The 57671-nt window shown below is 44.3% G+C and carries 64 protein-coding genes and 1 tRNA gene; 58 read left to right on the top strand and 7 right to left on the bottom strand.

Annotated elements, in window-relative coordinates:
* Window positions 1-216 precede the first annotated feature (216 nt).
* From rpsJ to GKG43_RS07275, 33 genes are all read left to right on the top strand, one after another.
* A complete protein-coding gene (gene rpsJ, locus GKG43_RS07435; RefSeq protein WP_004607300.1) occupies window positions 217-534 on the top strand; it encodes a 30S ribosomal protein S10 in 318 nt (105 codons plus the stop codon).
* Window positions 535-600: 66 nt separating this feature from the next.
* Complete coding sequence (gene rplC, locus GKG43_RS07430) at window positions 601-1281, top strand: 50S ribosomal protein L3 (protein WP_025654661.1); 681 nt, start codon at window positions 601-603, stop codon at window positions 1279-1281.
* 31 nt (window positions 1282-1312) lie between these two features.
* A complete protein-coding gene (gene rplD / locus GKG43_RS07425) occupies window positions 1313-1933 on the top strand; it encodes a 50S ribosomal protein L4 (RefSeq protein ID WP_025654662.1) in 621 nt (206 codons plus the stop codon).
* Window positions 1933-2232, top strand: coding sequence for a 50S ribosomal protein L23 (rplW, locus tag GKG43_RS07420; RefSeq protein ID WP_025654663.1), 300 nt, complete (start codon window positions 1933-1935; stop codon window positions 2230-2232). Before rplD ends, rplW begins: the two co-directional genes overlap by 1 nt.
* Before the next feature lie 95 nt (window positions 2233-2327).
* Entirely contained in the window at window positions 2328-3170 is an 843-nt protein-coding gene (rplB, locus tag GKG43_RS07415; RefSeq protein ID WP_129878919.1) for a 50S ribosomal protein L2, read from the top strand.
* Between the two features lie 26 nt (window positions 3171-3196).
* The gene (gene rpsS, locus GKG43_RS07410; protein ID WP_025654665.1) at window positions 3197-3478 is read left to right on the top strand and encodes a 30S ribosomal protein S19; all 282 of its coding nucleotides are present in this window, start codon (window positions 3197-3199) and stop codon (window positions 3476-3478) included.
* 31 nt (window positions 3479-3509) lie between these two features.
* Window positions 3510-3896: a 50S ribosomal protein L22 gene (gene rplV, locus GKG43_RS07405; protein WP_025654666.1), complete on the top strand. Its 387-nt coding sequence runs from the start codon at window positions 3510-3512 to the stop codon at window positions 3894-3896.
* A 14-nt stretch (window positions 3897-3910) separates the two neighbouring features.
* Entirely contained in the window at window positions 3911-4567 is a 657-nt protein-coding gene (gene rpsC, locus GKG43_RS07400; protein ID WP_025654667.1) for a 30S ribosomal protein S3, read from the top strand.
* On the top strand, window positions 4567-5004 hold the full coding sequence (gene rplP, locus GKG43_RS07395; protein WP_025654668.1) for a 50S ribosomal protein L16: 438 nt from the start codon (window positions 4567-4569) through the stop codon (window positions 5002-5004). Before rpsC ends, rplP begins: the two co-directional genes overlap by 1 nt.
* On the top strand, window positions 4994-5200 hold the full coding sequence (gene rpmC, locus GKG43_RS07390) for a 50S ribosomal protein L29 (RefSeq protein ID WP_025654669.1): 207 nt from the start codon (window positions 4994-4996) through the stop codon (window positions 5198-5200). The genes rplP and rpmC overlap by 11 nt, the downstream gene beginning before the upstream one ends.
* An 11-nt stretch (window positions 5201-5211) precedes the next feature.
* Complete coding sequence (rpsQ, locus tag GKG43_RS07385) at window positions 5212-5469, top strand: 30S ribosomal protein S17 (protein WP_025654670.1); 258 nt, start codon at window positions 5212-5214, stop codon at window positions 5467-5469.
* A gap of 45 nt (window positions 5470-5514) precedes the next feature.
* A complete protein-coding gene (gene rplN / locus GKG43_RS07380; protein ID WP_025654671.1) occupies window positions 5515-5883 on the top strand; it encodes a 50S ribosomal protein L14 in 369 nt (122 codons plus the stop codon).
* A gap of 13 nt (window positions 5884-5896) precedes the next feature.
* Window positions 5897-6208, top strand: coding sequence for a 50S ribosomal protein L24 (rplX, locus tag GKG43_RS07375; protein WP_025654672.1), 312 nt, complete (start codon window positions 5897-5899; stop codon window positions 6206-6208).
* A 23-nt stretch (window positions 6209-6231) separates the two neighbouring features.
* A complete protein-coding gene (rplE, locus tag GKG43_RS07370; protein ID WP_129878918.1) occupies window positions 6232-6771 on the top strand; it encodes a 50S ribosomal protein L5 in 540 nt (179 codons plus the stop codon).
* A gap of 13 nt (window positions 6772-6784) precedes the next feature.
* Window positions 6785-6970 carry a type Z 30S ribosomal protein S14 gene (locus GKG43_RS07365; RefSeq protein ID WP_025654674.1) on the top strand — a complete coding sequence of 62 codons (186 nt, stop codon included), beginning with the start codon at window positions 6785-6787 and terminating at the stop codon, window positions 6968-6970.
* A 33-nt stretch (window positions 6971-7003) separates the two neighbouring features.
* Window positions 7004-7405, top strand: coding sequence for a 30S ribosomal protein S8 (gene rpsH, locus GKG43_RS07360; protein ID WP_025654675.1), 402 nt, complete (start codon window positions 7004-7006; stop codon window positions 7403-7405).
* A gap of 144 nt (window positions 7406-7549) precedes the next feature.
* Complete coding sequence (gene rplF / locus GKG43_RS07355; RefSeq protein WP_129878917.1) at window positions 7550-8092, top strand: 50S ribosomal protein L6; 543 nt, start codon at window positions 7550-7552, stop codon at window positions 8090-8092.
* A gap of 17 nt (window positions 8093-8109) precedes the next feature.
* A complete protein-coding gene (gene rplR / locus GKG43_RS07350; RefSeq protein WP_025654677.1) occupies window positions 8110-8478 on the top strand; it encodes a 50S ribosomal protein L18 in 369 nt (122 codons plus the stop codon).
* Between the two features lie 15 nt (window positions 8479-8493).
* Entirely contained in the window at window positions 8494-9003 is a 510-nt protein-coding gene (gene rpsE / locus GKG43_RS07345; RefSeq protein ID WP_025654678.1) for a 30S ribosomal protein S5, read from the top strand.
* Window positions 9004-9125: 122 nt separating this feature from the next.
* Window positions 9126-9308, top strand: a complete 183-nt coding sequence (gene rpmD, locus GKG43_RS07340) for a 50S ribosomal protein L30 (RefSeq protein WP_025654679.1) — start codon at window positions 9126-9128, stop codon at window positions 9306-9308.
* 26 nt (window positions 9309-9334) lie between these two features.
* The gene (gene rplO, locus GKG43_RS07335) at window positions 9335-9775 is read left to right on the top strand and encodes a 50S ribosomal protein L15 (RefSeq protein ID WP_009001876.1); all 441 of its coding nucleotides are present in this window, start codon (window positions 9335-9337) and stop codon (window positions 9773-9775) included.
* On the top strand, window positions 9775-11127 hold the full coding sequence (gene secY / locus GKG43_RS07330; protein ID WP_129878916.1) for a preprotein translocase subunit SecY: 1353 nt from the start codon (window positions 9775-9777) through the stop codon (window positions 11125-11127). The genes rplO and secY overlap by 1 nt, the downstream gene beginning before the upstream one ends.
* A gap of 192 nt (window positions 11128-11319) precedes the next feature.
* Complete coding sequence (locus tag GKG43_RS07325) at window positions 11320-11964, top strand: adenylate kinase (protein ID WP_129878915.1); 645 nt, start codon at window positions 11320-11322, stop codon at window positions 11962-11964.
* Window position 11965: 1 nt separating this feature from the next.
* Window positions 11966-12247 carry a KOW domain-containing RNA-binding protein gene (locus tag GKG43_RS07320; RefSeq protein ID WP_129878914.1) on the top strand — a complete coding sequence of 94 codons (282 nt, stop codon included), beginning with the start codon at window positions 11966-11968 and terminating at the stop codon, window positions 12245-12247.
* 2 nt (window positions 12248-12249) lie between these two features.
* Window positions 12250-12468, top strand: a complete 219-nt coding sequence (infA, locus tag GKG43_RS07315; RefSeq protein ID WP_005613024.1) for a translation initiation factor IF-1 — start codon at window positions 12250-12252, stop codon at window positions 12466-12468.
* A 119-nt stretch (window positions 12469-12587) separates the two neighbouring features.
* Window positions 12588-12701 (top strand): 50S ribosomal protein L36, encoded by a 114-nt coding sequence (gene rpmJ, locus GKG43_RS07310; RefSeq protein WP_003497809.1) that lies wholly within the window; start codon window positions 12588-12590, stop codon window positions 12699-12701.
* Window positions 12702-13085: 384 nt separating this feature from the next.
* Window positions 13086-13454, top strand: a complete 369-nt coding sequence (gene rpsM / locus GKG43_RS07305; protein WP_025654683.1) for a 30S ribosomal protein S13 — start codon at window positions 13086-13088, stop codon at window positions 13452-13454.
* 30 nt (window positions 13455-13484) lie between these two features.
* Window positions 13485-13880, top strand: a complete 396-nt coding sequence (gene rpsK / locus GKG43_RS07300) for a 30S ribosomal protein S11 (RefSeq protein WP_009001882.1) — start codon at window positions 13485-13487, stop codon at window positions 13878-13880.
* 21 nt (window positions 13881-13901) lie between these two features.
* Window positions 13902-14495: a 30S ribosomal protein S4 gene (gene rpsD, locus GKG43_RS07295; RefSeq protein WP_129878913.1), complete on the top strand. Its 594-nt coding sequence runs from the start codon at window positions 13902-13904 to the stop codon at window positions 14493-14495.
* Between the two features lie 165 nt (window positions 14496-14660).
* Entirely contained in the window at window positions 14661-15620 is a 960-nt protein-coding gene (locus tag GKG43_RS07290; RefSeq protein ID WP_025654685.1) for a DNA-directed RNA polymerase subunit alpha, read from the top strand.
* 174 nt (window positions 15621-15794) lie between these two features.
* Complete coding sequence (locus tag GKG43_RS07285) at window positions 15795-16331, top strand: L17 family ribosomal protein (RefSeq protein WP_129878912.1); 537 nt, start codon at window positions 15795-15797, stop codon at window positions 16329-16331.
* Window positions 16332-16607: 276 nt separating this feature from the next.
* Window positions 16608-19226, top strand: coding sequence for a bifunctional acetaldehyde-CoA/alcohol dehydrogenase (gene adhE, locus GKG43_RS07280; RefSeq protein ID WP_129878911.1), 2619 nt, complete (start codon window positions 16608-16610; stop codon window positions 19224-19226).
* 318 nt (window positions 19227-19544) lie between these two features.
* The gene (locus tag GKG43_RS07275; RefSeq protein ID WP_050641807.1) at window positions 19545-20300 is read left to right on the top strand and encodes an aminoglycoside phosphotransferase family protein; all 756 of its coding nucleotides are present in this window, start codon (window positions 19545-19547) and stop codon (window positions 20298-20300) included.
* An 867-nt stretch (window positions 20301-21167) separates the two neighbouring features.
* On the opposite strand, the gene GKG43_RS07270 is transcribed toward GKG43_RS07275, so the two are convergent.
* On the bottom strand, window positions 21168-22334 hold the full coding sequence (locus GKG43_RS07270; RefSeq protein WP_129878910.1) for a cell wall hydrolase: 1167 nt from the start codon (window positions 22332-22334) through the stop codon (window positions 21168-21170).
* Window positions 22335-22453: 119 nt separating this feature from the next.
* Here GKG43_RS07270 and GKG43_RS07265 point away from each other — a divergent pair, with 119 nt between their 5' ends.
* The 12 genes from GKG43_RS07265 to GKG43_RS07210 all read left to right on the top strand — a co-directional run bounded on the left by GKG43_RS07265 (window position 22454) and on the right by GKG43_RS07210 (window position 35891).
* Window positions 22454-23299 carry a Cof-type HAD-IIB family hydrolase gene (locus GKG43_RS07265; RefSeq protein WP_055149909.1) on the top strand — a complete coding sequence of 282 codons (846 nt, stop codon included), beginning with the start codon at window positions 22454-22456 and terminating at the stop codon, window positions 23297-23299.
* Window positions 23293-24120, top strand: coding sequence for an undecaprenyl-diphosphate phosphatase (locus GKG43_RS07260; protein ID WP_050641804.1), 828 nt, complete (start codon window positions 23293-23295; stop codon window positions 24118-24120). Before GKG43_RS07265 ends, GKG43_RS07260 begins: the two co-directional genes overlap by 7 nt.
* Window positions 24121-24313: 193 nt before the next feature.
* On the top strand, window positions 24314-25087 hold the full coding sequence (locus tag GKG43_RS07255) for a basic amino acid ABC transporter substrate-binding protein (RefSeq protein WP_050641803.1): 774 nt from the start codon (window positions 24314-24316) through the stop codon (window positions 25085-25087).
* 14 nt (window positions 25088-25101) lie between these two features.
* Window positions 25102-25794 carry an amino acid ABC transporter permease gene (locus GKG43_RS07250; RefSeq protein WP_050641802.1) on the top strand — a complete coding sequence of 231 codons (693 nt, stop codon included), beginning with the start codon at window positions 25102-25104 and terminating at the stop codon, window positions 25792-25794.
* Window positions 25795-25804: 10 nt separating this feature from the next.
* The gene (locus tag GKG43_RS07245) at window positions 25805-26530 is read left to right on the top strand and encodes an amino acid ABC transporter ATP-binding protein (RefSeq protein ID WP_154253273.1); all 726 of its coding nucleotides are present in this window, start codon (window positions 25805-25807) and stop codon (window positions 26528-26530) included.
* Between the two features lie 365 nt (window positions 26531-26895).
* Window positions 26896-28668 carry an A/G-specific adenine glycosylase gene (gene mutY / locus GKG43_RS07240; RefSeq protein ID WP_050641800.1) on the top strand — a complete coding sequence of 591 codons (1773 nt, stop codon included), beginning with the start codon at window positions 26896-26898 and terminating at the stop codon, window positions 28666-28668.
* 243 nt (window positions 28669-28911) lie between these two features.
* On the top strand, window positions 28912-29514 hold the full coding sequence (locus GKG43_RS07235; RefSeq protein ID WP_050641799.1) for a TetR/AcrR family transcriptional regulator: 603 nt from the start codon (window positions 28912-28914) through the stop codon (window positions 29512-29514).
* A gap of 73 nt (window positions 29515-29587) precedes the next feature.
* Entirely contained in the window at window positions 29588-30508 is a 921-nt protein-coding gene (locus GKG43_RS07230; RefSeq protein ID WP_055149915.1) for a diacylglycerol kinase family protein, read from the top strand.
* A 15-nt stretch (window positions 30509-30523) separates the two neighbouring features.
* Window positions 30524-31348 carry a glycerophosphodiester phosphodiesterase family protein gene (locus tag GKG43_RS07225; protein WP_055149918.1) on the top strand — a complete coding sequence of 275 codons (825 nt, stop codon included), beginning with the start codon at window positions 30524-30526 and terminating at the stop codon, window positions 31346-31348.
* A gap of 156 nt (window positions 31349-31504) precedes the next feature.
* Window positions 31505-32185, top strand: coding sequence for a phosphatase PAP2 family protein (locus tag GKG43_RS07220; protein WP_050641796.1), 681 nt, complete (start codon window positions 31505-31507; stop codon window positions 32183-32185).
* A 356-nt stretch (window positions 32186-32541) separates the two neighbouring features.
* Window positions 32542-33627, top strand: a complete 1086-nt coding sequence (gene trpS / locus GKG43_RS07215; protein WP_050641795.1) for a tryptophan--tRNA ligase — start codon at window positions 32542-32544, stop codon at window positions 33625-33627.
* Between the two features lie 20 nt (window positions 33628-33647).
* Complete coding sequence (locus GKG43_RS07210; protein ID WP_050641794.1) at window positions 33648-35891, top strand: diguanylate cyclase; 2244 nt, start codon at window positions 33648-33650, stop codon at window positions 35889-35891.
* 42 nt (window positions 35892-35933) lie between these two features.
* Here the strand turns inward: GKG43_RS07210 and GKG43_RS07205 are convergent.
* A tRNA-Arg gene (locus GKG43_RS07205) sits at window positions 35934-36007 on the bottom strand.
* A gap of 88 nt (window positions 36008-36095) precedes the next feature.
* On the bottom strand, window positions 36096-36797 hold the full coding sequence (locus GKG43_RS07200; RefSeq protein WP_050641793.1) for a Crp/Fnr family transcriptional regulator: 702 nt from the start codon (window positions 36795-36797) through the stop codon (window positions 36096-36098).
* A gap of 140 nt (window positions 36798-36937) precedes the next feature.
* On the opposite strand from GKG43_RS07200, the gene GKG43_RS07195 reads away from it, so the two are divergent.
* The 8 genes from GKG43_RS07195 (at window position 36938) to GKG43_RS07160 (ending at window position 46278) form a co-directional block, all read left to right on the top strand.
* Window positions 36938-38449: a YjjI family glycine radical enzyme gene (locus tag GKG43_RS07195; RefSeq protein WP_050641792.1), complete on the top strand. Its 1512-nt coding sequence runs from the start codon at window positions 36938-36940 to the stop codon at window positions 38447-38449.
* Window positions 38449-39288, top strand: coding sequence for a YjjW family glycine radical enzyme activase (locus GKG43_RS07190; protein ID WP_050641791.1), 840 nt, complete (start codon window positions 38449-38451; stop codon window positions 39286-39288). Before GKG43_RS07195 ends, GKG43_RS07190 begins: the two co-directional genes overlap by 1 nt.
* Window positions 39289-39316: 28 nt before the next feature.
* Window positions 39317-40261: a nucleoside hydrolase gene (locus GKG43_RS07185; RefSeq protein ID WP_050641790.1), complete on the top strand. Its 945-nt coding sequence runs from the start codon at window positions 39317-39319 to the stop codon at window positions 40259-40261.
* A gap of 41 nt (window positions 40262-40302) precedes the next feature.
* Window positions 40303-41358 carry a BMP family ABC transporter substrate-binding protein gene (locus tag GKG43_RS07180; protein ID WP_050641789.1) on the top strand — a complete coding sequence of 352 codons (1056 nt, stop codon included), beginning with the start codon at window positions 40303-40305 and terminating at the stop codon, window positions 41356-41358.
* 72 nt (window positions 41359-41430) lie between these two features.
* Window positions 41431-42927 carry an ABC transporter ATP-binding protein gene (locus tag GKG43_RS07175; protein ID WP_050642739.1) on the top strand — a complete coding sequence of 499 codons (1497 nt, stop codon included), beginning with the start codon at window positions 41431-41433 and terminating at the stop codon, window positions 42925-42927.
* Entirely contained in the window at window positions 42928-43989 is a 1062-nt protein-coding gene (locus tag GKG43_RS07170; protein ID WP_083486973.1) for an ABC transporter permease, read from the top strand.
* Window positions 43990-44907, top strand: coding sequence for an ABC transporter permease (locus GKG43_RS07165; protein ID WP_242857483.1), 918 nt, complete (start codon window positions 43990-43992; stop codon window positions 44905-44907). It begins immediately after the preceding gene.
* Window positions 44908-44919: 12 nt separating this feature from the next.
* Window positions 44920-46278 (top strand): 8-oxoguanine deaminase, encoded by a 1359-nt coding sequence (locus GKG43_RS07160; protein ID WP_055149923.1) that lies wholly within the window; start codon window positions 44920-44922, stop codon window positions 46276-46278.
* Between the two features lie 129 nt (window positions 46279-46407).
* Here the strand turns inward: GKG43_RS07160 and GKG43_RS07155 are convergent, their stop codons facing one another.
* Window positions 46408-47640: a 6-phosphofructokinase gene (locus GKG43_RS07155; RefSeq protein WP_050641787.1), complete on the bottom strand. Its 1233-nt coding sequence runs from the start codon at window positions 47638-47640 to the stop codon at window positions 46408-46410.
* 417 nt (window positions 47641-48057) lie between these two features.
* Here GKG43_RS07155 and glf point away from each other — a divergent pair, with 417 nt between their 5' ends.
* The 3 genes from glf (at window position 48058) to GKG43_RS07140 (ending at window position 50454) form a co-directional block, all read left to right on the top strand.
* Window positions 48058-49155, top strand: coding sequence for a UDP-galactopyranose mutase (gene glf, locus GKG43_RS07150; protein ID WP_055149926.1), 1098 nt, complete (start codon window positions 48058-48060; stop codon window positions 49153-49155).
* 15 nt (window positions 49156-49170) lie between these two features.
* On the top strand, window positions 49171-49578 hold the full coding sequence (locus GKG43_RS07145) for a GtrA family protein (RefSeq protein WP_050641785.1): 408 nt from the start codon (window positions 49171-49173) through the stop codon (window positions 49576-49578).
* A 156-nt stretch (window positions 49579-49734) separates the two neighbouring features.
* On the top strand, window positions 49735-50454 hold the full coding sequence (locus tag GKG43_RS07140) for a hypothetical protein (RefSeq protein ID WP_055149930.1): 720 nt from the start codon (window positions 49735-49737) through the stop codon (window positions 50452-50454).
* Between the two features lie 303 nt (window positions 50455-50757).
* On the opposite strand, the gene GKG43_RS07135 is transcribed toward GKG43_RS07140, so the two are convergent.
* Together GKG43_RS07135 and GKG43_RS07130 are read right to left on the bottom strand one after the other, a co-directional pair.
* Window positions 50758-52017, bottom strand: a complete 1260-nt coding sequence (locus tag GKG43_RS07135) for a Glu/Leu/Phe/Val dehydrogenase (RefSeq protein ID WP_050641782.1) — start codon at window positions 52015-52017, stop codon at window positions 50758-50760.
* A 28-nt stretch (window positions 52018-52045) separates the two neighbouring features.
* Window positions 52046-53329: an aminotransferase gene (locus tag GKG43_RS07130; protein ID WP_129878908.1), complete on the bottom strand. Its 1284-nt coding sequence runs from the start codon at window positions 53327-53329 to the stop codon at window positions 52046-52048.
* A gap of 123 nt (window positions 53330-53452) precedes the next feature.
* Here GKG43_RS07130 and GKG43_RS07125 point away from each other — a divergent pair, with 123 nt between their 5' ends.
* Both GKG43_RS07125 and GKG43_RS07120 read left to right on the top strand, forming a co-directional pair.
* Window positions 53453-54421, top strand: coding sequence for a LysR family transcriptional regulator (locus tag GKG43_RS07125; protein WP_055149933.1), 969 nt, complete (start codon window positions 53453-53455; stop codon window positions 54419-54421).
* Between the two features lie 141 nt (window positions 54422-54562).
* A complete protein-coding gene (locus tag GKG43_RS07120; protein ID WP_129878907.1) occupies window positions 54563-56437 on the top strand; it encodes a PEP/pyruvate-binding domain-containing protein in 1875 nt (624 codons plus the stop codon).
* A 20-nt stretch (window positions 56438-56457) separates the two neighbouring features.
* Here GKG43_RS07120 and GKG43_RS07115 read toward each other — a convergent pair whose 3' ends face one another.
* A complete protein-coding gene (locus GKG43_RS07115) occupies window positions 56458-57429 on the bottom strand; it encodes a LysR family transcriptional regulator (protein ID WP_129878906.1) in 972 nt (323 codons plus the stop codon).
* Window positions 57430-57671: the final 242 nt, after the last annotated feature.

Raw genomic sequence — 57671 nt, 5'->3', positions numbered from 1 at the left:
TGCCGGGTGCGAAAGCATGATGGCAGGTTTTCCGTGGAGCGAATGTCAAGTTAGGAAACTGGCGACAAGTCACTGTACGAATCACAACTGATTACTGATTATCAAAGGATAAGAGGTATGAAACAACGTGTGAGTTTCTCACGACACACACGGGAGAGTGTACAGTCACCGCTTGTCGTACTGATGGAATAGTACGAAAAGGAGGCGACTTTTTTTATGGCAAGTCAAGTAATGAGAATCACATTGAAGGCATATGATCACCAGCTGGTTGATGCATCTGCAAAGAAAATCATCGAAACTGTAAAAAAGAACGGATCACAAGTGAGTGGACCAGTACCACTTCCTACTAAGAAGGAAGTCGTAACAATCTTAAGAGCTGTACACAAGTACAAAGACTCCAGAGAGCAGTTCGAGCAGAGAACTCATAAGAGACTCATCGATATCATCACACCGACACAGAAGACTGTGGACGCATTATCCAGACTGGAGATGCCGGCCGGTGTTTACATTGATATCAAAATGAAAAATAAGTAAGCAGTATTCCTAAAGTTTAGGATGAGCGCATAAGCGCTCCGCTGTAAATCACAGGAGGTAATTATAATGAAGAAAGCTATTTTAGCTACAAAAGTCGGAATGACTCAAATCTTCAACGAAGATGGAGTATTAACTCCGGTAACTGTACTTCAGGCTGGCCCATGTGTAGTAACACAGGTTAAGACAGCAGAGAACGACGGTTACAGTGCAATTCAGGTTGGTTTTGCCGACAAGAAAGAAAAGATTGTCACAAAAGACAAGAGCGGCAAGAAAGAAATTGCGCACAGAAACGGTGTTACAAAGGCTGAAAAAGGACACTTTGACAAAGCCGGCGTATCCGGGAAAAGATATGTAAAAGAATTCAGATTTGACAATGCTGAAGAATATACACTGGCTCAGGAAATCAAAGCCGACATCTTTGCAGCAGGAGACAAGATTGATGCTACTGCAGTTTCAAAAGGTAAAGGTTTCCAGGGTGCAATCAAGCGTCACAATCAGAGCAGAGGACCAATGACCCACGGTTCTAAGTTCCACCGTCACGCTGGTTCCAATGGTGCGGCATCTGATCCCAGCAAGGTATTCAAGGGCAAGAAGATGCCAGGTCAGATGGGTAACAAGAAAATTACAGTTCAGAATCTTGAAGTTGTCAGAGTTGACGCTGAAAACAATCTGCTTTTAGTAAAAGGCTCAGTTCCGGGACCAAAAAAATGCCTCGTGACAATCAAAGAAACTGTAAAGGCTAACTAGTCTGACTGACGAAGAAAGGAGGAACACACAGATGGCAAACGTATCTGTTTATAATATCGAAGGTAAAGAAGTTGGTACAATCGATTTGAACGATGCCGTATTTGGTGTTGATGTAAATGAACATCTTGTACACATGGCAGTTGTAAGCCAGCTTGCAAACAAACGCCAGGGAACGCAGAAAGCAAAGACACGCGCAGAAGTTTCCGGAGGCGGAAGAAAACCATGGAGACAAAAAGGAACAGGCCACGCAAGACAGGGCTCTACAAGAGCACCACAGTGGGCAGGCGGCGGGGTTGTATTCGCTCCGGTACCGAGAGACTACTCATTTAAGATGAACAAGAAGGAAAAGAGAGCTGCTCTCAAATCCGCTCTTACTTCCAGAGTAGAGGAAAACAAATTTATCGTAATCGACGAGCTGAATTTCGACGAGATCAAAACAAAGAAATTCCAGGAAGTTTTAAATAACCTGAACGTGAACAAAGCACTGCTTGTTCTGGAAGACGGCAACAAGAACGTGGAGATTTCCGCAAGAAACATCAAAGACGTGAAGACGGCTCATACAAATACAATCAATGTATTTGATATCTTAAAATACAACACAGTAATCACTACGAAAGCTGCTGTTGCAACGATTGAGGAGGTGTATGCATAATGGCTAACATTCAATATTATGATGTAATCCTTAAACCAGTTGTTACTGAAAAAACAATGGAGCTGATGGCTGAAAAGAAATACACATTCCTTGTCCACACAGAGGCCAACAAGACTCAGGTCAAAGAAGCTGTTGAAAAAATGTTCAATGGAACAAAAGTAAAAAGCGTAAATACCATGAACCTTGACGGTAAGACGAAAAGACGTGGAATGACATACGGAAAGACAGCTAAGACAAAGAAAGCTATCGTTCAGCTTACAGAAGACAGCGCTGATATCGAGATTTTCGAGGGTCTGTAAGACCGGCCCGGGTTTGAGAGAACCCATCTAAGCGTACAATATACGGTGCAATTCCGTGAAACTAATAATCAGGCAAAACGAAAGGAGAGAAAGTAATGGGAATCAAAACATATAACCCATATACACCTTCCAGAAGACAGATGACTGGCTCTGATTTCTCTGAGATAACAAAGACAACTCCTGAGAAGTCTCTGCTGGATTCCAAGAGCAGAAAAGCCGGCCGCAACAACCAGGGCAAAATTACAGTTCGTCACCGCGGCGGCGGAGCTAAGAGAAAATATAGAATTATTGATTTTAAGAGAAAGAAAGATGGGGTTCCGGCAACAGTTTTTGGAATCGAATATGATCCGAACAGATCAGCAAACATCGCACTGATCTGCTATGCAGACGGTGAAAAAGCATACATCCTCGCTCCGGAAGGATTAAAGGATGGCATGAAAGTCATGAACGGACCAGAAGCAGAAGTAAGAGTAGGAAACTGCCTACCTCTTTCTGAGATTCCGGTTGGTACGCAGATTCACAATATTGAATTATATCCTGGAAAAGGCGGACAGCTTGTTCGTTCAGCAGGAAACAGCGCACAGCTGATGGCGAAAGAAGGAAAATATGCAACATTAAGACTTCCGTCTGGTGAGATGAGAATGGTTCCAATCATTTGCAGAGCATCTGTTGGTGTCGTAGGAAACGGAGAGCACAACCTGATCAACGTAGGTAAAGCGGGTCGTACACGTCATATGGGTATCAGACCTACAGTACGTGGTTCCGTTATGAACCCGAACGACCATCCGCATGGTGGTGGTGAAGGTAAGACAGGTATCGGACGTCCAGGTCCATGCACACCTTGGGGCAAACCGGCACTCGGTCTTAAGACACGTAAGAAAAACAAAGCTTCTAACAAGATGATTGTAAGAAGAAGAGATGGAAAAGCGATTAAATAATTCAGATTACAAGGAGGTTAGAACCTATGGCTCGCTCACTTAAAAAAGGACCATTTGCAGACGAAAGCTTACTGAAAAAAGTAGACGCTATGAATGCTGCAGGTGATAAATCAGTTGTTAAGACATGGTCACGTCGTTCTACAATCTTCCCGTCATTCGTTGGGCACACATTTGCTGTCCATGACGGAAGAAAACATGTGCCTGTATATGTTACAGAAGACATGGTAGGCCACAAGCTCGGAGAGTTTGTAGCAACCAGAACATACAGAGGACACGGCAAGGACGAGAAAAAGTCAAGAGTAAGATAAATCATAAGATATTCGAAAGGAGGGTTCATCCATGGCAAAAGGACATAGATCCCAAATCAAACGAGAAAGAAACGAGCAGAAAGATACAAGACCATCAGCTAAGATTTCTTACGCCAGAGTGTCAGTTCAGAAAGCTTGCTTTGTATTGGATGCCATCAGAGGTAAGGATGTACAGACAGCACTTGGTATTTTAGCTTACAACCCAAGATATGCTTCAAGTGTAATAGAAAAATTATTAAAATCAGCAATTGCAAATGCTGAGAACAACAACGGTATGAATGTTGAGAACCTTTATATAGAAGAGTGTTACGCAAACAAAGGACCAACAATGAAGAGAGTAAGACCAAGAGCACAGGGCAGAGCTTATAGAATCGAGAAGAGAATGAGCCACATTACAATCGTGCTTAATGAAAGATAATAAGGAGGGCAATAATGGGACAGAAAGTTAATCCTCATGGTTTAAGAGTCGGCGTGATCAAAGACTGGGATTCTAAATGGTATGCAGAAAAAGATTTCGCTGATAACCTGGTGGAAGACCATGAAATCAGAAAATTCCTTAAAAAGAAATTATTCAGCGCAGGTGTTTCAAGAATCGAGATCGAAAGGGCATCTGACCGTGTTAAAATCATCATCTATACAGCTAAGCCAGGCGTAGTAATCGGCAAAGGCGGTTCTGAGATTGAAAAAGTAAAAGCGGAATTAGCAAAATATACAAACAAGAAGCTGATCGTTGACATCAAAGAAATTAAGAGACCAGACAAAGATGCTCAGTTAGTAGCTGAGAACATTGCTCAGCAGCTTGAAAACCGTATTTCATTCAGACGTGCTATGAAATCCTGCATGTCAAGAACTATGAAGTCCGGAGCACTCGGTGTTAAGACATCCGTTTCAGGACGTCTCGGCGGCGCTGATATGGCTCGTACAGAGTTTTACAGCGAGGGAACGATTCCGCTTCAGACACTGAGAGCTGACATTGATTATGGATTCGCAGAAGCTGACACAACTTACGGAAAAGTCGGTGTAAAAGTTTGGATTTACAAAGGCGAAGTTCTTCCGACGAAAGCAGATAAGGAAGGGAGCGATAAATAATGTTAATGCCAAAAAGAGTGAAACGTCGTAAACAGTTCCGTGGCACCATGAAAGGAAAAGCTTTAAGAGGCAATACGATTTCATACGGTGAATACGGTATCGTTGCAGCGGAGCCTTGCTGGATCCGTTCCAATCAGATAGAGGCAGCCCGTGTTGCTATGACACGTTACATCAAGCGTGGCGGTAAAGTCTGGATCAAGATCTTCCCGGACAAACCGGTAACAGCAAAACCAGCAGAAACTCGTATGGGTAAAGGAAAGGGAGCACTGGAGTACTGGGTAGCAGTAGTGAAACCAGGCCGTGTTATGTTTGAAATTGCAGGAGTACCTGAGGAAACAGCTAGAGAGGCACTTCGTCTTGCAATGCATAAGTTACCTTGCAAATGCAAAATCGTTTCTCGCGCAGACTTAGAAGGCGGTGATAACAGTGAAAATTAATACATTTGTACAAGAATTAAAAGGGAAATCTGTAGAAGAATTAAATGAAGAATTAGTAGCTGCTAAAAAGGAACTTTTTAATCTGAGGTTCCAGAATGCAACGAATCAATTAGATAATACAAGCAGAATTAAAGAAGTTAGAAAAAATATCGCCAGAATCCAGACGGTGATAACAGAAGCTTCTAAAGCTGAGTAGGAGGTCGTACTGTGGAAGAAAGAAATCTTAGAAAAACCCGTACAGGCAAGGTTGTTAGTGACAAAATGGACAAAACAATCGTTGTTGCAGTTGAAGACCACGTTAAGCATCCACTTTATAAGAAAATCATCAAAAAAACTTATAAATTGAAAGCTCATGATGAAAAGAATGAGTGCAACGTTGGAGATACAGTTAAGGTTATGGAAACAAGACCGCTGTCTAAAGATAAGAGATGGAGACTTGTAGAAGTCATGGAAAAGGCGAAATAATTATATCGCATATTTTGCAAGCATATTTAAAGGAGGTTTACCTGCATGATACAACAAGAAAGCAGACTTAAAGTAGCAGACAACACAGGCGCTAAAGAGTTACTGTGTATCCGTGTACTTGGCGGTTCTACAAGAAGATATGCCAATATCGGAGACGTGATCGTTGCGACTGTTAAAGATGCAACACCAGGCGGCGTTGTAAAAAAAGGTGACGTTGTAAAAGCTGTAGTTGTCCGTACTGTAAAAGGCGCTCGTCGTAAAGACGGCTCCTATATCAGATTCGATGAAAATGCTGCTGTTATTATAAAAGACGATTTGAACCCACGTGGAACACGTATTTTTGGACCAGTAGCCAGAGAGCTCAGAGACAAGAAGTTTATGAAGATTGTTTCTTTAGCTCCGGAAGTACTGTAGGGAGGTGCCGAGAATGTCAACTATGAAGATCAAAAAAGGCGATACTGTCAAAGTAATCGCTGGAAAAGATAAAGACAAAGAAGGCAAAGTAATTGCTGTTAATAAAAAAGATGGAAAAGTTCTGGTCGAAGGTGTCAACATGCTGACAAAGCATACAAAACCAAGCGCTGTGAATCAGAATGGCGGTATTATTCATCAGGAAGGACCGATTGATATATCCAATGTGATGTATGTACACAAAGGAAAAGTTACCAGAATCGGCTTTAAGATGGATGGAGACAAAAAGGTACGTGTTGCGAAGTCAACAGGAGACGTAATTGACTAATTCAGGGAAGGAGGTCCAGAACTTTGAGTAGACTGAGAGAAACATATCAGAATGAGATCGTTGATGTAATGATCAAAAAATTTGGATATAAAAATATCATGGAAGTGCCGAAACTTGATAAAGTTGTCATCAACATGGGTGTCGGCGAAGCAAAAGAAAATGCAAAAGTATTGGAGTCAGCAGTCGCTGATCTTGAGAAGATTTCAGGACAGAAGGCAGTGCTTACAAAAGCTAAGAATTCTGTCGCAAACTTCAAGATAAGAGAAGGCATGGCAATCGGATGTAAAGTTACTTTAAGAGGGGAAAGAATGTATGAGTTTGTTGACCGTCTGATTAACCTCGCATTACCTCGTGTACGTGACTTCAGAGGGGTTAACCCGAATGCATTCGACGGAAGAGGCAACTACGCCCTTGGTATCAAGGAGCAGCTGATTTTCCCGGAAATCGAGTACGATAAAGTAGATAAAGTCAGAGGTATGGATGTAATTTTTGTTACAACAGCAAAATCTGACGAAGAAGCTCGTGAATTATTGACTCAGTTCAATATGCCATTCACTAAGTAAAGGAGGGAAATTCATGGCTAAGACATCAATGAAAATCAAACAGCAGCGCAAACCAAAATACTCTACAAGAGAGTACAGCCGCTGCAGAATCTGCGGACGTCCACATGCATATTTGAGAAAATATGGAATCTGCCGTATTTGCTTCCGTGAACTGGCATATAAGGGACAAATCCCAGGCGTTAGAAAAGCAAGCTGGTAACTAACCAAAAAGAAATAAGGAGGTCAATAATCAATGACTATGAGTGATCCAATCGCAGATATGCTTACAAGAATCCGTAATGCTAATACTGCTAAACATGATACAGTTGATGTTCCTGCATCTAAGATGAAAACCGCGATTGCTGAGATTCTGTTGAACGAAGGTTATATTGCAAAGTATGACATCGTAGCCGATGGAAACTTCAACACGATCCACATCACATTAAAGTATGGTGCAGACAAGAACGAAAAAGTTATTTCAGGTCTGAAGAGAATCTCTAAACCGGGGCTTCGTGTTTACGCGAACAGCGCAGACATCCCGAAGGTGCTGGGCGGACTTGGAACAGCCATTATTTCTACAAATAAAGGCGTAATCACAGACAAAGATGCAAGAAAGCTCAATGTAGGCGGAGAGGTACTGTGCTTCGTTTGGTAGGTGCCGGACACTTTATATATGTATGGAAAGAACAGAGTGAAATGGCCGTTCTCTGGCATTTAAGAACAGAGAACTTTAGAGCAACTGAAAACAGAGAAGCCATACAGCAGCTTCTCCGAGAATTTAAGTTATAGGAGGTACGGTATGTCACGTATAGGAAGACTGCCAATCGCAATTCCGGCAGGTGTAACTGTTGATATTGCAGAGAATAACGTAGTGACCGTAACAGGTCCGAAGGGAACTCTGAAAAAAGAGCTTCCGGTTGAAATGGAAATCAAAAAAGAAGGCGAAGAAATTATCGTCACAAGACCAAGTGATTTAAAGAAGATGAAATCTTTACATGGTCTTACAAGAACACTGATCAACAATATGGTTGTAGGTGTAACAGAAGGATATCAGAAAGTTCTGGAGGTCAACGGTGTTGGTTACAGAGCAGCTAAATCCGGAAATAAACTGACATTAAGCTTAGGATACTCTCATCCAGTTGAGATGATCGACCCGGAAGGTATCGAATCCGTTCTGGAAGGCCAGAACAAAATTACTGTAAAAGGTATCGATAAAGAAAAAGTAGGCCAATACGCAGCTGAAATCAGAGACAAGAGAAGACCGGAACCTTATAAGGGCAAAGGTATCAAGTATGCTGATGAAGTGATCAGACGTAAAGTTGGTAAGACTGGTAAGAAATAATTAAGGAGAGTGTGAAAATGGTTAGTAAGAAATCAAGAAGCGAAGTTCGTAGAAAAAAACACATGAAATTACGTAACCGTTTCAGCGGTACAGCTGAGAGACCACGTTTAGCTGTGTTTAGAAGCAATAATCATATGTATGCTCAGATTATCGACGATACAGTTGGAAACACTCTGGTTGCGGCTTCCACTCTTCAGAAAGATGTGAAAGCGGAATTAGAAAAGACCAACAACGTTGATGCAGCAGCAAAGTTAGGAACAGTGATTGCCGAAAAAGCAAAAGAAAAAGGCATCACAGAGGTAGTCTTTGACAGAGGCGGCTTTATATATCAGGGTAAAGTGAAAGCACTGGCAGACGCAGCAAGAGAAGCTGGGCTGAATTTTTAGGAAGGGAGAACACATATGAAACAGGAACGTATTGATGCTAGTCAGATGGAATTAACAGAAAAAGTGGTATCAATCAAACGTGTTACCAAAGTTGTTAAAGGTGGTCGTAACTTCAGATTCACAGCTTTAGTAGTTGTTGGCGATGGGAAAGGCCATGTTGGTGCAGGTTTAGGAAAAGCTACCGAGATTCCGGAGGCAATCCGCAAAGGAAAAGAAGATGCAGCTAAGAAATTAATCAAAGTTGCTATGGATGATAATGACAGTGTAACACATGATGTGATTGGAAAATTCGGAAGCGCTTCCGTATTGCTGAAGAAAGCTCCGGATGGTACCGGTGTTATTGCCGGAGGCCCGGCCCGTGCCGTGATCGAGATGGCAGGAATCAAGAACATCCGTACAAAATCTTTGGGATCCAATAATAAGCAGAACGTTGTTCTTGCTACTATTGAGGGGCTTAAAGGAGTGAAGACTCCGGAAGAGGTTGCAAAACTTCGCGGCAAATCAGTAGAAGAGATCGTAGGCTAAAAAGATAGAGCTTTGCTCTATCGCATAAGAAGATAGAGTTTGATCTATTGCATAAAAGGATAGAGATTGCCCTGTCGTATAAGATGTGAGAGCGTGCTTTGTCGTATAGGAGGTAAATTATAATGGCAAACTTAAAAGTTACACTGGTAAAGTCTACAATCGGTGCTGTGCCAAAGCATAAAAAAACTGTTGAGGCTCTGGGACTCAGAAAACTCAACAAGACAGTCATCATGCCGGATAATGCAGCTACAAGAGGTATGGTACAGCAGGTTAGACACTTAGTGAAAGTTGAAGAAGAAGCATAAATAAAAAACGATAAGGAGGTAATATCATGGACTTATCAAACTTAAGACCAGCAGACGGTTCAAAGCAGAGTGATAATTTCAGAAGAGGCCGTGGACACGGTTCTGGTAATGGTAAGACGGCTGGTAAGGGCCACAAAGGTCAGAAAGCTCGTTCAGGAGCGCCAAGACCAGGCTTTGAAGGCGGTCAGATGCCTTTATACAGAAGAATACCAAAGAGAGGTTTCACATGCAGAAACTCCAAAGAAATCATTGGTATTAACTTAAGCGCGTTAGAAGCATTTGAGGATGGCGCTACAGTTTCAGTAGAAACATTAATTGAGAGCGGTATCGTTAAAAACCCAAAAGACGGTGTGAAAATTCTTGGAAATGGAGAGTTAACTAAGAAGCTTACTGTTCAGGCAAATGCATTTAGTGCAAAAGCAGCTGAAAAAATAGAGGCCCTTGGTGGAAAAGCAGAGGTGATCTAATGCTAGAAACTGTACGAAGAGCATTTCAAATAGAAGACATCCGTAAAAGACTATTCTATACGTTTTTAATGCTGGTCGTTGTTAGACTTGGCTCCCAGCTGCCGACACCGGGTGTGGATCCAACCTATATACAGGAATTTTTTGCGAATCAGACCGGTGATGCATTCAATTTTTTTGATGCATTTACCGGCGGTTCCTTTACCCAGATGTCTGTGTTTGCACTCAGCATTACACCGTACATCACATCTTCCATTATTATGCAGCTTTTGACCATCGCGATTCCAAAGCTGGAAGAGATGCAGAAAGAGGGAGAAGACGGAAGGAAGAAAATTGCAGCGATTACCCGTTATGTCACAGTAGCTCTCGCTTTGATCGAATCAATCGCTATGGCGGTAGGGTTCGGGCGCCAGGGACTTCTTGTTGAGTATAATTTCGTAAATGCTGCTATTGTAGTATGTACACTTACCGCAGGTTCTGCATTCCTAATGTGGATCGGTGAGCGTATTACAGAAAAAGGTGTGGGAAATGGAATCTCCATTGTCCTGCTTATTAACATTGTTTCTCGTGTGCCGGATGATTTCGTCCAGCTGTACGAACAGTTTGTAAGGGGTAAAACCGTTGCAAAAGGAGGTCTGGCAGCAATTATAATTCTTGCAGTGCTGTTGGTTGTCATTGTGTTTGTTATCATCCTCCAGGGTGGTGAGAGAAAGATTGCAGTACAGTATTCACAGAAGGTACAGGGAAGAAAGACATATGGCGGACAGTCCACACACATCCCGTTAAAAGTAAATACAGCAGGTGTTATCCCGGTTATCTTTGCATCCTCGCTGATGCAGTTCCCGATCGTAATCGCGTCTTTCCTTGGAAAGGGAGAAGGAACAGGAATCGGAAGCCAGATTCTGAAGGGAATGAATTCCAACAACTGGTGTAACCCGGGCAATTTAATCTATTCATGGGGTCTGATTGTATATATTGTGCTTACTATTTTCTTTGCTTATTTCTATACATCAATTACATTCAACCCGTTAGAGATAGCAAACAATATGAAAAAGAGCGGCGGCTTTATTCCGGGTATCCGTCCTGGCAAGCCAACCGTAGAGTACTTACAGAAGATATTGAACTATATTATCTTTATCGGTGCATGCGGGCTTGTGATCGTTCAGGTAATACCTTATTTCTTCAATGGTGTATTCAAGGCCAATGTCTCCTTTGGAGGAACATCCCTGATCATTATTGTGGGCGTCGTATTAGAGACGATCAAACAGATTGAAGCACAGATGCTTGTACGCAATTATTCAGGCTTTTTGAATAATAAGGGAAACTCTATGAAGAACAGTTTCCTCGGTTATTAATTCGCGTGAGCGCAATAAGCCGGATGTGCATGTCTGCATGTATATATGGCGGCTGTCCTCGGGGATTTCACTGAAACTACTTAGCTCGCCAAGTTTTGTCCTGAGACGGACGGAACCGGCGGGTTAATGTGCTATATGGATATATCACCGTTTAGGGACAGGACGGTGATGAAAATATGGAGGAACATGTATATGAAGATTATTATGTTAGGGGCTCCCGGAGCAGGCAAGGGGACACAGGCTAAGAAGATCGCGGTGAAATATGGGATACCTCATATTTCTACCGGAGACATCTTCAGGGCGAACATCAAGAACGGCACAGAACTGGGACAGAAAGCAAAGACTTATATGGACCAGGGACTGCTTGTTCCGGATGAACTGGTTGTAGACCTGGTAGTGGACAGAGTGAATCAGGAAGACTGTACATCAGGATATGTGCTGGACGGATTCCCGAGAACAATTCCGCAGGCGGAAGCTTTAGACAAGGCTCTGGCGGAACTGGATCAGAAGGTGGATTATGCCATCAATGTAGAAGTACCGGATGAGAATATCATCCGCCGTATGTCCGGAAGAAGGGCATGTGTAGACTGCGGCGCTACTTATCACATGGAATACGCACCGACCAAAGAGGAAGGCATCTGCGACAACTGCGGCGGGACGCTGATCCTGAGAGATGATGATAAGCCGGAGACAGTCCAGAAGCGTCTCGGTGTCTACCATGAGCAGACACAGCCGCTCATTGATTATTATACAACGGCCGGAATCCTCAAAGAGGTGGACGGAACCATCGATATTGAGGATGTATTTGCTGCCATCGTAAAAATCCTCGGAGAGTAATATGACAATAGAACCGGGAATGTTTGCAAAATCCAAAGCAGGCCGCGATAAAGGCTGTATATATGTCATAATTGATGTCAATGCTGAATATATATATCTGGCGGATGGGGCTAAAAGAACCGTCCGCCGGAGAAAGCGAAAGAATCCAAAGCATCTGCAGATTATAAAGAAGGCGGCAAGTCCTTTCACTACAGATGATGAAACAATCAGAAGTGTTATAAACAGATATTCTCGTTTGGACACGAATGAGAATAGTAAAGTGCCAAACGTGCAGGAGGATTAAGTATGTCAAAAACTGACGTAATCGAAATTGAAGGAGTCGTAGTTGAAAAACTGCCAAACGCTATGTTTAAGGTAGAGCTGGAAAATGGCCATATTGTGCTGGCACATATCAGCGGAAAACTGCGTATGAATTTTATTAAGATTTTACCAGGTGACAAAGTGACGTTGGAAATGTCTCCATATGACCTGAGCAAGGGGAGAATTGTCTGGAGAGATAAGTAAAAAAGTATTGACTTTGCCTGGAAACTAGTGGTATACTATGAAATGGCTGTTTTTGGATAGGTGTGCCCAAAAATAGTTGGAAGCGTATAGCCAGGCAAAGGATGGAAGGAGGATTTGACATGAAGGTTAGATCATCAGTAAAACCAATTTGTGAAAAATGTAAAATCATTAAAAGAAAAGGAAGCATCAGAGTAATCTGTGAGAATCCGAAGCACAAACAAAGACAGGGCTAATACTTAAGAAGTACAGACTGTTGGGATTTGTGAATTAATTAGGCGGCTGACAGCGCGACACACCAGGAAGTGTGTAGGGCTGTTTAATATACAGTAAGGATACACCACACTGCTGAATCTGCAGGTACCGAAGGGTTGGTGGTCTTTTGTATATTGCTTATAATACCCGGCGATCATTTACGGTGAAAATCCGTGTCGGGAAAGGGCGTACTGTAGTATACCCAAAGGGCATCCCGTAACTCATGCCCTGCGGGCGGATCCGCAGTAAACTGCGGAATAAAGTATGCCTGGATGTTTTCGGGAGAAGGAAGCACCTTTCCGGATGCCAGGAGACATCCCAGTTAGGGACAATATGAAAACAGATTTGAAATGGAGGAAAGACACATGGCTCGTATTGCAGGTGTAGACTTACCAAGAGACAAACGTGTAGAAATCGGCTTGACTTATATCTATGGAATCGGTAGAACAAGTGCCAGCCGTATCCTGACAGAGGCAGGAGTAAATCCTGATACCCGCGTCAGAGATCTGACAAGTGAAGAAGTAAAGAAAATCAGTGAAGTGATCGAAGAGACTCAGACTGTAGAAGGTGATCTCAGAAGAGAGATCCAGTTGAATATCAAGCGTCTGAAAGAAATTGGATGTTACCGCGGAATCCGTCATAGGAAAGGCCTTCCGGTACGTGGACAGAAGACCAAGACAAATGCAAGAACATGCAAAGGTCCTAAGAGAACTGTAGCTAATAAGAAAAAATAATTGAGAATTCAAGAAAGTAGGTTAGTTTAAATGGCGAAGAAAGTTACCAAAAAAGTGACAAAGAAACGTGTCAAGAAAAACGTTGAACGAGGACAAGCACACATCCAGTCATCTTTTAATAATACAATCGTAACATTAACAGATGCACAGGGAAATGCTCTTTCATGGGCAAGTGCAGGCGGTCTGGGATTTAGAGGTTCAAGGAAATCTACTCCATACGCAGCTCAGATGGCAGCTGAGACAGCAGCAAAAGCAGCATTAGTACATGGTCTTAAAACGGTAGACGTTTTTGTAAAGGGTCCGGGATCAGGAAGAGAAGCAGCAATCCGTGCGCTCCAGGCATGTGGGATTGATGTAACAAGCATTAAAGACGTAACACCGGTACCACACAACGGATGCCGTCCACCGAAACGCAGAAGAGTCTAGTATATATAGGAGGAAGCTAACATGGCAGTAAATAGAGTTCCAGTTCTTAAGAGATGCCGTTCATTAGGTATGGACCCAATCTATTTAGGAATCAATAAAAAGTCTAACAGGCAGTTAAAGAGATCCAACAGAAAAATGAGTGAGTACGGCCTTCAGTTACGCGAGAAACAGAAAGCTAAGTTTATCTACGGCGTACTGGAGAAACCTTTCAGAAACTATTATGCAAAAGCAAAACAGATGGAAGGCATGACAGGTGAAAACCTGATGATTCTTCTGGAATCCAGACTTGACAATGTAATGTTCCGTATGGGATTTGCAAGAACAAGAAAAGAAGCAAGACAGATTGTCGACCACAAGCATGTAATGGTAAACGGCGGACAGGTAAACATCCCATCATACCTTGTAAAAGCCGGAGATACAATTGAAATCAAAGAAAAGCACAAAGGAAGCCAAAGATACAAAGATATCCTGGAAGTAACAGGAGGAAATATGATTCCTGACTGGCTGGAAGTAGATGCTGAGAACCTGAAAGCTACAGTAAAAGAACTTCCTGCACGTGAGGCAATTGATGTTCCTGTTGATGAGATGCTTATCGTCGAGTTATATTCTAAATAATCCTTGAGTATAGCATGATAGTGACATCCATGCCGCCGGGAACCGGTGATGCCGATCCGGCGGCAGGATGGAGTTTGTCACACAGGAGCCTTTAGGAAACGGCCCCTGCGTGACACAGGCATCGTACCCCTCAACATATTTAAACCCATAAGGAGGGTCTGTGTAGTGTTTGATTTTAATAAACCTAATATTGAGATTACCGAAATTTCAGAAGATAAAAAATATGGAAAATTCGTTGTCGAGCCTCTGGAACGTGGATACGGAACAACATTAGGCAATTCCCTGAGAAGAATTATGCTTTCATCCCTTCCGGGAGCAGCTATCAGTTCTGTTAAAATCGACGGAGTCCTGCACGAATTCAGTTCCATTCCGGGTGTTAAAGAAGATGTAACCGAGATTATCATGAATCTGAAATCACTGGCAATCAAGAATACATCAGAATCAGACGAAGTAAAGACCGCATATATCGAATTTGAAGGAGAAGGTGTTGTAACAGGCGCTGACATCCAGGCGGATTCCGATATTGAGATTATGAATCCCGACCAGGTCATTGCAACCTTAAGCGGAGGCAAGGACAGCAAGTTGTACATGGAACTTACCATTACAAAAGGAAGAGGATACGTAAGCGCAGACAAGAATAAGAATGAAGACTTACCGATTGGCGTTATTCCGATTGATTCCATATATACTCCGGTAGACCGTGTAAATCTCACAGTAGAGAATACGCGTGTCGGCCAGATTACTGACTATGACAAACTGACATTGGATGTATGGACTAAAGGAACACTGCTTCCGGACGAGGCTGTCAGCCTTGCTGCGAAAGTGCTCAGCGAGCATCTGAAGTTGTTTATCGACCTCTCAGAAGTTGCTCAGGCTGCGGAAGTCATGATCGAAAAAGAAGATGATGAAAAAGAGAAAGTACTGGAGATGAGCATTGATGAATTAGAGCTCTCCGTACGTTCTTATAACTGTCTGAAGAGAGCCGGCATCAATACCGTCGAGGAACTTACCAATAAGACACCGGAAGATATGATGAAGGTGCGTAACCTTGGACGCAAGTCACTGGAAGAAGTGCTGGCCAAGCTGAAGGAATTAGACCTTGAGCTGAACCAGGGCGATGAATAAACGTTACTATTCACGGCTTATGGGCCGTGTATAGTAACGAATAAACAGCCACTGCACCATTATAGATTATTATTTGAATTATCCTGTCAGTAAGCCCGAAGAGCATGGCGGGAGCATTTGATTAATAAGCCCGAAGATGCATAACCAAATGTTTGAAAATGGAGGATTAAAACAATGGCAAAGTATAGAAAACTCGGCAGAACATCCAGCCAGAGAAAAGCCTTAATCAGAAACCAGGTAACAGCTCTGCTGAATAATGGCAGAATCATTACGACAGAAGCAAAAGCAAAAGAGATCCGCAAAGTAGCGGAGGGATTAATTGCTATGGCTGTCAGAGAAAAAGATAATTACGAAGAAGTGACCGTAAAAGCAAAGGTTGCACGTAAAGATAAAGACGGCAAGAGAGTAAAAGAAGTAGTAGACGGCAAAAAAGTTACCGTATATGATGAAGTTGACAAGAAGATCAAGAAAGATATGCCGAGCAGACTTCACGCAAGAAGAGAGATGCTGAAGGTTCTTTATCCTGTAAAGGAAGTTCCGGTAGCTGCTGCAGGTAAGAAGAGAAATACAAAAGAAGTTGATCTTCCGGAAAAACTGTTCTCAGAGATCGCTCCTAAGTATACAGACCGCAACGGCGGCTACACAAGAATCGTAAAGATTGGTCAGCGTAAAGGTGACGCAGCTATGGAAGTGCTGATTGAATTAGTATAATTCTGGAAAGAAAAGTTTATAGAGATATAAATTCTTGATAAATAATGATACGGCCCGGCGGCCGCGGAAAGCTTATTGAATTTTAATGCTTTCCGCAGCCGCCGGATTTTTGTCTTCATAGTATGGATTGCATCTATTTTTGTGCAATATCAACAATAAATGTTAAAAAAATAACGTTAAATATTTGACAAAAGCAATATTGACAATTATTTAACGATGGGTTAAACTAAAACCTGTAATTAAGAAAATTATTCTATTACGGGAGGAAAAATAGAAATGGCAAAGAAGGAAAAGATCGTAGTACCTGAGATTGTAGACAGCGTGGAAACACTCGAAGCAAAAATGAAAGCTATGCGTGAAGCTCAGAAAGTATTTGCTGCTTTTACGCAGGAACAGGTAGATAAGATTTTTTATGAAGCAGCCATGGCTGCGAATAAGATGCGTATTCCGCTTGCAAAGATGGCGGTAGAAGAGACGCAGAGAGGAATTGTGGAAGATAAGGTTATCAAGAACCACTATGCAGCTGAGTACATTTACAATGCGTATAAAGACACCAAAACATGTGGTGTGATAGAGGAAGATGCGGCGTTTGGCATTAAAAAGATAGCAGAGCCGATCGGTCTGGTAGCTGCGGTTATTCCGACCACAAACCCGACTTCAACAGCGATCTTCAAAACACTGCTTTGTCTGAAGACCAGAAATGCAATTATTATCAGCCCCCATCCTGCTGCTAAAGCATGTACGATCGAGGCGGCAAAAGTTGTTCTGGACGCAGCTGTAAAGGCTGGCGCTCCGGAAGGCATTATCGGATGGATTGATGTACCGTCTTTGGAATTAACAAACACCGTTATGAAGGATTCAGACATCATTCTTGCAACCGGCGGACCGGGAATGGTAAAGGCTGCTTACTCATCAGGCAAGCCGGCGCTCGGAGTAGGACCTGGAAACACACCGGTAATTATTGATGAGACAGCTGATGTTAAGATGGCAGTAAATTCCATTATACATTCCAAGACATTCGACAACGGCATGATCTGCGCATCTGAGCAGTCTGTAACAGTTCTTGACAGCATTTATGAGGAAGTGAAAAAAGAATTTGCTTACCGTGGATGCTATTTCCTGAAAAAGGGAGCAGAGCTGGATAAAGTACGCAAGACAATCATTATTAATGGCGCACTGAACAGCAAGATTCCAGGCAAATCAGCATACGAAATTGCAAAAATGGCTGGAGTGGATGTTCCGGAAAACACAAAAATCCTGATAGGTGAAGTGGAATCAGTAGACATTTCCGAAGAGTTTGCTCATGAAAAATTATCTCCTGTACTTGGCATGTATAAAGCAAAAACATTTGATGAAGCGTTGGAAAAAGCAGCCCAGCTTGTAGCCGACGGCGGATACGGTCACACAGCTTCCCTGTATATCCATCCGGCACAGACAGAGAAAATAGCAAAACATGCAGCAGCCATGAAAACGTGCCGTGTTCTTATCAACACACCTTCTTCTCACGGCGGCATCGGCGACCTTTACAACTTCAAAATGGCTCCATCCCTCACACTGGGATGCGGCTCATGGGGCGGAAACTCCGTTTCTGAAAATGTTGGGGTAAAACACTTACTGAATGTTAAGACAGTGGCTGAGAGGAGAGAGAATATGCTTTGGTTCAGAACACCTGAAAAGGTTTACTTCAAAAAAGGCTGTATGCCGGTTGCACTGGATGAGCTGGGAACAATCATGCACAAGAAAAAAGCATTTATCGTTACCGACTCCTTCCTGTACAAAAATGGCTACGTAGCTCCAATCGAGGCAAAACTGGATGAAATGGGTATCCAGCATTCATGCTTCTATGAAGTAGCTCCAGACCCGACCCTGCAGTGTGCACAAAAAGGTGCAGACCAGATGAGAGCATTTGAGCCGGATACAATTATCGCACTTGGCGGTGGTTCTGCAATGGATGCAGCAAAGATCATGTGGGTAATGTACGAACATCCGGAAGCAAATTTTGAAGACATGGCAATGGACTTTATGGATATCCGCAAGAGAGTATATACATTCCCGAAAATGGGAGAGAAAGCTTATTTCGTAGCGATCCCGACCTCTTCAGGAACCGGTTCTGAGGTCACACCTTTTGCAATCATCACAGATGCAGAGACCGGGGTAAAATGGCCGCTTGCAGACTACGAACTGCTTCCGAATATGGCAATTGTAGATGTTGATAACATGATGACCCAGCCAAAGGGCCTGACAAGCGCATCAGGTATCGACGTTATGACACATGCAATCGAGGCATATGTATCTATCATGGCCACAGATTACACAGACGGCCTGGCAATGAAAGCTGTAAAGATGGTATTTGATAATCTTCCATCCGCATACGAGAACGGGGCAAACGACCCACATGCACGCGAGATGATGGCAAATGCTTCCTGTCTGGCAGGTATGGCCTTTGCAAACGCATTCCTCGGACTGAACCACTCTATGGCACACAAGCTGGGTGCATTTCATCACCTTCCACACGGTGTTGCAAATGCAGTACTCCTGACAGAAGTTATGAAATACAATTCAGCAGAGGCTCCGACAAAGATGGGTACATTCTCACAGTATCAGTACCCGCATGCACTTGCAAGATATGCTGAACTGGGACGTTTTGCAGGCTGCACGGGCAAAGATGACCAGGAAGTATTCAATAACCTTGTTGCAAGATTAGAAGAGTTAGAAGAGACAATCGGCATCAAGAAAACGATCAAAGACTATGGCATAGATGAGAAATACTTCCTCGACACACTGGATGATATGGTAGAGCAGGCATTCAACGACCAGTGTACAGGCGCTAACCCAAGATATCCATTGATGAAGGAGATCAAAGAGATCTATCTGAAGTGTTACTACGGCAAATAAGTTTCGCAGTTATTCATTCACGGCCGCCGTGCCGTAAGGCGCAGCGGCAGCATAAAAATAATAAATATCCTTTTGAATATAAATTCATAAATTTTTTCTCACAAATAGGAGCGTGGCGCATGAGCGTCACGCTTTTAAATTCTGCAAAGGGGTCAGACCCCTTTGACTCTGATTGATATAAAATTAACAATAAAACCACACGGAAAAAGTTAGTTAAAAATTGCACAAAATTACTCGGGGGGTCTTACATTGTTAAAAAAGTTGATGTATAATAAAAACAACTTAAAAGAGCGGCATCAAAAACAGGAGGTATAGCTTATGAAACTGGAAGAAAAGAATTTAATCGTGGAACGTCCCTATAAGAAAGTTTACAAATGTGAAGATAGTGTCGTAAAAGTATTCGAATCTGCGCATCCAAAATCAGCAGTATTCAACGAGGCGCTAAATACTGCCAGAGTAGAAGAGACAGGACTGGATATCCCAAAGGTAAAAGAGGTAACACAGATAGACGGTAAATGGGCGCTTGCCATCGAATACAAAGCAGGAAAGACATTGGAAGACATGATGGAAGCAGACAGCAGCAACCTGGAAAAATATATGGAGGACTTTGTAGACCTGCAGCTGACGGTACATGCCAAGACCGCACCGCTGCTAAACAAGCTGAAAGATAAACTGTCCCGTCAGATTAACGGTCTGAAAGACTTAGATGCCACAACAAGATACGAGCTGCTCACAAGGCTGGAGAGCATGCCAAAACACAACAAAGTCTGCCACGGCGATTTCAATCCAAGCAATGTAATCGTAGGAAAGAACGGCAAGATGACAGTCGTAGACTGGGCGCACGCAACCCAGGGCAACGCCAGTGCAGATGCAGCCATGACCTATCTGCTGTTCGCACTAAAAGACCAGAATGCAGCAGACCTGTATATGAAGCTGTTCTGCAAAAAGAGCGATACAGCAAAACAATACGTACAGCAGTGGCTGCCAATCGTAGCAGCGGCACAGCTCACAAAAGATAACGAACTAGAAAAAGAATTCCTAATGAAATGGATTGATGTGATTGATTATCAGTAGGGGAGATTTGGGGAGGGGACGCTAAGAGGAAGGTGAGACTGTTTCCCCCGCCGGGGCAGTGCATGCCGTTTCAAACTCCTGCCCACTTGCGGAGAATCCGTAAGAGAAAAAACAGGGAACAGGAAGGGACTTGCCGCAGTTGGCCCGAATGCCGATGCATTCGCGCCGCCGGCGGCAACAGAATTTGTTTTGGCAAAACAAATTCTGCCCTTCCTGTTCCCTGTTTTTTCTCTAACGGATTCTAACCGCGCGTTCTATGGAGTCTTGAAACGGCATGCACTGCCCCGGCGGGGGAAACAGTCTCACCTTCCTCTTAGCTGGGCGCATCCGCCGGTAATTAAAACCTTCCTACTGGGGGAGGTCTCTGGACGGTGACAGTGGATGGCCGTAACTTTGCTCGGGGCGGAAGGGAGAGTATGTGTACACAAAGAATCTCAACAAGACATCCCTACCGCATATCCAGCCCAATCCGTTGCCACCGCCAGCGTTCTCCTACATTCGATCTTACCTGCCGTTTTGATGAAGCCCAGCCTGACTGAGATGGGGAGGGGGACAAAGCCGGAAGAAAAGAAGGCCGGGACTGAGTGTATAGAACGCACGGTCTAGAAGTCCTTACGCAGAAGGAGCTGTCCATGAGGGATGGCAAGTGATTTACCAAATCACTTGCCAGGACAACCTAAGACGGGAAAGCATCAGGCTTTCCCGTTGCATGTTGTCTGTGCCCTCATGGACAGCTCCTTGTGCGTTAGGACTTCTCCGTAAGTGGGTTACACACAGCCCCGGCCTTCTTTTCTTCCGGCTTTGTCCCCCTCCCCGTCTTAGTCAGGCGGACCTCATCCAAAAAGCCCTAAAATCGAATCCCCCTAGCTACCAGCTTGGGAAGAAGAGGTTATTTCCGATGTTGACTCCGGGCCTCCCCGCTGTTCCTGCATAGAGGAAGTAATAGCAGTCGGATACTGCGGCCAGCCGTGCTCCGTTGATGGCATCCTGGGCCACGGTGTAGGCCAGTTCGCTGGCGCCTCTTGCGAGTACGGTATCCAGACGGCCTAACCATACCGGCTCAAACTGTCCGCCTGCATAGACGACATCTGTGATTGTGTTCGGGAAGATCGGACTGTTTACGCGGTTCATGATCACTGTTGCTACGGCAAGCATGGAATCGTAATCATGCATGGCCTCACAATCGAGTATTGCCGCAAATACATCCAGATCGCTTCCGGCCACATTGGTTGCTCCGCCGTTGACTATGGTGTCATCATAACCTCCGTTATCACTGCCGCCTCCGGAATCATTGCCTTCGGATGGCGTGTCTCCGGGGTTATTATTGTCATTCGCGTTGTTATTGCCGCTGTCAGGCTTCTGGGCAGCGGCGTTTTCTGCCGCAACTTTAGCGGCTGCCTCTGCAGCCAGCTTGGCGGCTTCCTCCTCCCGCAGCTTTTTAAGCTGTGCGTTGAAGGCGTTCAGATCAGTAGAGGTTGCCTCTGCCTTCTGAACCAGCTCTGCCTGCCGGGTCTCCAGGTTTTTCTGCAGTTCCTTCATAGAATCCTGCTGAGCCTCCAGAGTTACTTTTCTGTCAGCAATCTCTTTCTGGGTATCCTGCAGGATCTGGAGCATCCCCCGGTCATATTTACTGATATTCTGTATGAAGTCGGCTTTGTTTAAAAAGTCAGTCAGGTTGTCCGCCGAAAAAAGCATCTCCAGGAGTGTTGCATTACCGGTTTCATACATATACTTAATACGGGATTTCATATCTTCGTATTGTTGTGCTTCGTCTGCCTCTGCCTCAGCTAAGGAATCTTTTGTCCTCTGGATTTCACCGTTGGTAATTTCAACCTGCATCTCAGTTGTTGATATCTCATCACTTATTGCCACAAGTTCCTGATTGATACCTTCAAGCTGATTCTGCAGATCAGAAGTTTTGCTTTCGAGACTTTCTGCATCTTCGGCATGCGCCGGGAAAACAGAAAGCACCAGTACAAGAGAACAGATAAATGCCAGAAGAGCCTGTCCCCTGTGTTTTAAGCGCAATTTCATATTCTACAATTCCTTTCTTAATTGTTTTGCCCTGATATTATACTATAAATTGCTTTATTAAGCAAATTTTGATAGAATAAGTTATAAAAATTTAGTGAGAAGTAAGGAGCTGGCAGGAGATGAAACAGCAGATAAAAATGATTGGACTGGACTTGGACGGTACACTTTTGAATGACAAAAAGGAACTGCTGCCGTATACAAAGCAGGTGCTGCAGGAAGCAATTGCAAAAGGGATAGTCGTACTGATGGCAACAGGAAGGTCGTTTACGGGCATTCCGGAGGAACTGAGATATTTCCCCGGCATCCGTTATGCACTTACCGCAAACGGGGCGAGGGTGATCGATGCGCAGGAAGAGAAAATTCTCATTGAACGCCTCCTTCCGATAGAAAAAGCGAAGAAAGCATTGGAAACTCTGCGGAAATATGATACATTACAAGAAGTGTACTTTGACGGACAGGGGTATGCAGATAAAGAGAAGCTGGATTCCATCAGCCGTTACCATCACAATCCGCATATGTGGGATTATGTGCGCAGCACCAGGAAAGCAGTGCCGGATGTCATGGCGCTGGCAGTGGAACGATATCAGGATATGGATAAAATGCAGGCGCTGTTTGCCGATTTGGAAGAAAAAGCGGCTGCATGGAGTGAACTGGAACAGCAGGAGGGTATCGTACTGGTCAGCTCGCTGGGATATAATATAGAAATAAACGCCGCCGGAGTAAACAAGGGAACAGCCTTAGTTGAACTGGGCAGTATGCTTGGAATCAGGCGCGAGGAGATTATGGCATGCGGTGATGGCGACAACGATATTGAGATGGTAAAAGAAGCCGGCTTTGGCGTTGCGATGGGTAATGCGGAAGAAGAGGTAAAGGCCGCCGCGGATTACATAACACTTTCCAATGAAGAAGAGGGGGCGGCAAAGGCCATTGAAAGATTTGCTCTAAGAGGAGGAGACATATGTTAGAAGCTTTAAAGGTAATTGTACTGGGGATTGTAGAAGGTATTACCGAATGGCTGCCGATCAGCAGCACGGGACACCTGATACTTGTAGAAGAGTTTATAAAGCTGAAGATGACGGAAGACTTTATGTCAATGTTCAATGTGGTCATTCAGCTGGGGGCAATCCTGGCGGTTGTAGTCATCTATTTTCATAAACTGAATCCGTTTTCTGATACGAAGACGCATAAACAGAAGATGCTGACCCTTCAGCTGTGGGTAAAAGTGCTGATCGCATCGGTTCCGGCAGCCATAATCGGCCTTTTGTTTGACGACTTTATTGATGAACATTTGATGAATTATGTGGTAGTAGCGATTACGCTGATTCTGTATGGTATTGCATTTATTGTCGTGGAAAAACGGCATGAACATGTGAAGCCGGCGGTGAAGAGGCTGTCGGACCTGACGATCCCAATGGTCGTGATTATCGGATGCTTCCAGGTGCTGGCGCTGATACCGGGTACCTCACGGTCGGGTGCAACGATAATCGGCGGTCTGCTGATTGGGGCGGCCAGAGGCGTAGCTGCGGAATTCACATTTTTCTTAGCCATTCCGGTTATGTTTGGGGCCAGCTTCCTTAAGATCATTAAGTTCGGTTTTCATTTTACGGGCGCGGAAGTATTTTTGCTGCTGCTTGGATGTATCATCTCCTTTGTGGTATCCATATTCGCCATCAAGTTTTTGATGCAGTATATCAAGAATCATGACTTTAAAGTATTCGGTTATTACCGAATCGTCCTGGGAATCATTGTGCTGCTCTACTTTGGAATGACTGCATTATTTGCATAAAAGGCGGCAGACAGAAGTATAAAGGGTATAAAATTCAGTACGGGGAGGGGCTCTATGGCCTTCTCCTTTTTATTTCCGATGGAATATTAAGGGAAATACGGCGCATAGTCTTGTTTTTTATAGAAAACATGATAAAATATAGAGATAATGTGTATGATTATGCATAACAATGTAAATTTGGAGGGTACGGAAAATGAAAAAGAAAGTTTTAAGCGTTTTATTGGTGGCAGTATGCGTATTATCAATGGCGGCATGCGGATCTAAGAAGGAAGACAGCAGCGCAGGTGACAGTGGTAAGAAGGAAAAGCTGGTGATGGCTACGAATGCGGAATTTCCGCCGTATGAATTCTACGAAGGAAAAGAAGTCGTAGGAATCGATGCTGATATTGCGGCTGCAGTAGCAGAGGAGATGGGGATGGAGCTCGAGATTGAGGACATGGCTTTTGATTCTATCATCACTGCAGTAACAAGCGGAAAAGCAGACATCGGTGCGGCAGGTATGACTGTGACGGAGGACCGTCTGGAAAATGTAGACTTTACTGATACATATGCAACAGCAACACAGGTAATTATCGTTAAAGAGGACAGTGCAATTGCCGGACCAGATGATCTGACAGGTAAGAAGATCGGCGTACAGCTGGGAACCACAGGCGATATCTACGCAGACGACATTGAAGATGCTACTGTAGAGCGTTATAACAAGGGATTTGAGGCTGTACAGGCACTGCAGCAGGGCAAGATTGATGCAGTAGTCATCGACGGAGAGCCGGCTAAGGAATTTGTAAAAGAAGCGGAAGGGCTCAAGATTCTGGACGAAGCGTTTACAGAGGAAGAGTACGCAATTGCAGTGAAAAAAGGAAATGATGAACTGAAAGAGAAAATCAATGATGCACTGGCTAATCTGAAGGAATCTGGTAAATTGGATGAAATCGTAGCGAAATATATCAGCGCTGACAGCGCGGAATAAAAGAGGATACGATTATGTTGCAGACGTTGCAGGATAAGTTTTATGGGAATTTTATAGAAAAAAACCGCTGGGAATACATTTTAGATGGACTGGGGGTCACTTTGCAGGTGACCTTCTTTGCCGTCATAATCGGAATTGTAATTGGTTTTCTGATTGCAATTATACGCTCCACATATGACAAAACAGGAAGGCTGAAGATCCTTAATGCAATTTGTAAGATCTATCTGACGGTGATCAGAGGAACTCCGGTTGTTGTACAGCTTTTGATCATTTACTTTGTAATATTCGGAAGCTCAGACATCAGCAAAGTGCTGGTAGCTATTATGGCATTCGGGTTCAATTCCGGGGCCTATGTTGCCGAGATATTCCGCTCTGGTATCATGTCTATTGATAACGGACAGTTTGAGGCTGGGCGCAGCCTGGGATTTAATTATGTGCAGACCATGATCCATATCATTATGCCGCAGGCTTTTAAGAATGTTCTCCCGGCGCTTGGCAATGAGTTTATCGTGCTGTTGAAAGAGACATCAGTCTCTGGTTATATCGCCCTGCAGGATCTTACCAAGGGCGGCGATATCATACGAAGCCGTACATATGATGCATTCATGCCTCTTATTGCTGTAGCTTTGATTTATCTGATTATGGTAATGATCTTTACAAAGCTCGTAAATCTGTTGGAGAGGAGGCTGAGAAACAGTGATCACTGATGGAGAAGTATTGATTAAGGTAGAAGACCTTCATAAAGTATTTAATAACAGGCTTCATGCACTGGATGGGGTAACGGAAGAAATCCGTAAAGGCGAAGTTGTTGTAATTGTCGGACCGTCAGGCTCTGGTAAATCAACGTTCCTCCGATCCTTGAACCTTCTTGAGACTCCGACGAAGGGGCACATATATTTTGAAGGAACAGACATTACAAGCAAGGAAACGAATATCGACCGCCATCGCCAGAAGATGGGCATGGTGTTCCAGCATTTCAATCTATTCCCGCACAAGACGATTATGGAAAATATCACGCTTGCACCGATTAAGCTTTTGAAGAAGAGTAAAGCCGATGCCGAAAAGCGGGCGATGGAACTTCTGAAGCTGGTTGGGCTGGAGGAAAAGGCACATGCCTATCCTTCCCAGCTGTCAGGCGGTCAGAAGCAGCGTATTGCAATTATCCGTTCTCTGGCAATGAATCCGGATGTCATGCTTTTTGATGAACCGACTTCCGCCCTGGATCCTGAGATGGTGGGGGAAGTTCTGGAGCTAATGAAAAAGCTTGCCCATGATGGAATGACTATGGTGGTTGTGACACATGAGATGGGATTTGCACGGGAAGTGGCGACCCGGGTTATATTTATGGATGAAGGGAAAATAAAAGAACAGGGGCCTCCGGAGGAATTCTTTAATAATCCGGAGGAACCTCGGCTTCGGGAGTTTCTTTCGAAGATTTTGTAGGCAGGGGACGCCTGATGGAAGCGGGACGCACCGACAGCGGCGGGGGATGCTTATGCTGTTTTTGGAAACCGGCCGCTTCGCTTAAGAAGAGCTAACTGCAAAAAAACCGCATTTTATGGGACGGAGCGTATTCACTTAGAAAGCTGATGCTTTCTAAGTGAATACGCTCCGGGAAATTGATTCGGAATCAATTTTCTCCCATAAAATGCGGTTTTTTCGCAGTAAACTCTTCGTAACAGTTCAGGCCAGTCTGAACTGTTACAACTCTTCTTAGGCAGCCAATAATCTCCAACTATTATTTTGTTTCTTTTTAGGGGGTTCTGTGGTAGTCTAATAGGTATTGGTGATGAAAGAGGTTTTTGTGTATGAAGTATGAACGAATAGAAAAGGCTGTGTTTTTGGAGCGGCCGAATCGGTTTATTGCGTATGCTCTGGTTGCGGGGCGAAGAGAGACGATTCATGTGAAGAATACGGGGCGGTGCGCGGAGCTTCTCAAGGCGGGGGCTGTTATTTATGTGCAGGAGAGCCTTAAGCCGGAGCGGAAGACGAAGTGGGATTTAATTGCTGTGGAAAAAGGGGACAGGATGGTGAATATGGATTCTCAGATTCCGAACAGAGTGGCTCAGGAATGGATCGAAGCCGGTAATTTGTTTGGGGAGTCTCCGTTTGTCAGGGCGGAGACTACTTATGGGAACTCGAGGTTTGATCTCTATGTTGAGGCAGACGGGCGTAAGTGTTTTGTAGAGGTGAAGGGGGTTACGCTGGAAGAGGATGGCGTGGCGCGATTTCCAGATGCACCGAGCGAGCGGGCGGTTAAGCATGTGGAAGAGCTATGTAAGGCTGTAAAGGATGGATATGAGGCTTATGTTTTGTTTGTGATCCAGATGAAGGGGATCCGCTATTTTACCCCGAATATGGATACCCATCCTGCCTTTGGAGAAGCGCTGCGCAGGGCCAAGGCGGCGGGCGTGCATATCTTGGCGCGGGACTGTAAAGTGACGGCGGATCGTATTGTCATGGATGAGGCGGTGCCGGTGGTGCTGGGGAGTCCGGAGCTGAAAGAGGCGGTGGTTCCCCTTGTGCGCTGGTACCGGGAACATAAACGGGATCTGCCCTGGCGGCATGATATCAGCGCATACCGGGTCTGGATATCTGAGATTATGCTCCAGCAGACGAGGGTGGAGGCTGTGAAGCCCTATTTCGAAAGATTTTTAAGGGAGCTGCCTACGGTGAAGGACCTGGCTGAGGCGGAGGAAGACCGGCTTATGAAACTGTGGGAGGGGCTTGGCTATTACAACCGGGTACGGAATATGCAGAAGGCGGCCCGTCAGATTATGGAGGAATATGGAGGGGAGTTTCCGGATACATATGAGGGAATCCGTTCGCTGACGGGAATCGGGAGCTACACGGCAGGAGCGGTCGGCTCTTTTGCATTTGGAATTCCGAAGCCTGCGGTGGACGGGAATGTCCTGCGGGTGGCGGCAAGGCTTATGGCGCGGGATGACGATATTATGAAAGCGGGTGTCCGGGCGCGCATTGAGGAGGAGATCGAGGAAGTGATTCCTGCCGATGCGCCGTCGGATTTTAACCAGGGACTGATTGAGCTGGGAGCCATTGTCTGTGTGCCGAACGGTGAGCCTAAATGTACGGAGTGTCCCCTGTCCGGGCTTTGTAAGGCCAGAAAGCTTGGCATTGAGACGGAACTGCCAGTCAGGTCCAAGGCAAAGGCCAGACGGATCGAGAAGAGAACGGTTCTGATCCTTTTGGACGGGGACACGCTTGCGATTAAAAAACGCCCGCCAAAGGGGCTTCTGGCCGGCCTGTATGAACTTCCTAATCTGGAGGGGCACCTGGACAGAAAAGAAGTGATACAGTACTGCAACTCCATCGGGCTGTCTCCGCTGCATATAAAAAAGGTACAGAGCGCGAAACATATATTCAGCCATGTAGAGTGGCATATGACGGGATATGAGATTAAAGTGGACGGGCTGGAGAAAAACTGCAGCGCGGATATGCTGTTTGTCCGCAGAGAAGAGATTGAAGATAAATACCCGATTCCTTCTGCTTTTGAGGTATATCGGTTACTGTTCAGACCGTGCCGTGCACCTCGCTGCACGGCATCGGAGCCGATAAAGTGATGGTCTCGGGGCATCTGGTCTTTGCTCCGCTTCGGTCCGTGCTAAACATGCGCCACTGGCGCATAGCACCCCTCGCCGTAGGCGACTTTAAATGGGCAGATGCCGTTACTGTGCACGCCCGTAGGGTGTGCACAGTAACGTATATTGCAGAGTTGTTTTAGAGTCCGCTCTGTTTTCTTGAATCCCGGGCGGATTTATGGTATACTCACTTTATAACAAGCGGGATAAAAGGAGTGTACATTTATGGGTGACAAGACAGAGCTGTCCAGGCAGCAGCAGAAATCAAAAGAAACAAAAGAACGGATCTTCCGCGCTGCAAAGCGGATTCTCCAAAAGAATGGGTACGAAGAGCTTTCTATTAAAAATATCTGTGAAGAAGCAGGTGTGTCAAACGGAAGCTTTTACCATCATTTTAAAACAAAAGATGATCTGCTGTCTTATTATATAGAGGATCAGCCCAGCATCAACCCTGATCTGCTCGATCTGCCCAGAAATGCGGAGGAAGCGAAGATTGCCATCATCCATGTGTATCTGAATTATGTGAATTACTGCAGGGAACTTGGCGTTGAGTTTATCTCTGGATACTACGATACGAAAAATCAGGCGCTGAATCCTGCCAGCCGCGCAGAGAGACCCTATCCCATTGTGACCGTGCAGACCTATGTTGAGAAAGCCATGCAGGAAGGAATTGTCAGACTGAATGTCAGCATTGAAGAGTTTACAACTGACATCCGTATGATTGTAATCGGCAATGTATTTGAATGGTGTCTCCGCGGAGGGGATGCCGATTTTGAAGGCAATATGCGCCGCTCACTTGGTAAATACCTGGACAGTACGATTTTATAAGATGCGGCCGTACCCTTTGAAAATACCGGCCGTGAATTGAAAAAAACTCATCCCCAGAAATGGAGGCAGCAGTATGAGATACAGCTTTATAGTGAATCCGAATTCCCGTTCCGGTATGGGAGGCTTGATATGGGATATCATAGAGCCGGAACTGAAAAAAAGACAGGTTGAATATGAGAGCTTTCGTACGGATTCCCCCGGTCATGCAACTAAAATTACCGGCAGTATCACCGGGGACGGAGAGGAACATACCCTGGTCGTGCTGGGGGGAGACGGAACCGTGAATGAAGTGCTGAACGGAATCGCCGACCTTGGGAAGACGGTCCTGGGCTATATCCCCACAGGTTCCAGCAACGATTTTGCCAGAGGGATGAAGCTTCCCACAGATCCGCTTGGGGCGCTGGATATGATTCTGAAGCCCGGCAGGATTCAGTCCATGGATGTGGGGCTTTTAACCCGCGCAGGGAAAGAACGGCGGTTTGCGGTGAGTACGGGAATTGGGTTTGATGCGGCAATCTGCCATCAGGCGGCCGTATCCAGGCTGAAAGTCCTGTTAAACCATCTGAAACTGGGCAAACTGACATATGTGGGAATTGCCCTGAACAGGCTGTTCCATGACAAGCCGGTTCAGGCAGAGATTACTCTGGATGGACAGGAGATAAAAAAGTTTTCGAAGGTATACTTTGCGGCTGCCATGAACCAGCCATACGAGGGCGGCGGTTTTTGTTTCTGCCCGGATGCGGCCGGGAATGACGGCCTGCTGGATGTGATTGTAATATCGGGGCTTCCCAGGCTGGCTGTCCTTTTGCTCCTGCCCACGGCATATAAGGGATGGCATGTGCATTTTCCTGGAATTCATGTTTTTAGGTGCAAAAAGGCCGTGATAAAAACAGAACGTCCGCTTGCCGTACATACAGACGGGGAACCCGTATTCCTGAGAGATCAGATAACGGCGGAGGTACTGGAAGAACAAATCAGGGTGATCACAGCGTGAAAGAAGGAGCAGGTTATGTATGTACTGGTTCTGGCTGCAGTTGGAACAGCAGCTGTTTATCTGTTTATGATTATGCCGCGTATGACGAAGCGGAAACAAATGAAGCTCTTTATGGGCCAAAAGTGGGCCCACAGAGGGCTTCATTGCGTTGAGAAAGGGATACCGGAGAATTCCATGGCAGCCTTTAAGGAGGCTGTAAAAGAAGGGTATGGGATAGAGCTGGACGTTCATCTGACAAAAGACGGCCGTCTGGTTGTTTTTCACGATGATACCTTGAAGCGCGTCTGCGGGAAAGAAGGCAGAATAGAAGAAATGTCATATGAGGAGCTGCAGCAATGCTATCTCAGCGGAACTTCCGAAAAGATTCCCCTTTTTTCCTCCGTCCTGTCCTATATTAAGGGGCGTGTCCCTCTGCTGATCGAGGTAAAGCTTCCCACGCAGAACACGGATATTTGTGTGCATCTGGAAGAGCAGCTGCGCGGATACACCGGGCCTTATCTGATTCAGTCCTTTAACTGCCTGGTGCTTTGCTGGCTGAAAAAACACCGGAAGGATATTCTGAGGGGCCAGTTATCGTCTAATTTGGTGAAAAGTGACCATTCGCCGCATTATATACTGCGTTTCTGCGTAAAATATTTGTTAAGTAACTGCATCACCAGGCCGGATTTCATTTCCTACAAATTAAAGGACAGCCAGAACGTCAGCCTCCTGGTGCTCCACAGCCTTCTGTTTACACCGGTGGCGGTATGGACGCTTCGTACCTCCCAAGCCATGGAACAGGCGGTAAAGCAATATGATATGTATATATTTGAGGGGATAAGGCCGTCTGGTAAAAAGTGAAGGTTCGTTAGTAATAAATTAGTAACAATTAAGCTGCAAAGGCCCGTAAAATCAAAAGATTTTGTTAAGGTTTTATGAACATTATTGTTGTGGCATGTGATTCGTGCTATAATCGGGGCAGCTAGAGAATATGCATTAAAAAAAGGAGCGTTCGGTATGGACTTTAGGACGAAAGCCACGAATTTTATTAAGAAATATAAGCATGCCTGGGTGTTCAGCTATATCCTGATTTACATGCCCTGGTTCATGTATCTTGAGAAGCATGTAACATCAGGCTATCATGTTATACATTCCGTAATTGATAATAAGATACCGTTTGTAGAATACTTTATTGTGCCATACCTGCTGTGGTTTGTATTCATAGCAGCCACATTTTTATACTTCTTTTTTACAGATGTGGACGGCTTCTACAAGCTGGCAAAGCTGATGTTTGCTGGAATGACGATTTTTCTGATTATATCCACGTTAGTTCCGAACGGCCTGAATCTGCGTCCTATGTACTTTGCCAGGGATAATGTTTTTGTGGATATGGTAAAGATGCTTTACAAGGCAGATACTCCGACCAATGTTCTGCCAAGCCTTCATGTATATAACTCTCTGGGGGCCTGTATAGCCATCTATAACAGCAAGGCGCTGCAGAAGCATAAGGTGATAAGCTGGAGTGCCTATACCCTGGCGGCCCTGATTATACTCGCAACAATGTTCCTTAAGCAGCATTCGATCATAGACGTAATGGCAGCTTTTATCATGGCTTATACCATTTACCAGTTTGTCTATGAGTCAAGCCGCAAAAAAGCGCCCAAGCTTTCGAATCAGATTGCCACCTGGGGCAAATAGTATTCACAGCATATTTTAGATTATTTCATCCGAAACAGAGAGTATTTCCCAAAGCACACTTTGGAAAATTAAGAGGACTGCGGAAAAGTCATCCGGACTTTTCAAAATGGCTTCTGGAATCTCTGATCCGGGTGAAATTTTTTCAGTATTCAGAGGTTAAGCCGCAGCGATGGCAGCAGGTTCTGCGGCCTGCCCTGGCAGGGACTAAAAAAACCAGCCGGAATCACTATATCTATAGCCAAACCATTGGCTGTAGTGTTATAATGTGAAAAGATTAGCCGGGAAGAAGCGCGTAGCGCCGCAATGACGCCTGGCGTACTTGAATATGAAAAGAATTAGGAGGAATGAGATTAGACATGGGCAAGATAATGTTAACAGGGGACAGACCGACCGGGAGGCTGCATGTGGGACACTATGTCGGTTCATTGAAGCGAAGAGTGGAACTGCAGAATGCAGGCGAGTATGACGATATATTTATTATGATAGCGGATGCGCAGGCACTGACGGATAACGCGGACAATCCGGAGAAGGTACGTCAGAATATTATAGAGGTGGCGCTGGATTATCTGGCATGCGGGCTGGATCCGGAGAAGTCAACGCTGTTTATCCAGTCACAGATACCGGAATTATGCGAATTATCTTTTTATTATATGAACCTGGTTACGGTTTCGCGTCTGCAGCGTAATCCTACGGTAAAATCCGAGATTCAGATGCGGAATTTTGAGGCAAGCATACCAGTCGGTTTCTTTACTTATCCGATCAGCCAGGCCGCTGATATTACAGCGTTTAAGGCAACCACAGTTCCGGTTGGAGAGGATCAGCTTCCGATGCTGGAACAGACAAAGGAGATTGTAAGAAAGTTTAATTCGGTCTATGGCGATACGCTCGTGGAGCCCGATATTCTTCTTCCCGACAATACGGCGTGCCTGAGGCTTCCGGGTACGGACGGAAAGGCAAAGATGAGCAAGTCTTTGAATAACTGCATTTATCTCTCTGAGGAGCCGGATTCAATCAAACAGAAGGTATTTAGTATGTTTACGGATCCCACGCATATTAAAATAGAAGATCCGGGTAAGCTGGAGGGCAATACGGTGTTTACGTATCTGGATGCCTTCTGCAGGCCGGAATATTTTGAGGAATTTCTGCCGGACTATACGGATTTGGATGAACTTAAAGCACATTACCAGAGGGGCGGGCTTGGAGATATGAAGGTGAAGCGTTTCCTGAACGCAGTCCTTCAGGCGGAACTGGAGCCTATCAGAAACAGAAGAAAAGAATACCAGAAAGATATCCCATACGTATATGAGATTCTGAAAAAGGGAAGTGAGAAGGCTGAGAGCGTGGCTGCCGATACTTTGCGTGATGTGAAAGAGGCGATGAAGATTAATTACTTTGAAGACCTGGAGCTGATCAATGCACAGGCAGAGAAGTTCAGGGAGTAACGAAGCGAAGGGGTCCTAATATGCAGGATATAAAGAACTCTGAAGAGTATAAGAGCCTTTGGGCGCGTGCCAACTATGATGATCTGACAAAGGTATTGAACCGCAGGGCGGGCAGGGAACGTCTGATAAGTTTGCTTGAAAAGGCAAGAACTGAGAGCAGGATACTGGTCGTGGCACTGTGTGATGTGAATGACCTGAAACAGATCAATGACAGACACGGGCACCGTGAAGGTGACAATATGCTACGATACGTTGCGATGTCCATGTCCCGGGAACTGAAAGAAAACGATGTTCTTTTCCGGCTGAGCGGGGACGAATTTGCTATGGCATTTTATGATGAAAATGAAAAGAATGCAGAAAAGCGCATGCAGAGGATCCTGGCATATCTTAATGAAAAAAAGAATTCCAGAAAATTAATGTACGAAACGTCTTTTTCCTATGGTCTTGTAGAAATCTATCCGGAAGAATACTATATGGTTGAAGACCTTCTTGAAAAAGCGGACTGCAAAATGTATATACAGAAGAGGAATTATCATATACTGCGTGCGAAGCAGAGGCTGGAGCAGCAGAATGATTCCGGAGTCCGGGAGTTTATATATGACAAGGAGCATCTTTATGATGCACTTATGGAAAGTACAGACGATTATATATTTGTCGGAAACATGAAAACCGGAGTATTTCGTTATCCGCCTGCTATGGTCAGGGAATTCGGGCTTCCAGGGGAAGTGGTGGAGAATGCTGCTGCGTTTTGGGGCGGGAAGATACACCCTTATGATGAACGTCACTTTCTGGAGAGCAATCAGGAGATCGCAGACGGACGGATGGAGTCCCATGATATCGAATACCGCGCCAAAAATGCCAGGGGAGAATGGATCTGGCTTCGCTGCCGCGGCAGGATGATCAGGGACGAGAGAGGGGAACCGAATCTGTTTGCGGGAATGATTACCAATTTGGGGCGCAATCATAAGACTGACCATATGACGGGTCTTTATAACCGGTTCGAATTCGAGGGTGATGCAAAAAAATATATGGTAGATCTGGAGGAAACCGAGTATCTTGGAATTATGCTTCTGGATATGGATGGTTTCCGCAATATCAATGACTTAAATAACCGCTCTTTTGGGGACGCTGTCCTAAAAATAACGGCACAGAAGATTGTCGAATTCCTTCCATCCAATGCGAGAGTGTACCGGATGGATGGAGATGAATTTGCAGTCCTGTTTCTGAATGGAAGCAAGGAGGATGCCATGGAGGTATTCAGCCGGATCCAGAGTCATTTCCAAAAGATTCAGGACTATAAAGGGCGCAAATATTACTGCACGATGTCTGCTGGTTATGCTTCCTATCCGGAGGATTCGGATGACTATCAGGAACTTCTGCAGTACGCAAATTATTCACTGGAATGTTCGAAACTAAAAGGGAAAAACCGGCTTACCGTATTTACGAAGGAGATCCTGGAGAGCAGAGGGAGAAAGCTTGAAATGACGGAACTTCTCAGAGAAAGTATCGAGAGAGGCTTCACCGGGTTTTCTCTGAATTACCAGCCCCAGATTGTCTCCGGGACAAAACAGCTGAGTGGGGCGGAAGCGCTTGCAAGATGGCAGTGTACTGCTTTCGGCGATGTACCGCCGTCAGAGTTTATACGGATCCTGGAGCAGAGCGGACTGATAATCAAGGCCGGAAAATGGGTATTTACAGAGGCAGTCCGTCAGTGTAGTGAATGGATTAAGCGGAAGCCGGATTTTCGAATGAGTATCAATCTTTCGTATCCCCAGATGCTGGAGGAGGATTTTGAGTCCTTTGTGCTTGGAACTCTGGATTCTTTTCATGTACCATATGAAAATATTACCCTGGAAGTTACGGAAACTTACCTGATTGAGCAGGATAGCATTGTACATGATATCATGGGAAGACTGCAGGAAAAAGGGATTCAAACCGCAATGGATGACTTTGGGATGGGGTATTCTTCCCTGTTCGAGCTGAAAAACACGCCTGCAGATATCGTAAAAATAGACAAGGGATTTGTAAACGGGTTGACGACAGACTTGTTTACAGCCACATTTATCCGCTCAATCACAGAGCTATGCCATGACGTTGGAAAAACAGTCTGCCTGGAAGGTGTGAAGACGGTAGAAGATTATAACGTTGCAAAAGAGATTGGGATAGACCTGATACAGGGATACTATTTTAGTAAGGCAGTTCCGCCAGCGGAGTTTGAAGAAGTATTCTTAGAGGAAAGGAATGCTTCTGTAAAAAGAAATTAGAATAATAAAAAACCTGAAAGCAGATGCTTCCAGGTTTTTTAGCGTGCGCGAGAAGATTCGAACTCCCGACCTTCTGGTCCGTAGCCAGACGCTCTATCCAGCTGAGCTACGCGCACATACTGAAACTATTTCGTTCACAGCAGATATTAGTATATAATAAAAACACGGGCTTGTCAATAGGTTTATGAAATAAAAATAGATTGATCAAAAGAACTCGCTGAGAATTGTCTGAATTTTATAATATTGTTCTTCTGTAATTAAAATTTTCCCCTTTTTTGAAGATAGCAGGCCCTCTTTATAAAGAGCATCTAATTGCCGGTAAAGCGTACGGAGGCTTATATTTAATATTTGTGCCAGGTTTTCTTTTTTTGTTTTAACAATGACTGGAAAGTGTGAATTTGGACAATATTGATAAAGCTGGAGTAAAAGTTTATCCCTGGTATTGTTTAAAAGTAAGCCGTCATTTTCCGTTAAAACCTGATTAATGAAAGAAGAGAGATATTGGATATTTATCCATCCGAATATAGGATCTGCTAATAGTTCATCTATGTATTTTTGGTTTGTAATACGGATATAGGCACAGGAAGTAATACAGCGTATGGTTGCCGTATGTTTTGTAAGCGTGGGATGTACGGCTTCAAAAAGTCCATAGATTTGTATAGGCCCTGCGGCAATAGATTTCAACATTTTACCGGAAGGACTGTATTTTTCCGTACAACAATAACCATCTAGAAGAAGGTAGATATTATTTGATGGCATTTCGTTCGAAATAAGCAGATCGTTTTTATCTGCATAGTCAATTTTTAAATGTTCATTGTCTAATATTTCTATAAATTCTTTACTTAGTGGATAGCGATACTCTGGAGATGTAACATACTGAATAATTTTTCGGAAATTCACCGACATTTTTTGTTCCTTTCTACCAAAAAGGTGACAGATGGCATTTTTTTAAAGTGTCTGTAATGATATCATATTTTCAGATAAGGCGCAACCAGTAAAATGAACCGGCCTCACATTAGTATTTTAATATTGGAGGAGGAAAGAATATGTTAAATATTACGAATCTAAAAAAGGATGTTGAATCAGTGATTACGAATGGAGCTCTCACACATGAGCAGGCTATGATAAACTTATCCGCAATTCCTTTAAACTATGTGGAGTTTTTTGAAACCACAAAAGAGTTTCGCGAGCTTTACGAGGCAGGATGTCTGTGTACTATGACAGAAGGAAATGTTACGTATCAACCCAGATATGCACTTCCTGACTATGAAAAATTAATGCGGGAGGGATGTAAGTTTCTGAGGCTGGACCCTCCAAAATGTTTGTTTGATGCGATCCAGACACTGGAAATGTTTTACCGTCATATTCCGTCTGTTACGCATTATCCGGTGTATTTAGGGTCTGTTGATAAACTTTTGGAACCGTTTATGGATGACGAGCATGCATATGACCTGATCAGAAGTTTTTTGATTTTTTTAGACCGCTCGATTCCAGATTCCTATTGCCATATGAATCTGGGTCCCGAAGCTACCAGAGCGGGTGAAATGATCATCGAAATTGAAACCGAACTGAAAAATGCAATTCCATCTATTACATTGCTCTATGATTCTGATATAACGCCTGATGATTTTGCAGAAAAATGTGTGATTTGTGCGTTGAATTGTGCAAAACCAAGTTTTGCAAATCATAAGGAGTATAGTAAATTATATGATGTGCCATATGGTATTGCAAGCTGCTATAATGCACTTCCTGTTTCCGGGGGCTCCTATACTTTATCACGAATTGTTCTCAGCAGACTGTCAGAGAGGGCCAAGGATAGTGAACATTTTGTAAGTGAATTGTTGCCGCATGCAGTGAAGGTATTATGTGAATATATTGAACAAAAAATTGAGTTTTTAGTGGAAAAGAGCCATTTCTTTAAATCTAATTTTCTTGTAAAAGAAGGATTTTTAAAAGTAGAAAATTTTACAGGTATGTTTGGTGTTGTGGGAATGAATGAATGCGTCAACATACTGATGGAGAAGGAAGGGCGGTCAGATAAGTATGGTTACAGTGAATATGCAGATCAGTTGGCGGTTAATATATTGGAAAAAATGAAAGAATGTGTGAATTCTTTTAAAAGCAAATATTGTGACTGCACAGATCATCATTTTACAATGCATGCACAAGTAGGGATTGACAGTGATTATGATATCAGCCCAGGAGCAAGGATTGCAATTGGTTCTGAACTTCCGCTGCATGAACATCTTAAACATTGCGGCAGGGTGCATCCTTACTTCACGTCGGGTGTCGGGGATATCTTTCCGTTTGATGCTACAGCACAGAGAAATCCTGATGCAATCCTGGATATGATAAAAGGAGGATTCTCTCAGGGAATGAGATACTTTTCTACCTATTCATCTGACAGCGATGTGATACGAATTACCGGGTATCTGGTAAAAAAATCAGACGTTGCAAAATTGGATGCAGGAATTGCTGTTCCGCAGGCAAACGCTATGTGGGGATACTATGAGGTGAAAAACAGTAAGATTTATGAGAGAAAGGTGCGAAATTTATAATGGCTGTTGTGAATAAAATCATACATAGCAGTGTGGTGGATGGGCCGGGGAACAGGGTTGCGATATTCATTCAAGGGTGTAACTATAAATGTGTTTACTGTCATAATCCGGAAACTATAGCAAAATGTATAGGATGTGGACTCTGTATAGAACATTGCCCTGCCGGAGCATTGCGTTTGGAGAGTGGAACTGTGCAGTGGAATGAAATGCTTTGTTGTGAGTGTGATACCTGTGTCCGTGTTTGTCCGCATCTGTCATCGCCAAGAACAAAGAATTATACCGCAAGGCAGATAATGGAGGAAATAAGAGGTGATATACCTTTTATCCGGGGAATAACAACATCAGGAGGGGAGTGTTCCCTGCAGAGAGATTTTATCGTTGAGTTGTTTAAGCTGGCAAAAGAACAGGGACTTACTACATTGGCAGACAGTAATGGCAGTTATGATTATACTCAGGATGAGAAGCTTTTACAGGTTTGCGATGGTGTGATGCTGGATATAAAAGCATTTGACCCGGATGCTCATATTAAGCTGACGGGAACGGATAATAAAATGGTTTTAAAAAATGCAGTATTTTTAGCAAAACATGAAAAGCTGGAAGAAATTCGTACGGTAATCGTACCGGAGTACCTGCCAAATGAAGATACGGTGGATAGGATCACAAACTTGTTAAGACCATATTTAAAGAGACGAGATATCCGATATAAGCTTATAGCATATAGGCCGTTTGGGGTTCGTGCACCTTACAGGGAAGAACTGAGATCTCCCGATCCTTCGGAGATGCAGTACTATAAAGAGATCGCGTTAAGAAATGGGTTTCATGATATTGTAATAATCTGATATTCTCACAAAAGAAAGGAGACATACTATGATGAAAATTTGTATCGATTGCGACCCGGGAGTAGATGATTCACTGGCAATATTATTTGCGCTATCCCGGCCGGATATCGAAATTGTGGGAATAACAACAAGTGCTGGGAATGTAACTGCAAAGCAGGGAGCCGAGAATACATTAAGGATTCTAAAACTGGCAGGAATGGAGGGGAGAATACCAGTCTGCATTGGTGCGGAGAGTCCGCTGGAAGGGAAATGCGGAGAATTCCCGGATTTCATACATGGAAGAAATGGGATTGGAAATGTTGAGTTACCTGAAGCAGAGCAGAAGCCAATAGAAATGGATGTTTGTGATTTCCTGTATCAAAAGGCATGCGAATATGATGGGGAAATGATATTAATTACATTGGGACGTATGACAAATATTGCCATGGTATTGTCAAAATATCCGGACTTTTATAAAAAAATCAAGCGGGTTGTTTCTATGGGGGGAACCCTGCATGCACCAGGAAATGTGTCACCGGTAGTGGAAGCAAATATAGGAGGGGATCCGGAGGCAGCAGATATTGTAGTACAGACTCCATGGAACTTAACAATGGTCGGCTTGGATGTCACTTTAAAGACAATTCTGAGAAAGACAGATTTCGATCAGGCACTTGTGAGCTGCAGAAAAGAATGCAAAGAGCTGCTGTCTTTCTTACAACAGGAAATGAAGTGGTATATGCAGGGCGCTCACCGACAAAATTGGATGCGGGAGTGCTGCCCGCTTCATGATCCATTGGCAATGGTTGTTGCGGTGGACCCCGCCCTTGTTAGCACACAAAAACGAATTACGAGGATTGAGTGTGAGGGAAAGTATTGTCGAGGTATGGTTGTGACAGATTTAAGAGAGCAGCCGATAACAGGGAGATATGTTGAACATTGCATAAATGTAGATTCAGAAAAAGTACTTAATACATTATTTGCAGCTTTTCAGTAAATCTTAGGAAATGAGGCGTGATACAGTAAAGGAGAAAGTATATGAAAAAGGTAGTATCGTTTTTATTAACACTTATTATGGTATTTGGTCTAATGGGATGTTCGGGTTCGGATAAAGAGCAGAAAAAAGAGGACACAAATGCATCGGGAAGTAAGAATACGAATCTAAAGGTCGCTGTCATATTGGGAATAGGAGGTCTTGGAGATCAATCTTATAATGATCAGGTTTATAGTGGACTAGAGCGTGCGAAAGAAGAATTAGGAGTAGATTTTGACTATGCAGAGCCCAAAGAAGTTACAGATTTTGAAACGATTCTTAGAGATATGAGTAATTCTGGTGAGTATGCAGTCATTATTGGAATTGCTTTCGATCAATTGGATGCTTTTACAATGGTTGTACCAGACTATCCTGATCAGCAGTACGCACTCATTGATGCGACTCTTCTTGAAGAAAATGTGGCAAGCTATGCAAGCAAGGAGCAGGAGGGCGCATTTCTTGTAGGTGCGCTTGCAGCTTATATGAAACAGGATGCGGCGTCCTATAATTTGGAGGATAATCACAAGTATGGGTTTATCGGCGCAATGGAGTCAGAAACAATTGACCGGTTTGCCGCAGGCTATCAAGCCGGCGTTAAATATGTAGATTCAGATGCCGATGTGGCCATACAATATGTAGGCGGAGATAATCCTTTTGGGGATACTACAACAGCTAAGGAAATTGCAGGCAGCCAGTATGCGAAAGGATATGATATTATTTTCCATGCTGCGGGAGGATCAGGTCTTGGAGTGTTTGCAGCTGCAAAAGAGTCTGATTTTATTGCAATCGGTGTTAATTCAAATCAAAATACAGTAGATCCAGATCATATAGTTGCAAGTATGCTTAAGCGAGTAGACAATGCAGCATATGACATTGTAGAATCTACAGTGAATGGCAATCTAAAAGTTGGTGAAGAGACTGTACTGGGGCTGTCTGATGAAGGAATTGGTTATACTTTAGAGGGGAGCAATATAAAGGTTCCGGATGAAATTGTAGAGCAGTTAGAAACAATTAAATCGCAGATTATTAGTGGGGATATCGAAGTACCATCAGAGTTGTAAAAATAAGAAAAGAAGATGTTTTGTATCGGGGAACATCTTCTTTTTTATAAGAGAATAGTTGAGGTGACAACGGTGTTAGCTGTAGAAATGAGAAATATTACAAAACGTTTTGGGAGTTTCACTGCAAACGACCAGATCAACTTTTTGGTAGAAAAAGGGGAGATACACTGTCTGCTTGGAGAAAACGGTGCGGGGAAAACAACTCTCATGAATATACTGTTTGGTTTATATAAGGCAGATAAAGGATCTCTGAAAATAAATGGAAAAGATATTGTAAAGCATTCGGCAAAGAAGGCATTCGAATGTGGACTTGGCATGGTGCATCAGCATTTCATGCTCGTAGATGCACTGACAGTGTGGGAAAATGTAGTGGTAGGGAATGAACCGGGCAGATTTGCGATTGACAGAAAGACAAGCATTCAGCAGGTACAGCAAATTTCAGATTGTTATAATTTTGGACTAAATGTAGAAGATAAAGTCTCAGATTTGTCTATCGGTATGAAACAGCGTGTTGAAATATTGAAAACACTTTATCGAGGGGCAGAAATTATTATTTTAGATGAACCGACTGCTGTGCTTACACCACAGGAGGTGGAACAGCTGCTGGACATTTTTCGGGACATAAAAAGACAGGGAAAGACCATTATATTTATTACACACAAATTAAATGAAACAAAAGCAGTCTCGGACTCTGTTACAGTTTTGCGAGGGGGCAAGTCAGTATATAGTGCTGCCACAAAAGAGGTGACTATAAAGGCTCTTGCGAACAGAATGGTCGGACATGAGGTGACTTTTAACCTGAAACGGCTTCCGAATGATATTGGGGAGGCAGTCGTTTCTATCAATCAAGTACGTATTTTAGAAAATGCTCAGGAGACAGTATCTTTTGATATTCATGCGGGAGAGATTTTGGGAATTGCTGGTGTAGAGGGAAATGGCCAGATGCAGCTAGAAGAAATTTTGATGGGATTTCAAAAATGTAAAGAGGGATCCATAGTAATCAAAGGGGAGGACGTAACAAAATGGTCCACTAGAAAACGCTTAGAGAAGGGGATCAGTTATATCCCATCGGAAAGGCATCAAAGGGCTATATTATCTAATTTTTCAATTTTAGACAATTATTTATTAGGAAATCAATTTAATAAAAAGTTTGTAAAAAAGGAACTAATTAATTATACATACTTAAATAAGATGGCCTCAGCATCAATGAAAAAATATGATGTGCGTGCTGTAGACGAAAAACAGGCCGTTGGTTCTTTATCAGGCGGAAATCAACAGAAAATGGTCCTAAGCCGTGAAGTGGAAAAAAATTCAGATTTTGTGCTTGTTTGCCAACCGGTACGTGGACTGGACATAGGTGCTATTCATTATATTCATGAAATATTATTAGAATTAAGAAAACAAGGAAAAGCTATTTTATTAATTTCTGCAGAGCTGACAGATATTTTTCAGCTCAGTGATAGAATAGCAGTATTATACAAAGGTGAAGTGATGGCTCTGAAAAAAAATGAAGAATTTACAAAAGAGGCCATAGGTCTTTTGATGGCTGGACAGAAAGGCGGGAAATAAATGGGGGTGAAGGGGAAAAGAACAAGTTATATAATGCTGCCTGAACTGCAAAATTTATTGCTGTCAGCTATTGCAATTATTTTATCATTATTCATAACTGCTGTTATTATGTTAGCTTCTGGGTATCACCCGTTTGAGGCTTTTCGGGCATTACTTGATGGCGCTTTTGGCTCCAGAAATTCGATGGCTACAACGTTGGGCAAAACCATACCGTTAGTGTTTGTAGGATTGGCATGTGCATATTCCAATAGGGGGGGACTGTTTAATATTGGCTGTGAAGGACAGCTGTATATTGGAGGACTTGCGGCAACAGTCACAGCATTGCAAATGCAGGGAATGCCCAGGGCTCTGGTATTAGCAGCAGCTTTTGTTACGGGGATGTTAGCAGGCGGGCTTGCTGGCGGGGTGACTGGATTCTTAAAAGCAAAATTGAATATCAATGAGGTCTTGGTAGCCATTATGCTGAATTATATTTTAAAGTTTTTTGCCAGTTATTGTGTGCATGGCCCTATACAGGATCCAAAGTCCAGCGTTGCACAGACTGCTGCGATTGGGGATAAATATATGCTTACAAAATTAGTGCCTAAGTCCCAATTAACTACTGCATTTTTGATCGGAATCCTATTGGCTGTCTTATTATATCTCTTTTTTAGTAAAACAAGGGCGGGTTTCAATATCAGGGCAGTTGGAGAGAATGGTACAGCAGCCCAGGCATCTGGCATTGGAATGATAAAGACAGTGATCATGACAATGGCCGTGAGTGGCGCGTTGGCTGCACTGACAGGTATTACAGAAGTATTTGGAAAAACAGGGAAATTTGTGGATGGCTTTTCTCCGGGTTATGGCTTCACTGGTATTGCAGTAGCAGTGTTAGGAAGAAATCATCCTGTAGGAGTTCTATTGAGCGCACTATTGTTTGGGATCATGGAGTCCGGGGCAATGAAAATGAGCTACATAGCAGGGGTATCTACCAGTATGATCAAGGTAATGCAAGGGCTGGTGATCCTGTTTGTAGCAACGCCTGAACTTGTTTCTTTCATAAAGGGAAAGGGGGCAAAATAGGTGGATAATTTGGAACATCTCATTTCTATGAATATGCTGTTAGTGACGTTGAGAATGGCAATTCCGCTTATTCTGGCTTCCATAGGAAGTGTAATCTGTGAACGCAGCGGGATCATAAATCTTGGTATTGAAGGTATGATGCTGGCTGGTGCGTTAGGTGCGGTAATCGGAACTTCTGTATTTCAATCACCCTGGATGGGGACCTTAGCTGCTATCATGATGGGGGGAGTGTTTGGCCTGATCCATGCGGTTTTTTGTATCCGATACCATACAAATCAAGCCGTAAGTGGTGTGGGGATTAATATTTTTGCTTCTGGATTGACAATTGTTCTATGCAAAGCAATTTGGGACAAAGAAGGATTGAGTGGAGAAGTTGCGCAGATTCCAACTGTGACGGTTCCTTTTTTACATAAGATTCCAGTGATCGGTCCACTATTTAAAGAACAGTCCCCGTATTTGTATATCACTATATTGATCGTAGCCATTTCGTGGTATGTGATGTATCGTACAAAAGTGGGCCTGCGCCTTCGTACAATAGGAGATCATCCGAAAGCGGCGTCTACTGCAGGAGTGGACGTTACGAAATATCGGTATATTGCAGTTATAGTATGCGGAATGTTATGCGGTCTATCCGGTTCCTATTTGTCTATCGTGCAAAGCAATCTTTTTGTAAAAGAGATGGTTGCGGGAAGAGGATACATTGCCCTTGCAGCAACGATTTTTGGAGGCTGGAATCCACTGGGATCTTTTTGGGCAAGTCTGTTGTTTGCATTCTCACAAGCACTTAGAATTACGCTTGATCTGGATATACCGGAACAATTTCTACAAATGTTTCCATACCTGCTGACAATGCTTGTACTGATCCTTGCAGGTGGAAAAGCGAAGGGGCCACAGGCTTCTGGTGACATCAAAGACTAGAGGGTGAGGAATATGGAAAAGGAAAGTATTCTTATTAAAAATATAAAATATCTTGTTACATGCGATGAGAATGACCAGGTATATTCTCATGTGAATATGTATATAGAAAAAGGAAAAATTTCTTATATTGGTTCAGAGGGCAGAAAGGCAAAAACAATAATTGATGGAACAAACTTTGTGGTTTATCCGGGGCTGATCAATACACATCATCATTTGTATCAGATATTTAGCCGTAATCTTCCGGAGGTTCAGCGCATGGAGTTGTTTCCGTGGCTGCGATATTTATACGGAATATGGAAAAATATAGATGAAAAAATAGTATATTATGCCACACTAGTTGGGGCTGGTGAACTGATGAAAAATGGCTGCACGACTTGCTTTGATCATCATTATGTATTTCCGGAAAATGGGGGACATCTGATTGAAAGTCAATTTGAGGCGGCAAATAAGCTGGGAATTCGATTTCATGCATCAAGGGGAAGTATGGATCTCAGTCAAAAGGACGGTGGACTTCCACCGGACGCGGTTGTGCAGACAACCTCAGAAATTATGAAGGATTCTCAGAAACTAATTGAGCGGTATCATGACATTTCAGAAGGGTCTATGCGTCAGATTGCGTTAGCGCCCTGTTCTCCGTTCAGCGTTTCAGAAGATCTAATGAAAGAGTCTCAGCAGCTTGCAAGAGACTTTGGCGTGCGCCTTCATACACATTTGGCAGAAACACAGGAAGAAGAATGTTATATGCTGGAAAAAATGGGGATGAGACCATTAGAGTATATGGAAAAACTGAATTGGCTGGGACCAGATGTATGGTTTGCACATGGAATTCATTTTAATGACAGGGAACTGGAATTGTTAAAATCAACAGATACCGGGATTGCACATTGTCCGATTTCAAATATGAAATTATCATCAGGAGTTGCCCGGATTCCTGAGATGCTCCGTATTGGAGTCCGAGTTGGCCTTGCGGTTGACGGCAGTGCCAGTAATGATGGATCTAACCTCTTAGAGGAAATGAGGGCAGCATATCTGCTGCATAGACTGCAGGCAAGCTCTGATGCACCAGATGGATATGAGATTCTGAAAATGGCAACTAGAGGTGGCGCAGAGATTCTTGGTCGTAAAGATATCGGGAGTCTTGAAATTGGAAAGCAGGCAGACTGTTTTATGATCGACACACGGAAATTGGAGTTAGTTGGAGCGATGGAAGATGCGAAATCCATGCTTGCTACAGTAGGGTATAAACAGCCGGTCGATTATACAATTGTAGCAGGTAAAATAACTGTAAGCGAGGGAAAGCTGACTGCTTTGGAAGAAGGCCGGTTAATTGAGGAGGCAAATCAAGTTTCGAAAAATTATTTGTGTAATTAACATATTTTTTACAGCGGAACTCATGTGGAAATGTATGGCTGTGCGGGGAATGATGCAAATTAAAAAAAAGGAGGTAAATGAAAGTGCTTCATTTCCTCCTCTTTTTCTGTTATATATTCTATACAGCTTTTATATTGGCCTGAACAGATGGCGTGGGATTCCGTCTACAACGATCGGGGAGACATCGCCCTGTATGAGCGGACGCACGTAGTTGAGGAATTCCTGGGTTACGTAGGTGCCCTCTTTGTTTACCCAGTTTCTCGGGACGAGCTTTTCATCGTTTGCTATTTTGTGTACGTCCTTGACCTCTGTGCCGCTCTGATATGGGTCATCGGAGAGGCGCTGCAGGACGACCATTTTGCCGGAGTCGCCTTCATCTGCAGCTTTTACCGCCGCACCGCCTACCTGATACGCTTCCAGGATGTCCACGCGGGAGGCACAGTGGGATGCGGAACGCTGCAGGCTGCTCAGTTCTATTGTACGGGTCTTGCAGCCGACCTCACCTGCGATATAGCTGGCAAGATAGTTGGCTGTACCGGAGAGCTGTTTGTGGCCGAATGCATCTACAAAATCAATGCTCTGTCCCAGCTCGCACACATAACGGTTGTCCTTGAGCCGGATACCTTCGGAAACGGCAATGACAACAGAGGGTTTCTTGGCGAGCAGTTCACGGACCTTGGCGCCGAATGTCTCAATGTCAAAAGGCAGCTCCGGGAGATAGATCAGATCCGGACCTGCGCAGTCCTCGCCTTTTGCAAGCGCAGAAGCGCCTGTCAGCCAGCCGGCGTTGCGTCCCATGATCTCTACGATAGATACGAGTCCCTTTTCATATTCCAGGCAGAAGCTGTCGCGGATGATTTCTTTCACGGATGTGCCGATATATTTGGCGGCGCTTCCATAGCCCGGGGTGTGGTCGGTGAGCGCCAGGTCATTATCAATCGTTTTGGGGCAGCCCACAAAGCGGGTGGGATGTCCTGTGACAATGGCGTAGTCGGATAACTTTTTAATAGTATCCATGGAATCATTTCCGCCGATGTAGATGAAAGCTTCGATTTCGAGTTTATCCAGAATCTGAAAAATCTTGTCGTACACTTCCATGTTTTCGTGAATCTCCGGGAGTTTATAACGGCAGGAACCGAGAAAGGCTGCGGGAGTTCTCTTGAGTAATTCCGCATCCAGTTCTGTTTGAATAAAATCCGCCATATCTATATATCTTTCCTGCAGCAGGCCTTGAATCCCGTGCAGCATTCCGAATACTTTTTTGGCTCCGCGGTCCTTGGCCGTGCGGTATACTCCTGCGAGGCTAGAATTAATTGCTGCTGTTGGTCCGCCGGACTGGCCGACGATTACATTTCCTTTCATGTCTGTTACCTCCGTCTCTCGATTATAGTAGTTTTCGTTTCCTGATAAAGAAAACGATTTATATCCATTTTAGTGCATAATGACTAATTTGTAAACGAAAAAATATAATAAGTTGTGGAAATGTGCAAAATAATGTAACGGTTCAGACAGGTCTGCGCATTTACTGCGCAGACCGTACGAAAACATGGTGGTCGCAGGCATCCAGCTCTTCGACGCAGGCGAATTTCAATGTGCTGGATGCGTAACTGTTCAGATTTGTCTGAACTGTTCAAATAATTATGAAGATTAGGACTGCGGATTGTGGAATGTCCGGATTTATCAAGTCATTCTATGTACAGAATGCCCTGAAAATGCTATAATATTGGACAAAGTGAGAAAAGTCCGCATAAAAAGGACTTATATTTAGGAGGATAACAAATGCATCAGTATGACTATCTGGTAGTGGGGGCAGGTCTGTACGGCGCTGTGATGGCCCACGAACTGAATAAAAGCGGAAAGAAGTGCCTTGTGATTGACAGACGTGACCACATAGCAGGAAATATTTACTGCGAAGACATAGAAGGGATTCACGTACACAAATATGGAGCACATATTTTCCACACATCCAATAAAAAAGTGTGGGAATATATGAACCAGTTTGCGGAATTTAATCATTATATTAACTCTCCCATTGCAGTTTACAAAGATGAGCTGTACAACCTGCCTTTTAACATGAACACATTCAGCAAGATGTGGGGGATCCGGACTCCGCAGGAAGCGAAAGACATGATCGCAAAGCAGGTTGCGGAGACAAATATTACAGAACCCCGGAATCTGGAGGAGCAGGCCTTGTCTCTGGGCGGGCGCGATGTCTATGAGAAGCTGATCAAGGGATATACGGAAAAGCAGTGGGGGAGAGACTGCCGGGATCTTCCGGCATTTATTATCAAAAGACTGCCGTTTCGATACACCTATGATAATAATTATTTCAACGACAGGTACCAGGGGATTCCGATGGGGGGCTATACGGCAGTTGTTGAGAAGATGCTGGAAGGAATTGAAGTCAGGACAGGCACAGACTTTTTTACTTTTAGAAAAGAAAACCCGGATATTGCTAAGACCATTATTTTTACCGGTATGATAGATGAATATTTTGAGTACAGACTCGGGGCGCTGGAATACCGTTCTGTGCGTTTTGAGACAGAGGTGCTGGACTGTGACAACTACCAGGGCAATGCGGTGGTGAATTATACAGAGCGGGAAGTTCCCTATACCAGAATCATAGAACACAAGCATTTTGAATTCGGCAAACAGGAAAAGACTGTGATCTCCAGAGAGTACTCCTCAGAATGGTCTGTAGGAATGGATCCTTATTATCCGGTTAATGACGAAAAGAATAACAGTCTGTTTGAACAGTACAAAGAGCTGGCGGCCCGGGAGAAGAATGTGATATTCGGAGGGCGGCTTGGAGATTACAAGTATTATGACATGGACAAGGTTGTGGAAGCGGCCTTAAACAGACTAGAAGAAATGTAAGGGCAGGCGGATAAGATGAATGATAAGAAGACAAGCCTGTGGCAGCAGATTACCAGATTTGCGGTGGTCGGGGGAAGCGCGTTTCTCATCGATTACGGGATTATGATTTTATTGACGGAACTGTGCGGGATTAATTATCTGATTTCCAGTGCGGTATCGTTTACGATCTCTGTGATCTACAATTATCTGCTGAGTGTCCACTGGGTATTCAATGTCACAGGAAACAGAAGCCAAAAGCAGGATTTTGTGGTATTTATCATCCTGAGTATAGTCGGGCTGGGGATAAATCAGTTAATCATGTGGATCTGTGTTGATAAACTGGGGATATTCTATATGATTTCCAAGATCGGCGCAACTGCTATTGTAATGGTATATAATTTTATCACCAGAAAGATATTTCTGGAGAACGGAAAAGAAGAGTAGAGGGTAAAAATGCAGGCACAATAGTGCTTGCATTTTTTGTGCAGATCAAGTAAGATACTAGTATTCTGATAGGTCTGATTTTACATTTCAAAGTTTGTTTCACCATCGGTTCTGATAAGTATCTCAATCAAGAAAAAGCTGCAGAAAGGAGTATGATTGATTAAAGAAAGAAAATATGAGGTTATCAAGTTTGTAGAGCATAACGGAAAATGCCGCATTGTCATGGACTGCATTCCTGGCAGGCTGTTGGTATATAGGATGCAGGATACAGACGGGCCTGCAAAGGATGAGGTATTCAGATGGTTTGGAATGCTGGCAGGGGAACTGGAAAAGTACCACAGAAGCAAAAGGGATCAGTGCTACCGGTATCTGAATCCATACAGCGTCCTTGTAACAGCTGAAAATAAAATTTTTCTGCTGGACCTGAGTGCGGAAAGCAATGGATTTGTCCTGCAGAATATGCAGAAGCCGGCTATGCGTGAGCATTTTGTAAAACCGGTCATCCATATCAAAGAGAATACCAGGCTTTCTATGGATCTGTATAGTCTGGGAAAAACCATGCAGTTTATACTGGCCCGCGCAGAGCCGGTGATCACTCTTTCAAGAAGGGAAGAATACCTTCTGTCTGGAATCATTGAAAAATGTCTCGGCGAAAACCCGAAGAAAAAATATGTTAATCTGAAAGAAGTTCTGAAAGAATTACCCAAAGTGAGCAGTAAAAAATATGAGATACAAAAAAAGCAGAAAAAAAGTGTGCTTATTATAGCAGCCATTGTAGTGCTTTTGACGGCAGTATGGGCTGGCAAAGCGCTTGCATGTAAAGATACTGTGGAAGAATCCGGAAGGGAGGCTATAGAAGAGCCGATATATAGGTAAGGGGGAAAGTGGTGGTAAAACAGATATATCAGAAAAGTCTCCTTAAAAAGGGAGGATGCCGGGTAGTCGCTTTTGCGGCTCCCGGCATGTATTATGAAAAAGTTTATTCAAATAGTATTGCACCTGTTATCGAATGTCAGTATCAAATGTTTTGTTCTTCATTTGATATATTTAGTATATTCAAAAGAAATGAAGAAAGCATGAGTAGAAAATGAAAGTTTTTTTAATGATAAATGAACAAACTATGAACAAACAGAAGGGGCAGTTGTGATTCTGCCCCGGTCTTAGTTCTATTAGGAATTTTTACGGCCAGATTGCTCTTGCCTTTTTCGCATCTACTACACGTTTTACTGCAATCAGGTAAGCGCCTGTGCGAAGCGTTGTATGCTGCTGTTCTGCGATATTCCATACGGCTTCAAATGCGGGATCCATAATGTTTTTCAGCTTCTCGTTAACCGTTTCTTCTGTCCAGCTTACGGACTGGATATTCTGTACCCATTCAAAGTAAGAAACTACAACACCGCCGGCGTTTGCGAGGATATCCGGAACAATGACAATCCCTTTGGCATTCAATGTTTCGTCTGCTTCCGCGGCGATTGGCCCGTTGGCCGCCTCTACGATGATGTTTGCTTTGATCCGGTCTGCATTAGAGGCGTTGATCTGGTTCTCCAGTGCAGCCGGTATCAGAACTTTGACATCCAGTTCAAGCAGTTCTTCGTTGGTAATGCGGCTCATTCCTTCTTCATTGTAATCTTTCAGCAGATTTCTGCGGTCTTTGGACAGGTACTCGAGGATAGCCGGGACATTCAGGCCGTCCTCCTTGTAGATTCCGCCGGATACGTCGCTGACAGCCACTATTTTCATGCCTTCCTTGTAAAGTAGTTTTGCGGTTATGCTTCCCACATTCCCCATTCCCTGGATCGCCGCGGTGGCTCCGTTTGGATCCTGGCCCAGCTTTTTGAGAATGTTTTTGGTGGTGAACATTACGCCGCGCCCTGTCGCCTCGTTACGCCCAAGCGCACCGCCGAGCTCGATTGGCTTTCCGGTGACAACGCCGTGTACACAGTGTCCCTTTAACATGCTGTAGGTGTCCATCATCCAGCCCATAACGGCTGCGTTAGTTCCTACATCCGGAGCAGGAATGTCCTGTTCCGGTCCGATCAGCGGGGCGATAGCGGCGGTAAATCTTCTCGTGATGGCACGGATTTCATTTTCGGATAACTTGTTCGGGTCACAGACAACTCCGCCCTTTCCGCCGCCGTATGGGATATTGACAACAGCACATTTGAAAGTCATCCAGGCTGCCAGTGCTTTTACTTCATCCAGGTTTACGGCCGGATGAAAACGGATTCCGCCTTTGGCAGGTCCTCTGGAAGTAGAGTGCTGGATGCGGTAGCCCTCAAAAACATGGGTGGTTCCGTCATCCATCCGTACCGGAATGGCTACCTTTAACTCCCTTTCGGGATATTTGATTGCTTCGATGTCGCTGTCTGAATATCCCAGAATGTCGGCCGCTTCTTTTACTACTTTTAATACGTTGTCATAAGGATTATACTGTCCCATAATGATTCTCCTTTTCATGAACTAAAATTTAATCTGGTTTCATTATTTTTTCGATTACGGCAATCTTTACGCAGATGGTGAAGATGTCCATTGCTTTTTCCAGCTCCTCAATGACAGGATAGGTTGGGGCAATACGGATGTTGCTGTCCTTCGGATCCTTTCCGTACGGATATGTGGCCCCTGCTCCTGTCAGTGTAACGCCTGCAGCCCTGGCCAGTTCTACCGTGCGTTTGGCACAGCCCGGGAGTGTATCCAAGGATACAAAGTACCCTCCTTTTGGCGTGCTCCAGGATGCAAGGCCGGTTCCTGACAGGTTCTGATCCAGCTTATCCAGCACCATATCAAATTTAGGCCTTAATTCTTCCGCCAGCTTTTTCATATGGATTTTAATATTTTCGGGTGTTTTGAAAAAACGGACATGCCGCAGCTGGTTTAGTTTATCATGTCCGATGGTCTGTGCCGACATATGCTCTTTTAGTTCTTTTATGTTTTCCGGGCCGGAAGCGATTAGTGAGATTCCTGCGCCGGGGAAGCTGATTTTGGAGGTGGAGAAGAAATAGTACGCTCTTTCCGGGTGTCCGGCATCCTTACAAGCTTTTAATATATCTTTCAAGGGGACTTCTTCATAAATATGATGTATGCCATAAGCGTTGTCCCAGAAAATCCGGAAGTCATCTGCTGCAGTTTCCATAGAAGCAAGCTGATCTACAACGTGATCGCTGTAGCAAACGCCCTGTGGATTCGAGTGGAGCGGCACACACCAGATTCCTTTGATGGAGGCATCTTTGCGTACCAGATCCATCACAATGTCCATGTCCGGCCCGTCTTCTTTCAACGGTACGGATATCATCTCGATATCTAGCTCCTCACAGATCTTGAAGTGGCGGTCATAACCGGGAACCGGGCAGAGAAATTTCACCGGAGTGCCATTATATTTCTGCCAGACCCAGGGTTTGCAGCCGCCGGTTCCGAACAGACACAGGAAGCTGAGTGTATCAAACATCAGGTTGAGGCTGGCATTTCCACCGATTATCATCTGATCAGGGTTCAGGCCAAGCAGCTCTCCAAAGAGCTGTCTGCACTCAGGAATCCCTTCTAAGATACCGTAATTTCTGGCATCGGTACCGTCGGCCAGGGTATAGTTTTCCATTTTGTTAAGCAGTTCATTGCTCAGGTCCAGCTGGGCGGCTGCAGGCTTGCCTCTCGCCATGTTCAGATTCAGGTTCTGCGCCCGGGCTTCCTGATACTGAATCTGCAGGTCCTTCAGTAAAGCGTTCAGGTCTTCGCTTGAATAGTCTGTGATTGCTTTCATTAATGTCCTCCTTGTGCGGTGTTTCTTTTCTTGATTTTATTATAGAAATAGCATAGAATAAAAACAAATATTTATATTTATATAGTTAATATAACTAAATGCTTATGAGGATGGGGGAATGGTATGTTCAGCGGAATGAACTATGTGTATGAAGTATATAAAGAAAGAAGCTTTTCAAAGGCTGCGGAGAACCTGTATATATCCCAGCCGGCACTCAGCGCCATGATTAAAAAGGTGGAAAACAAAGTGGGAATGCCTCTTTTTGACAGGAGCACCAACCCGATCCAGCTGACAGACTGCGGGAAACGGTACATAAAAACGGCTGAAAAAATCATGGATCTGGAAGATGAGTTCGCCTACTATGTGGGAAATCTGCACGAACTCAAGACCGGGCATCTTTCTGTGGGAGGTACATACCTATTCTCCTCATTTATATTTCCACCTATTATCTCCAGATTCCGTGATACTTATCCCAATGTAAAGGTAAGCCTTTTCGAGGGGCACACGCCGCTTCTGGAGCAGAAGCTTTTTGCAGGGGAACTGGATATTATTATTGATAACTATCTGTTGGATGAATCTATTTATGAAAAGAAAATCTTCATGGAAGAGCACCTGCTGCTGGCGGTCCCGGCTTCTTTTGACAGTAATAAAAGGGCGACAAAATACCGGCTGAGCGTGGATGATGTGAGGGGAAATGTCCATCTGCAGCCGCAGTTTCCCGGCGTTCCGCTGAAAAAATTCAAGGATGATCCCTTTATCGTACTGCGGGCCCACAATGATACAAGAGAGCGGGTGGAGGCTATCTGCCGGAGGGCGGGAGTGCAGCTGAACTATTCCTTAAAGCTGAACCAGCTTCTGACCACCTACCATCTGACGGAATTTGGAATGGGCGCCTCTTTTGTCAGCGATACGGTTGTAAAGAGCCTGCCGCCGGACGCGGACATCATCTATTATAAAATAGATGATCCGGAAGCAGTCCGGGAGGTCTATCTGTATTACCGCAAGAATAAATATCTGACAAGATGCATGACTGAATTCATGAAAATGGCGCTGCCGGGGATAAAGATCGGGGCGGAGCAGGCTGCAGAATAATTATAACCATTTGCTTATACCTGCTATAATCTGAAATGATTTGCTATTTTGCCCGGTATAATTTACACTTAGTTTAAGACAAGAATTGATGTGCCGGTAAACAAGGAAGCACAGAGCATCGCGGAAAGGGGGAGTTCTTATATGAATATATGGAAAGAACTGCTTGGCAGGGAAGAGATGACAGAGGAAGAGAAGAAAACGGTATGCAACAGCCTTATGACAAAGGAAGCGCGGATGGAACGGCTGATATTAAAACATTTTTCTACAGAGGATTTCAGAAAGGTGTGGGAGCGCAGAATCGGAGAGGGGCTGATCGGAGGGAAGGCATGCGGGCTTTTAGTGGCACGGAAGCTGATCAAAGTGCGTCTGCCCGAATTCAAAGACTACATAGAACCGCACAATTCTTTTTTTATAGGTTCGGATGTGTTCTGCAAGTATCTGGAACTGAATGACTGCATGGAACTCCGGGAAAAGCACCGTCGGGAGAAAGAACATTTTCAGGAGGCTGAGGAGCTGAAAAAAAGGCTGTTAAACGGTGTATTTCCGGAAGCAATACGGGAAGAACTGAAGAAAGTCCTGCAGCATTACGGAACTACACCGATCATTGTGCGTTCCAGCAGTTTTTTGGAGGACGGCTATGGGAATGCCTTTTCCGGAAAATATGAATCTATTTTCTGCATGAATCAGGGCTGCGAAGAGGCGCGTCTTGAGGAACTGGAGAATGCGGTGCGCCAGGTGTATGCCAGCACAATGAATCCGTCCGCGATTGAATATAGAAGAAAGCGGAAGCTGCTCGATGTGGATGAGCAGATGGCCCTCCTGGTTCAGAAGGTAGAAGGAGAAAGGTATGGCGATCTGTATTTTCCGGTGGCTGCGGGGATGGGATGTTCCTACAACCCTTATAAATGGATGGAACATATGAATCCGGATGCGGGAATGCTGCGCATTGTGATGGGGCTTGGAACCAGAGCGGTGGAGAGGACGCCGGGGGATTACCCTCGTCTTGTGGGCATGGACCGGGCGCAGGCGAATATCCGGACAACGATTGCAGACCGGCACAAGTTTTCCCAGCGCCAGGTAGATGTACTGGATCTCTCCGGGGAGGGACTGTGTACGAAAATGCTGGAAGCGGTCATTCCCAGTCTGACAGACTGGCAGAAGAAGCTGGTCTTAAGCAGGGACAGCGATGCGGAATATATATTGTCCCAGAGGCGGCAGTTCAGAAAGGTATACTTTGCAGACTGCCAGGGTCTGGTTGAGAATAATGATTTTATAAAGATGATGAGGAAGATTCTGAAGATGCTGGAGACAGAATATGAGAGGCCGGTGGATGTGGAATTTGCCGTCAGAAGTCCCGGGGAGGGGGTCTGGAAGGTGAATCTTCTACAGTGCCGTCCGCTGCAGGTTGCTGCGTCCGAGCAGGTTGAGATACCGGAAGGGCTTGATGATGAACTATTATTTGATGTGCGCCGGACTTCTATGAGGCGCTCGAAGAAAGAGGCGCTGGACTGCATTGTCTGGGTGGATCCGCAGGCATATTATGAGTATCCTTATACGAAAAAGCCCGATGTGGGAAGAATGATCAGCGGCATTAACCAGCATTACGAGGAGGAAGATAAAAAGCTTATGCTTCTTGTGCCTGGCCGGATCGGAACCTCATCCCCGGAACTGGGTGTGCCGGTTGTCTATGCAGATATCAGCCAGTTCATTGCCATATGCGAAGTGGCATACAGTAAGGCGGGCTACCGGCCGGAGCTTTCCTATGGAAGCCATATGTTCCAGGACCTAGTGGAGGCGGACGTTTATTATGGGGCAATTAACGAGAACAGCAAAACCAGGCTGTACCAGCCGGAATTACTGAATCATTTCCCAAATGTATTTTCTAAGCTTTGGCCAAAGGAAGAGGAGCTGTCGCATATTATAAAAGTGTATGATGTATCGGGAACCGGCACCAGCCTGCTTTTGGATGCAAAAGAAGGCAGGGCAGTCTGCCGGCTCGGTAAAAACAGCAGATAACGGCCGGAGAGGTGCGGCAGTCAACGGGAGGGCTCTCCTGCGGCGCTCCCCGGTTCCGGCCCTTCCGCTGTGTGTCTGACCGGGGAAACACCGCCCTTGAGATGATCCATGTTTTCCTGACAGACGGCGAGGAACTGCCGGCTGCTGGGGGCAAAAAAACTGTTTTTCATCCAGGCGAAGTTGAAGAGATGGAAGGATGAAAAATTATGAATATGTATCTGGCTGAGCCGCCCGGCATCGATATCATCCTGTACGACAAAACGGTAGATAAATGAGATTCCAATGTCCTCCATGATCAGTTTTTTGACAGCATTGATGGTTCCGATCTCCACATAGGAGCGGAAGGTATTGATGTCCTGGTTATGCGCATGCAGAATTTTGATCAGGTTGCGGTGGGAGTAGGTGTCATTTTCACGGAATACCAGTCGGTATTTGTTGAGTTCTTCGAACTGCACCGTTTTTCCGGCAAGGGGATGCCTGGGGGAACAGACGCAGATTGTCTCTGACTCAAAGAGCTCTGCGCTTTCATATTCGTCCGGGGGGCAGTAGATATCCGTAATGCAGAAGTGGATACGTCCGCTCTGCAGCTGTGTCAGCAGTGCATCGGCTTCGCCGAGATACATGCTGACTTTTTTATTGGGAAAGCGTTTGAGATATTCGGCTACCATGTGAGGAACCAGGGATTCCCCTGTTGTCGTAATTGTACCGATTCTGATCTCCTCCGGTTCCTTCGGATCTGCCTTAAGACGGTCCGCGATCTGCTGTGAATCAGACTGTACCGTTTGTGCAAATGCACGCAGAAGCTTTCCGTGTTCTGTGAGGTGCAGGCGGCGTTTATCATCGTAATAAAGCAGTTTGGCCTGGTAATGATTTTCAAGATGCTTGATGTGCTGGGACACCGCGGGCTGCGTAATATTCAGAACACTTGCCGTCTGTGTATAATTTCTTGTCTCGCATAGGACAAGAAAGGTTTCAAGTTTTAAATCTAACATGGTAAAAGTCCTTTCTGGGCGGTATATCAAGAAGTTCTAAAATCGTTACTGTTCTGACCACAGGGTGTAAACAGTGAGCTATAATTTGAACTTATCGGGGTATAAAATAATCTAATTTCATTTTAGTATTTTTATGTGATAAAATCAAGGTACTAACTACATAAGGATTGCGTAAATTTACCTTCGGAAATAATGGTGTAGAGTTCACCCATGATGTACTGATAAAGTATCAGACAATGACT

Origin of the sequence: Eubacterium sp. BIOML-A2 (assembly GCF_009680135.1) — a bacterium.
GTDB lineage: Bacteria > Bacillota > Clostridia > Lachnospirales > Lachnospiraceae > Faecalicatena > Faecalicatena contortus_B.
This window is presented reverse-complemented; position numbering and strand designations above follow the sequence as displayed.

Coding starts and splice junctions, on each gene's coding strand:
- rpsJ (WP_004607300.1), top strand. CDS start 217: ATGGCAAGTCAAGTAATGAGAATCACATTGAAGGCATATGATCACCAG.
- rplC (WP_025654661.1), top strand. CDS start 601: ATGAAGAAAGCTATTTTAGCTACAAAAGTCGGAATGACTCAAATCTTC.
- rplD (WP_025654662.1), top strand. CDS start 1,313: ATGGCAAACGTATCTGTTTATAATATCGAAGGTAAAGAAGTTGGTACA.
- rplW (WP_025654663.1), top strand. CDS start 1,933: ATGGCTAACATTCAATATTATGATGTAATCCTTAAACCAGTTGTTACT.
- rplB (WP_129878919.1), top strand. CDS start 2,328: ATGGGAATCAAAACATATAACCCATATACACCTTCCAGAAGACAGATG.
- rpsS (WP_025654665.1), top strand. CDS start 3,197: ATGGCTCGCTCACTTAAAAAAGGACCATTTGCAGACGAAAGCTTACTG.
- rplV (WP_025654666.1), top strand. CDS start 3,510: ATGGCAAAAGGACATAGATCCCAAATCAAACGAGAAAGAAACGAGCAG.
- rpsC (WP_025654667.1), top strand. CDS start 3,911: ATGGGACAGAAAGTTAATCCTCATGGTTTAAGAGTCGGCGTGATCAAA.
- rplP (WP_025654668.1), top strand. CDS start 4,567: ATGTTAATGCCAAAAAGAGTGAAACGTCGTAAACAGTTCCGTGGCACC.
- rplN (WP_025654671.1), top strand. CDS start 5,515: ATGATACAACAAGAAAGCAGACTTAAAGTAGCAGACAACACAGGCGCT.
- rplX (WP_025654672.1), top strand. CDS start 5,897: ATGTCAACTATGAAGATCAAAAAAGGCGATACTGTCAAAGTAATCGCT.
- GKG43_RS07365 (WP_025654674.1), top strand. CDS start 6,785: ATGGCTAAGACATCAATGAAAATCAAACAGCAGCGCAAACCAAAATAC.
- rpsH (WP_025654675.1), top strand. CDS start 7,004: ATGACTATGAGTGATCCAATCGCAGATATGCTTACAAGAATCCGTAAT.
- rplF (WP_129878917.1), top strand. CDS start 7,550: ATGTCACGTATAGGAAGACTGCCAATCGCAATTCCGGCAGGTGTAACT.
- rplR (WP_025654677.1), top strand. CDS start 8,110: ATGGTTAGTAAGAAATCAAGAAGCGAAGTTCGTAGAAAAAAACACATG.
- rpsE (WP_025654678.1), top strand. CDS start 8,494: ATGAAACAGGAACGTATTGATGCTAGTCAGATGGAATTAACAGAAAAA.
- rpmD (WP_025654679.1), top strand. CDS start 9,126: ATGGCAAACTTAAAAGTTACACTGGTAAAGTCTACAATCGGTGCTGTG.
- rplO (WP_009001876.1), top strand. CDS start 9,335: ATGGACTTATCAAACTTAAGACCAGCAGACGGTTCAAAGCAGAGTGAT.
- secY (WP_129878916.1), top strand. CDS start 9,775: ATGCTAGAAACTGTACGAAGAGCATTTCAAATAGAAGACATCCGTAAA.
- GKG43_RS07325 (WP_129878915.1), top strand. CDS start 11,320: ATGAAGATTATTATGTTAGGGGCTCCCGGAGCAGGCAAGGGGACACAG.
- GKG43_RS07320 (WP_129878914.1), top strand. CDS start 11,966: ATGACAATAGAACCGGGAATGTTTGCAAAATCCAAAGCAGGCCGCGAT.
- infA (WP_005613024.1), top strand. CDS start 12,250: ATGTCAAAAACTGACGTAATCGAAATTGAAGGAGTCGTAGTTGAAAAA.
- rpmJ (WP_003497809.1), top strand. CDS start 12,588: ATGAAGGTTAGATCATCAGTAAAACCAATTTGTGAAAAATGTAAAATC.
- rpsM (WP_025654683.1), top strand. CDS start 13,086: ATGGCTCGTATTGCAGGTGTAGACTTACCAAGAGACAAACGTGTAGAA.
- rpsK (WP_009001882.1), top strand. CDS start 13,485: ATGGCGAAGAAAGTTACCAAAAAAGTGACAAAGAAACGTGTCAAGAAA.
- rpsD (WP_129878913.1), top strand. CDS start 13,902: ATGGCAGTAAATAGAGTTCCAGTTCTTAAGAGATGCCGTTCATTAGGT.
- GKG43_RS07285 (WP_129878912.1), top strand. CDS start 15,795: ATGGCAAAGTATAGAAAACTCGGCAGAACATCCAGCCAGAGAAAAGCC.
- adhE (WP_129878911.1), top strand. CDS start 16,608: ATGGCAAAGAAGGAAAAGATCGTAGTACCTGAGATTGTAGACAGCGTG.
- GKG43_RS07275 (WP_050641807.1), top strand. CDS start 19,545: ATGAAACTGGAAGAAAAGAATTTAATCGTGGAACGTCCCTATAAGAAA.
- GKG43_RS07270 (WP_129878910.1), bottom strand. CDS start 22,334: ATGAAATTGCGCTTAAAACACAGGGGACAGGCTCTTCTGGCATTTATC.
- GKG43_RS07265 (WP_055149909.1), top strand. CDS start 22,454: ATGAAACAGCAGATAAAAATGATTGGACTGGACTTGGACGGTACACTT.
- GKG43_RS07260 (WP_050641804.1), top strand. CDS start 23,293: ATGTTAGAAGCTTTAAAGGTAATTGTACTGGGGATTGTAGAAGGTATT.
- GKG43_RS07255 (WP_050641803.1), top strand. CDS start 24,314: ATGAAAAAGAAAGTTTTAAGCGTTTTATTGGTGGCAGTATGCGTATTA.
- GKG43_RS07250 (WP_050641802.1), top strand. CDS start 25,102: ATGTTGCAGACGTTGCAGGATAAGTTTTATGGGAATTTTATAGAAAAA.
- mutY (WP_050641800.1), top strand. CDS start 26,896: ATGAAGTATGAACGAATAGAAAAGGCTGTGTTTTTGGAGCGGCCGAAT.
- GKG43_RS07235 (WP_050641799.1), top strand. CDS start 28,912: ATGGGTGACAAGACAGAGCTGTCCAGGCAGCAGCAGAAATCAAAAGAA.
- GKG43_RS07230 (WP_055149915.1), top strand. CDS start 29,588: ATGAGATACAGCTTTATAGTGAATCCGAATTCCCGTTCCGGTATGGGA.
- GKG43_RS07225 (WP_055149918.1), top strand. CDS start 30,524: ATGTATGTACTGGTTCTGGCTGCAGTTGGAACAGCAGCTGTTTATCTG.
- GKG43_RS07220 (WP_050641796.1), top strand. CDS start 31,505: ATGGACTTTAGGACGAAAGCCACGAATTTTATTAAGAAATATAAGCAT.
- trpS (WP_050641795.1), top strand. CDS start 32,542: ATGGGCAAGATAATGTTAACAGGGGACAGACCGACCGGGAGGCTGCAT.
- GKG43_RS07210 (WP_050641794.1), top strand. CDS start 33,648: ATGCAGGATATAAAGAACTCTGAAGAGTATAAGAGCCTTTGGGCGCGT.
- GKG43_RS07200 (WP_050641793.1), bottom strand. CDS start 36,797: ATGTCGGTGAATTTCCGAAAAATTATTCAGTATGTTACATCTCCAGAG.
- GKG43_RS07195 (WP_050641792.1), top strand. CDS start 36,938: ATGTTAAATATTACGAATCTAAAAAAGGATGTTGAATCAGTGATTACG.
- GKG43_RS07190 (WP_050641791.1), top strand. CDS start 38,449: ATGGCTGTTGTGAATAAAATCATACATAGCAGTGTGGTGGATGGGCCG.
- GKG43_RS07185 (WP_050641790.1), top strand. CDS start 39,317: ATGATGAAAATTTGTATCGATTGCGACCCGGGAGTAGATGATTCACTG.
- GKG43_RS07180 (WP_050641789.1), top strand. CDS start 40,303: ATGAAAAAGGTAGTATCGTTTTTATTAACACTTATTATGGTATTTGGT.
- GKG43_RS07170 (WP_083486973.1), top strand. CDS start 42,928: ATGGGGGTGAAGGGGAAAAGAACAAGTTATATAATGCTGCCTGAACTG.
- GKG43_RS07160 (WP_055149923.1), top strand. CDS start 44,920: ATGGAAAAGGAAAGTATTCTTATTAAAAATATAAAATATCTTGTTACA.
- GKG43_RS07155 (WP_050641787.1), bottom strand. CDS start 47,640: ATGAAAGGAAATGTAATCGTCGGCCAGTCCGGCGGACCAACAGCAGCA.
- glf (WP_055149926.1), top strand. CDS start 48,058: ATGCATCAGTATGACTATCTGGTAGTGGGGGCAGGTCTGTACGGCGCT.
- GKG43_RS07145 (WP_050641785.1), top strand. CDS start 49,171: ATGAATGATAAGAAGACAAGCCTGTGGCAGCAGATTACCAGATTTGCG.
- GKG43_RS07135 (WP_050641782.1), bottom strand. CDS start 52,017: ATGGGACAGTATAATCCTTATGACAACGTATTAAAAGTAGTAAAAGAA.
- GKG43_RS07130 (WP_129878908.1), bottom strand. CDS start 53,329: ATGAAAGCAATCACAGACTATTCAAGCGAAGACCTGAACGCTTTACTG.
- GKG43_RS07125 (WP_055149933.1), top strand. CDS start 53,453: ATGTTCAGCGGAATGAACTATGTGTATGAAGTATATAAAGAAAGAAGC.
- GKG43_RS07120 (WP_129878907.1), top strand. CDS start 54,563: ATGAATATATGGAAAGAACTGCTTGGCAGGGAAGAGATGACAGAGGAA.
- GKG43_RS07115 (WP_129878906.1), bottom strand. CDS start 57,429: ATGTTAGATTTAAAACTTGAAACCTTTCTTGTCCTATGCGAGACAAGA.